The sequence below is a fragment of the Paenibacillus qinlingensis genome, assembly GCF_013204845.1.
In the GTDB taxonomy this organism is placed as follows: Bacteria; Bacillota; Bacilli; order Paenibacillales; family NBRC-103111; genus Paenibacillus_E; species Paenibacillus_E qinlingensis.
On the sequence record NZ_JABMKY010000003.1, the window covers coordinates 288,358 to 337,807 of the forward strand.

At 45.5% G+C, this 49,450-nt stretch carries 40 protein-coding genes; 33 read left to right on the forward strand and 7 right to left on the reverse strand.

Going from position 1 to position 49,450, the window contains the following annotated elements:
* Positions 1-174 precede the first annotated feature (174 nt).
* The 14 genes from HQN88_RS07945 to HQN88_RS08010 all read left to right on the forward strand — a co-directional run bounded on the left by HQN88_RS07945 (position 175) and on the right by HQN88_RS08010 (position 21,458).
* Entirely contained in the window at positions 175-1,284 is a 1,110-nt protein-coding gene (locus HQN88_RS07945; RefSeq protein ID WP_173109863.1) for a glycoside hydrolase family 172 protein, read from the forward strand.
* Between the two features lie 96 nt (positions 1,285-1,380).
* A complete protein-coding gene (locus HQN88_RS07950; RefSeq protein WP_173109866.1) occupies positions 1,381-4,242 on the forward strand; it encodes an Ig-like domain-containing protein in 2,862 nt (953 codons plus the stop codon).
* A 198-nt stretch (positions 4,243-4,440) separates the two neighbouring features.
* On the forward strand, positions 4,441-5,139 hold the full coding sequence (locus HQN88_RS07955; protein WP_173109868.1) for a DUF1961 family protein: 699 nt from the start codon (positions 4,441-4,443) through the stop codon (positions 5,137-5,139).
* A gap of 14 nt (positions 5,140-5,153) precedes the next feature.
* On the forward strand, positions 5,154-7,166 hold the full coding sequence (locus HQN88_RS07960) for a beta-galactosidase (RefSeq protein ID WP_173109870.1): 2,013 nt from the start codon (positions 5,154-5,156) through the stop codon (positions 7,164-7,166).
* Between the two features lie 135 nt (positions 7,167-7,301).
* A complete protein-coding gene (locus HQN88_RS07965) occupies positions 7,302-8,270 on the forward strand; it encodes an ABC transporter permease (protein WP_246320117.1) in 969 nt (322 codons plus the stop codon).
* Between the two features lie 17 nt (positions 8,271-8,287).
* On the forward strand, positions 8,288-9,166 hold the full coding sequence (locus tag HQN88_RS07970; protein ID WP_173109872.1) for a carbohydrate ABC transporter permease: 879 nt from the start codon (positions 8,288-8,290) through the stop codon (positions 9,164-9,166).
* 41 nt (positions 9,167-9,207) lie between these two features.
* On the forward strand, positions 9,208-10,743 hold the full coding sequence (locus HQN88_RS07975; protein ID WP_173109874.1) for an extracellular solute-binding protein: 1,536 nt from the start codon (positions 9,208-9,210) through the stop codon (positions 10,741-10,743).
* An 86-nt stretch (positions 10,744-10,829) separates the two neighbouring features.
* Positions 10,830-12,626 (forward strand): cache domain-containing sensor histidine kinase, encoded by a 1,797-nt coding sequence (locus tag HQN88_RS38320; RefSeq protein ID WP_173109876.1) that lies wholly within the window; start codon positions 10,830-10,832, stop codon positions 12,624-12,626.
* 5 nt (positions 12,627-12,631) lie between these two features.
* On the forward strand, positions 12,632-13,720 hold the full coding sequence (locus HQN88_RS07985) for a helix-turn-helix domain-containing protein (protein WP_173109878.1): 1,089 nt from the start codon (positions 12,632-12,634) through the stop codon (positions 13,718-13,720).
* 121 nt (positions 13,721-13,841) lie between these two features.
* Entirely contained in the window at positions 13,842-15,122 is a 1,281-nt protein-coding gene (locus HQN88_RS07990) for a hypothetical protein (protein WP_173109880.1), read from the forward strand.
* Between the two features lie 252 nt (positions 15,123-15,374).
* The gene (locus HQN88_RS07995) at positions 15,375-17,030 is read left to right on the forward strand and encodes a PucR family transcriptional regulator (protein ID WP_173109882.1); all 1,656 of its coding nucleotides are present in this window, start codon (positions 15,375-15,377) and stop codon (positions 17,028-17,030) included.
* Between the two features lie 122 nt (positions 17,031-17,152).
* Complete coding sequence (gene ald / locus HQN88_RS08000) at positions 17,153-18,268, forward strand: alanine dehydrogenase (RefSeq protein ID WP_173109884.1); 1,116 nt, start codon at positions 17,153-17,155, stop codon at positions 18,266-18,268.
* A 559-nt stretch (positions 18,269-18,827) separates the two neighbouring features.
* Complete coding sequence (locus HQN88_RS08005) at positions 18,828-20,474, forward strand: hypothetical protein (protein ID WP_173109886.1); 1,647 nt, start codon at positions 18,828-18,830, stop codon at positions 20,472-20,474.
* Positions 20,475-20,498: 24 nt separating this feature from the next.
* Positions 20,499-21,458 (forward strand): acetylxylan esterase, encoded by a 960-nt coding sequence (locus HQN88_RS08010; protein WP_173109888.1) that lies wholly within the window; start codon positions 20,499-20,501, stop codon positions 21,456-21,458.
* A gap of 17 nt (positions 21,459-21,475) precedes the next feature.
* On the opposite strand, the gene HQN88_RS08015 is transcribed toward HQN88_RS08010, so the two are convergent.
* A complete protein-coding gene (locus HQN88_RS08015) occupies positions 21,476-22,393 on the reverse strand; it encodes an AraC family transcriptional regulator (RefSeq protein WP_173109890.1) in 918 nt (305 codons plus the stop codon).
* A gap of 1 nt (position 22,394) precedes the next feature.
* Positions 22,395-22,601: a YrzA family protein gene (locus HQN88_RS08020; protein WP_056614891.1), complete on the reverse strand. Its 207-nt coding sequence runs from the start codon at positions 22,599-22,601 to the stop codon at positions 22,395-22,397.
* 182 nt (positions 22,602-22,783) lie between these two features.
* On the opposite strand from HQN88_RS08020, the gene HQN88_RS08025 reads away from it, so the two are divergent.
* From HQN88_RS08025 to HQN88_RS08045, 5 genes are all read left to right on the forward strand, one after another.
* Positions 22,784-24,538, forward strand: coding sequence for an ABC transporter ATP-binding protein (locus HQN88_RS08025; protein ID WP_420794139.1), 1,755 nt, complete (start codon positions 22,784-22,786; stop codon positions 24,536-24,538).
* Positions 24,522-26,342, forward strand: coding sequence for an ABC transporter ATP-binding protein (locus tag HQN88_RS08030; protein WP_173109892.1), 1,821 nt, complete (start codon positions 24,522-24,524; stop codon positions 26,340-26,342). Before HQN88_RS08025 ends, HQN88_RS08030 begins: the two co-directional genes overlap by 17 nt.
* Positions 26,343-26,380: 38 nt before the next feature.
* A complete protein-coding gene (locus tag HQN88_RS38325; RefSeq protein ID WP_274318774.1) occupies positions 26,381-28,645 on the forward strand; it encodes a GDYXXLXY domain-containing protein in 2,265 nt (754 codons plus the stop codon).
* 41 nt (positions 28,646-28,686) lie between these two features.
* Positions 28,687-29,553 (forward strand): DMT family transporter, encoded by an 867-nt coding sequence (locus HQN88_RS08040; protein WP_173109896.1) that lies wholly within the window; start codon positions 28,687-28,689, stop codon positions 29,551-29,553.
* Positions 29,554-29,662: 109 nt separating this feature from the next.
* The gene (locus HQN88_RS08045; RefSeq protein ID WP_056614876.1) at positions 29,663-30,292 is read left to right on the forward strand and encodes a hypothetical protein; all 630 of its coding nucleotides are present in this window, start codon (positions 29,663-29,665) and stop codon (positions 30,290-30,292) included.
* Positions 30,293-30,741: 449 nt separating this feature from the next.
* Here HQN88_RS08045 and HQN88_RS08050 read toward each other — a convergent pair whose 3' ends face one another.
* From HQN88_RS08050 to HQN88_RS08065, 4 genes are all read right to left on the reverse strand, one after another.
* Positions 30,742-31,986, reverse strand: a complete 1,245-nt coding sequence (locus HQN88_RS08050) for a threonine synthase (RefSeq protein WP_173109898.1) — start codon at positions 31,984-31,986, stop codon at positions 30,742-30,744.
* A gap of 34 nt (positions 31,987-32,020) precedes the next feature.
* Complete coding sequence (locus tag HQN88_RS08055) at positions 32,021-32,767, reverse strand: YheC/YheD family protein (RefSeq protein WP_173109900.1); 747 nt, start codon at positions 32,765-32,767, stop codon at positions 32,021-32,023.
* Complete coding sequence (gene panD, locus HQN88_RS08060) at positions 32,760-33,161, reverse strand: aspartate 1-decarboxylase (protein WP_173109902.1); 402 nt, start codon at positions 33,159-33,161, stop codon at positions 32,760-32,762. Before panD ends, HQN88_RS08055 begins: the two co-directional genes overlap by 8 nt.
* A 211-nt stretch (positions 33,162-33,372) precedes the next feature.
* Complete coding sequence (locus HQN88_RS08065; protein WP_173109904.1) at positions 33,373-34,137, reverse strand: sulfite exporter TauE/SafE family protein; 765 nt, start codon at positions 34,135-34,137, stop codon at positions 33,373-33,375.
* Between the two features lie 184 nt (positions 34,138-34,321).
* On the opposite strand from HQN88_RS08065, the gene HQN88_RS08070 reads away from it, so the two are divergent.
* Both HQN88_RS08070 and HQN88_RS08075 read left to right on the forward strand, forming a co-directional pair.
* On the forward strand, positions 34,322-35,647 hold the full coding sequence (locus tag HQN88_RS08070; protein ID WP_173109906.1) for an MFS transporter: 1,326 nt from the start codon (positions 34,322-34,324) through the stop codon (positions 35,645-35,647).
* An 80-nt stretch (positions 35,648-35,727) separates the two neighbouring features.
* Positions 35,728-36,171 carry a GNAT family N-acetyltransferase gene (locus tag HQN88_RS08075; RefSeq protein ID WP_216855661.1) on the forward strand — a complete coding sequence of 148 codons (444 nt, stop codon included), beginning with the start codon at positions 35,728-35,730 and terminating at the stop codon, positions 36,169-36,171.
* Positions 36,172-36,256: 85 nt separating this feature from the next.
* On the opposite strand, the gene HQN88_RS08080 is transcribed toward HQN88_RS08075, so the two are convergent.
* On the reverse strand, positions 36,257-37,153 hold the full coding sequence (locus HQN88_RS08080) for an AraC family transcriptional regulator (protein ID WP_173109908.1): 897 nt from the start codon (positions 37,151-37,153) through the stop codon (positions 36,257-36,259).
* A gap of 146 nt (positions 37,154-37,299) precedes the next feature.
* Between HQN88_RS08080 and HQN88_RS08085 the strand changes: the two genes are divergently transcribed.
* The 12 genes from HQN88_RS08085 (at position 37,300) to HQN88_RS08140 (ending at position 49,109) form a co-directional block, all read left to right on the forward strand.
* Positions 37,300-38,433, forward strand: coding sequence for a Gfo/Idh/MocA family protein (locus tag HQN88_RS08085; RefSeq protein WP_173109910.1), 1,134 nt, complete (start codon positions 37,300-37,302; stop codon positions 38,431-38,433).
* 41 nt (positions 38,434-38,474) lie between these two features.
* Positions 38,475-40,145, forward strand: a complete 1,671-nt coding sequence (locus HQN88_RS08090) for a DUF4091 domain-containing protein (protein ID WP_173109912.1) — start codon at positions 38,475-38,477, stop codon at positions 40,143-40,145.
* Between the two features lie 168 nt (positions 40,146-40,313).
* Positions 40,314-41,210 (forward strand): LysR family transcriptional regulator, encoded by an 897-nt coding sequence (locus HQN88_RS08095; protein WP_173109914.1) that lies wholly within the window; start codon positions 40,314-40,316, stop codon positions 41,208-41,210.
* Between the two features lie 136 nt (positions 41,211-41,346).
* Positions 41,347-42,228 carry a transporter substrate-binding domain-containing protein gene (locus HQN88_RS08100; protein ID WP_173109917.1) on the forward strand — a complete coding sequence of 294 codons (882 nt, stop codon included), beginning with the start codon at positions 41,347-41,349 and terminating at the stop codon, positions 42,226-42,228.
* 40 nt (positions 42,229-42,268) lie between these two features.
* The gene (locus HQN88_RS08105; RefSeq protein WP_173109919.1) at positions 42,269-43,045 is read left to right on the forward strand and encodes an amino acid ABC transporter permease; all 777 of its coding nucleotides are present in this window, start codon (positions 42,269-42,271) and stop codon (positions 43,043-43,045) included.
* Positions 43,042-43,752 (forward strand): amino acid ABC transporter permease, encoded by a 711-nt coding sequence (locus tag HQN88_RS08110; RefSeq protein WP_173109921.1) that lies wholly within the window; start codon positions 43,042-43,044, stop codon positions 43,750-43,752. Before HQN88_RS08105 ends, HQN88_RS08110 begins: the two co-directional genes overlap by 4 nt.
* On the forward strand, positions 43,749-44,501 hold the full coding sequence (locus tag HQN88_RS08115) for an amino acid ABC transporter ATP-binding protein (RefSeq protein WP_173109923.1): 753 nt from the start codon (positions 43,749-43,751) through the stop codon (positions 44,499-44,501). The genes HQN88_RS08110 and HQN88_RS08115 overlap by 4 nt, the downstream gene beginning before the upstream one ends.
* A 34-nt stretch (positions 44,502-44,535) precedes the next feature.
* The gene (locus tag HQN88_RS08120; RefSeq protein ID WP_173109925.1) at positions 44,536-45,546 is read left to right on the forward strand and encodes an LLM class flavin-dependent oxidoreductase; all 1,011 of its coding nucleotides are present in this window, start codon (positions 44,536-44,538) and stop codon (positions 45,544-45,546) included.
* 20 nt (positions 45,547-45,566) lie between these two features.
* Positions 45,567-46,754 carry a M20 peptidase aminoacylase family protein gene (locus HQN88_RS08125; RefSeq protein ID WP_173109927.1) on the forward strand — a complete coding sequence of 396 codons (1,188 nt, stop codon included), beginning with the start codon at positions 45,567-45,569 and terminating at the stop codon, positions 46,752-46,754.
* On the forward strand, positions 46,751-47,227 hold the full coding sequence (locus tag HQN88_RS08130; protein WP_173109929.1) for a DinB family protein: 477 nt from the start codon (positions 46,751-46,753) through the stop codon (positions 47,225-47,227). Before HQN88_RS08125 ends, HQN88_RS08130 begins: the two co-directional genes overlap by 4 nt.
* Before the next feature lie 12 nt (positions 47,228-47,239).
* Positions 47,240-47,770: a GNAT family N-acetyltransferase gene (locus HQN88_RS08135; protein ID WP_173109931.1), complete on the forward strand. Its 531-nt coding sequence runs from the start codon at positions 47,240-47,242 to the stop codon at positions 47,768-47,770.
* Positions 47,771-47,786: 16 nt separating this feature from the next.
* Positions 47,787-49,109, forward strand: coding sequence for an LLM class flavin-dependent oxidoreductase (locus tag HQN88_RS08140; protein ID WP_173109933.1), 1,323 nt, complete (start codon positions 47,787-47,789; stop codon positions 49,107-49,109).
* Positions 49,110-49,450 lie beyond the last annotated feature (341 nt).

The window sequence follows — 49,450 nt, forward strand, 5'->3', positions numbered from 1 at the left end:
GCGAAAGGGAACCAGGTTCCTCTTTTAGCGAGACGCTTGAATGATGTAAGTACCGTTCGATGTCTATGTAAATCGGGAGATTGCCTCATTGTTTGATTCTCAGACCACCCATACAATTAGAATTATTAAGCAGGGGCAACTTCCCTGATACCACTAAACCAAGGAGAGATCTTAATGGGCTTATTGGATGGATTGTATCGATTTCAGGAATGCCGAACACTTCGGGTTTCGAGCTACGACCGATCGGGAGGAAATGATGACTATATTTCTATTAAGGCTGGGGAAACAGCGGTGCTTGCCCATCTTCAAAATGCGGGGATCATCAAACATATCTGGATTACAATCAATGCGAAGGATCCTATGTACAATCGCAATCTGATTTTGCGTATGTACTGGGATGGCGAAACGGAACCAAGCGTACAAAGCCCGATCGGAGATTTCTTCGGGCAGGGTTGGGGTGAGAATTATCCATTTATCTCCTTGCCAATGGCTGCGGCTCCTAGGGGAGGAAAAGGATTGAATTGCTACTTCCCCATGCCATTCGCCCGAGGCGCAAAAATTACACTAGAAAACGATTCGGAGTTTGATGTTCCTTCTTTTTATTATTATATCGATTATGAGCACCATGCTTCGATACCGGATGATGCAGGACGGTTTCACGCTTGGTGGAATCGGGAAATAACCGAACCGTCAGGTGAGCAAGAGAATGAGTGGGGACTTATGGGTGAACCACCGAAAAATCAATCGGATGAAGGGAATTATTTGTTTGCAGAAATTGAAGGACGTGGGCATTTCGTCGGCGTTAATTATTACGTCGATAGTCCAGGGCCGATGTGGTATGGAGAAGGTGACGACATGTTTATGGTGGATGGTGAACCTTGGCCTGGATCCCTACATGGCACTGGGACGGAGGATTTCTTCAATTCCTCGTGGTGCCCGAACGAGCTGTATGCCCATCCTTACTTCGGGTACGCCCGAATACCAGATAAGCTCGGCTTTATGGGAAGGACCCACTGTTACCGCTTCTTGTTAGAGGATTCCATTCATTTCCGCAAATCTCTCCGGTCCAGTATTGAGCATGGGCATGCCAATGTACTGACATTAGATATCGCGAGTGTGGCCTACTGGTACCAAAGTGAGCCGCACAAACCGTTTCCAGCGATTCCGCAGAGTACACTGCGTCAAAATATGCCAGTTATTACGGCGAGCGACGTTCACCGTTGGCGAGATGCGTGGAGAAAGTCCAAAGGTTCTGGCAATCTTTGGGGAAATGAGTTGGAGTGAGATAGGCATTCGTCGGAGGATCCCCCCAATCTGCGCGGCATGACACGCTTAGGCGGTTATGTATACATGGAATCATGATGAGGAGGTAAGTAGTGGATGAAAAGAATGGTCACGAATACGTTGATCGGCTTCATGATGTTGCTTGCGTTATTGTTTGTTGGAAGCGCTGCAATGGCAAGCGGGGAAGGGCAGATTATTAAGCCTGCTGGAGCTGGAGCGGCGACGGGCAGTTTATTTTTCCCGTTGGATTATGCCTTTGACAGTCCAGATATCGCACTTGATCCTACAGGAGTACCCGTAGGCGGTGCGGGTACGAACAATGCGCCTGCTTACTCCACAAGCCGGGTTGGTTATGTGGATCTAGGATCGAATTGGGCGAATGTACGAATCACGTCAACTTGGACGAAGTACAGAGCATCAAGCACCGGCGATATGACTCCTTACACCGAAATATGGTGGGACAATGATATCGACATGACGAATGATAATGGCTTAACAGAAACTCGCATTAACTTCAACAGCGTACAAGGCCTTTCCAACACAGGAACTTCAACACCTTGGATACGTGACAATGATGTCAGCAGCAGCCCCGTTGAACCATTGGGTAGGTATATGATGCTCCGCTCTCCGGTCAACATGACAAACAGAGCGAGTGAGTATGCCATTGTCGGATATCTTTATGAAGAGTCCATCAAAGTCATTACCCCTCCCTTAGCTGGGCAGGCGAGCGGAAGTCAGTTTTTCCCAATGGACCGATCTTTTGATGGACAGCCGACTCTCAGTCCGTTAACTGGTGATCCTACGGGAGGTGTAACCGGCATAGATGCACCAGCATACGCAGACAGGGTCGGTTATATTGATTTTGGAGCGGACTGGAGCAAGGTACGAATAACTTCAACATGGACCAAATACAGAGCATCAAGCACAGGGAATCAAACCCCTTATGCATCACTTTGGTGGGATGATGATAGTGATACTACGAATGATAATGGTTTTGCGGAAACTCGGATCAACTTTAACAGTGCGCAAAACCTTTCTACAGGATCAACTACACCATGGATAAAGGATAATGATGTCAGCAGCAACCCTGTGGCACCAAAAGCCAGATACTTGTTAGCCCGCAGTCCTCTTACGATGACCAACAGGGCTAATGAATACGCAATTGTCGGGTGGATCGACGAAAATGGAAACGGAATACAAGACGCGCTAAATCACCCTGTTAGTGGAATAACGGTAACGGGAGCCGGTGGAGCAACTAGTATATTAACTGGAAGCACGCTACAGATGTCAGCTACTGTACAGCCATACAATGCGACGAATAAGAATGTTACCTGGTCGGTTGTTAACGGAACTGGAAGCGCTACCATTAATGCGAGCGGCTTACTCACAGCGGTAACGGACGGGAATGTAACGGTAAAGGCAACCGCACAGGATGGATCGGGCGTATTCGGTTCACTTGAGATTGCCATTTCACAATACAGTCAATTGATATTGCCCGTTCAAGGAGCAGCGTCCATCTATTATATTGATCTGCAAGCTTCTTTCCCGAATGTGAATTGGCAGACACTTGATCGTCTTTACATTCCTGCAGGTAATTATCAATACATGAAACTTGGTAATCTTCCGCAACGAACTGCCAGCAATCCTTTGATTATCAGCAACTATGGCGGGCAGGTCAAAGTCAGCGGCACCTACTCGTATACCTTATCGATCGAAGGTGGTAAGCACTGGATATTAACGGGCAAATATGACAATGCGCTCAAAACTGGAAATGTCAATTTCCAAGGGCATCTGAATGGAAATTATTCGACTTCAGATGGCCAATATGGCATTGAAGTGGGGCGCAATACATCCAACGGCATCAGCGTAAGCAAGAATGCAACGAACTTTGAGCTATCGCATATTGAAGTTGCTAACGCCGGTTTCGCTGGTCTATTGATTAAAACGGACGGTGTTCCTACAGCAACCATGGATGGCGTTAAAATCCATGACATGTACATCCACGATTCGGAATCGGAAGGCATGTACATCGGTAATACCAGCAGTGATATCAGCAAGCAGCATATCTTTACCAATTTGGAAATTTATAATAACAGGGTCTTGAGGGCTGGTACAGAAGGTATACAACTAACCAATATGGGTGATGGCGTCAAGGTCCATAATAACGTTGTCATCATGAACGCGTTGGATTGGAAAAATCCGTTCCAGCAATGGCAGGACGGTACGTTCCAATATGGCCAAAGAACCGGCAGTGCAGAGATTTATAACAATGTATTCATCGGAACTGCGAGCACGCTCTTTACGTTACGCTTTTCTGCGGCTCCCGGCGAGACGCCGGATCCTACGGATGAAGTGGTGATGCATGATAATTACTTCTCCCATAGCAGAGATATTCTTGCCTATATTCATGATACGCCTTCCAATTATGCATCGAAATTCAGGTTTGAAAATAATGTGATTCGGCAAATCAATTTCCACTACGATGAAATACCTGGCGGACATGTGAATTCGAACAAAATGTTCTATGTATCGGACAATACGCACAATCCGATGGTCTTCACGAACAATACACGAGATGGTGGGCAGGTTTTCATTGACACCATCGCTGGAAATAACGGGACAGTCGGTAATATTTCTGCATCAGGCAATACCACAGTAACAAACTTGGCTCCGATTAAATTCAAAGATGTGACGCCTTTCACTTCCGGTTTTGACTGGAGCTTGGTGGAGAGATGGGACGACTATTCGGATTTATACGCAGTCCCGATCTATTTTAATTATGGTGATTATGTGTATGATTTCCCGACAGGCAATCTGTATCAAAACATAGAAGCGGGGACCCATACGGGGAAAAATCCTGCCACGAATCCTGCCACATGGAGTCTTCTGACACCGATGAAGAATGATTTCAGGCTGGATCCGACATCGCCTTACCAGGGAATGGGCCTTCTGCCGTAATGAGCTGGGATAAAGCTGCCTCCATGTAAGATCAAGCCGTTCTGCTTATGCAGAACGGCTTGTTTTGTAATAAAATCATGCTATCCCTATGCAATTCGGAAGATCTCCTCATTGTTGGGTGCAGGCAACGGCCATAGAATAAAGATAAGTGAACGTCTATTATTAGTAGGAGACATTCATGTAGGGGGAAAAAAGGCAATGACTAAAGAAAAGCGAACGCTAATCTACGAAAACAATCTGGCATCGATGGAGGATATTCGGGGCTTCCAGTTGGAGGGGCAGGCCAAAATCTCATTTCCAAATGGCAGGATGCGGATGGAGAACTCGCTCGACGAGAGCTTGGGACAGATGGCCAATTATGTGTTCTGGTGCCCCGAAGAATTTCCTGGAGACATTCAGGTGGAGTGGGATTTCTGGCCAGTCAAGGAGCCGGGGCTGAGTATGATGTTTTTTGCTGCAGCAGGAATGAACGGTGAAGATTTGTTCGACCCCATCCTGAACGAAAGGTACGGACAATATGAGCAGTATACACATGGAGACATCCGCACGCTGCATATCGCGTATTTCCGACGAAGGTACCCTGAAGAAAGAAGCTTTCATCTCTGTAACCTGAGGAAAAGCTCCGGCTTTCATCTCGTGGCACAAGGAGCTGATCCGATCCCGAATGTGGAGGATTGTATGCCGCCTTATCATCTGATGCTCAGGAAGCAGGGGGCGAAGGTCCATTTTGCAATTAACGAACTGCCTATATTGGAGTGGGAGGACGATGGCAGGACATTCGGTCCCATTCTGGGCAGTGGCAAAATTGGTTTTCGTCAAATGGCGCCTTTAATCGCCGAATATGCGAATTTACAAGTTTACCGTCTGGATGAAGACGGAACAACCCGCAAGATTTAGGAGGAGAAAAGCCTATGTATTTCGGTGCATGTTATTATCCGGAGCATTGGCCGGAAGAACGTTGGGAAACAGATGCCCGATTGATGAAAGAAGCCCATTTTAATGTGGTTCGGATGGCCGAATTTGCTTGGTCGAGGTTGGAGCCCACAGATGGGGAGTTCGATTTCTCCTGGTTGGACAGAAGTATGGGCATCATGGAGCACTACGGAATAAAAACCATACTCGGGACTCCGACTGCGGGGCCGCCAAAGTGGCTGATGGATAAGCATCCCGGCATTTACCAACAGGATATGTACGAACGAATGCGAGGCTTTGGTGCTAGAAGACACTACTGTTTTAATAACTTGGATTTTCGAATGTATACAGAGCGTATCGTCACTCAGATGGCCCATCACTATGGAACGAATACAAACGTAATCGGATGGCAGATCGATAATGAATTTGGGATGATCGATACAGCCCGGTGCTATTGCAGCAGTTGTCGCCAATCCTTCATAGGATGGCTGCAGCGGAAATATGGATCTATTGAAGCAGTGAATGAAGCATGGGGGACCGTTTTCTCGAGTCAAACTTATCGCACATGGGATGAGCTGCATCTTCCTGCATATGCCGTGCACCAGCATCACAACCCTGGCCTTGCCTTGGATTACCGCAGGTTCTCATCTGATTCGGTTAACGAGTACCAACGCCTACAAGTGAATATTCTCAGGCATTACACGACAGGGCAGCCTATCACACACAATGCGATGGGCAAGTATAACCAAGTGGATTTCTATGACTTATCCAAGGAACTGGATCTGATTTCCCTGGATGTGTATCCGAATATGAAATCGGAACCGAAGGAACGACCTGCGTACGCGGCAGAGCAGCATGATATGACCCGAGGCTTTAAGGACGGTCGAAACTATTGGGTACTGGAACACCAAAGCGGAGCTCCTGGCGCTGTAGAGATGGCTCCGACACCGATACCGGGAGAGCTGCGCAGATGGACATTCCAATCTGTCGCCCGGGGTGCGGATGCCATCGTCTATTTTCGCTGGAGGACGCTGCCCTATTCCATCGAGGAGCTTTGGCATGGCATCTTGCAGCATCATGGTGAGCCTGGACGTAAATATGAGGAAGTGAAGCAGGTGGGACTGGAGCTGAAGAAGCTGGCTCCGCTCCTCGCCGAAACTTCACCTTGTGCGAAAGTCGCACTCATTCGCTGCTACAACAATGAGTGGGCATTCGAGCTTCAGCCGCATATGAAAGGGTACGAATATATCAAGCATTTTGAGAAGTATTATGCCTACTTTTACGACCGGGGCATCCCCGTTGACATTGTATCTCCAGAAGAGGACTTCACTGGCTATGACCTTCTTGTTGCTCCTAACCTGATGATGGCTAAAGCGGAGACCGTTCAAGCTTTGTACCGTTTCGTGGAGGAAGGCGGCTATTTCATAACGGATATTCGCACTGGGGCCAAGGAGTGGAACAATCAGATCACACAGATGCGGCTTCCGGGACTGTTTCGCGATCTTCTAGGGATTGGCATTGAGGACTACGGTATTATCGAAGGCGAACAGGAGATCGGAATGCGCAATCTGAACGATGGTAAAATAAGTGCCGCCACGATGTGGTATGAAGTGATCGATTTACTTGCGGTAGAGTCGGCAGCCGAACCGATGGCGATGTATACTGGCGGTTATTATCGGGAGACTCCGGCTGTTACTCGCAGAGCTTACGGTAAAGGCTGTGGGGTGTATATCGGCACAGTTCCTGATAAGGAGGGATTATATGGCATCCTGGATCAGATCGTCAGCGAAACGGGCATTACGCCGATTTTGTACGGATTACCTGAAGGAGTCGAAGCTATGGTCAGAGTTGGTGACGATGATAGCGGACGGAAATTGCTATTTATCATCAACCATACCGAAGGGGTAGTAACCGTAAACCTTGATACCACATATACCGATGCGTTCACGGACAGATCTGTCAGTGGCGCGATCGTATTGGCATCTCAAGATGCTCGGATACTATATGTTTAGTGATAAGGTCTTAACAAGCTAAGACGATTCCTATGCTTTTCGGTTGATCCCCTTATTGTTTCATGTAAACGCTTCACTTACAATTTAAGTAAGAAGACATCAAGAGACATCTTAGAAAAGAGGGAGGCGAACTTCATGAGTACTGCACCGACAAGTGCGAAGGATGCGGCGCTTCAAGATAAGCACACGCGACTTGCCGGAATCCCAACATTTCGTTATATGAGGCGTTTTTGGCCGTTTTATGCGATGTTGGCGCCAGGTATTTTATACTTTTTAGTATTCAAGTATGTTCCGTTATTAGGAAGCATCATAGCGTTTCAAGAGTACAATTTGTATGGCGGCTTTTTGCAAAGCGATTGGGTAGGCTTCAAATGGTTTCAGCAGTTTTTCGAGTTTGTACACTTCCGACGGCTGTTATGGAATACGTTGGCCATTAGTTTTTATCAACTGATCTTTGCTTTTCCTGCCCCGATCCTACTTGCTATTCTATTGAATGAGATCAGAAGCATGGCGATGCGCCGGACCATCCAGACCATCGTTTATCTGCCTCATTTTCTATCGTGGATCATCATTGCGGGCTTCGGTTACATGCTCCTATCCCCCCAGATCGGACTTATTAACCACATGGTAAAGGCTTTCGGTTACGAACCCATCTTTTTCCTGCAAGAACCGAGTTGGTTTCGTACGATTGTCGTCAGCTCCGGTATGTGGAAGGAAGCGGGATGGAGCGCAATTGTTTTCTTAGCGGCTATTGCTGGGATTAATCCTTCATTGTACGAAGCTGCTCGAATAGATGGAGCTAGCCGATGGAGGCAGCTCTTGCATGTAACACTTCCCGGTATGATGCCGGCGATCATGCTGCTTTTGCTGCTGAAAATCGGGCATACTCTCGATCTAGGCGTCGAGCAAATCTATGTCTTCTTGAGTCCCATTACATATGAAGTTGGGGACATTATCGATACGTACGCTTATCGGGAAGGCATTCTCAAAGGTGAATACAGCATGACTACGGCGATTGGATTGTTTAAGTCGATTGTCGGGTTCGTACTATTGATTGTTGCTAACCGGGTCAGCAGGAGCACGACCGGCGAGCGCCTATTCTAAGAGAGGAGGAACAAGCGATGCGCTATCGTCTCACATTCGGAGAAAAAGTCTTCGATGCGCTTAACTACATCGTACTGCTCATTGCGTGCGCTGCTGTTATGCTGCCCTTCCTCTATATCATCGCAAGCTCGCTTAGTTCGCCGGAAGCGCTGATCCGGGGGGAAGTCACTTTTTGGCCTAAAGGTTTAAATCTTACGAATTATCAAGTGGTGATGGAAAATAAAGTATTTTGGAGATCCTTTGGCATCACTTTATTCATCGTCGTTGTCGGAACGGCGGTCAATATGTTCATGACAGTCGTAACGGCATATCCACTCGCTAAGCAGGGTCTTAAAGGAAAAAATATCATTTTGCTGCTGATTGTCTTTACGATGATTTTCCAAGCGCCAATGATTCCGACATACTTAATTGTAAAAAACCTTCACTTGCTGAACACGGTATGGGCTTTAATCATTCCTGGTGCGATTTCGGCCTTCAATATGTTCATATGCCTGACTTTCTTCCGGTCGCTGCCAGAAGAGCTGTTCGAGGCAGCCCGTGTGGATGGCATGAAGGAGTTCTCCATTTTGTGGCGAATTGCAGTTCCTTTATCAACACCTATTATGGTGACGCTGATTCTCTTTTATGCCGTCAGTCATTGGAACAATTACTTTTCTGCGCTACTGTACATTAATGATTTCAAACAAAGGCCACTACAGCTGTATCTTTACAATTTGATTGCACAGTTTAACATGAATGAGGAAATGGCATCGCTAGTTGAATCCAACGTCGTTCTTTCCCCCCAAGGTCTGCAGATGGCTACAATTCTAGTCGCGACAGTTCCAATCCTATTGGTTTACCCTTTCATCCAGAAGCACTTTATTAAGGGTGCACTCATCGGTTCGATCAAAGAATAACGCGCTTTGATTACTAAACAAGATCTGAGAGGAAGGTTTATATGAGAAAAGGGTTTAAGCAAACAGCATGTATATTGTCCGCTTTCACGTTACTAGCTGCAGGGTGTGGAAACGGGGAAGAGAATACGGTCAGCACGCCAGCAGCGACCAAAACGGCAGAGGCAACGCAAGCACCTACCGCAACACCAGCGGCACCAGTTAAAATTCGGATGTTTGCTTCCGATCAATCACTTCCTCCATTAGATGCGAATGATCCCAACATTGTCTTTATGGAGAAGAAAACGAACACGGACGTAGACTTGGTATCACTACCCCATTCGCAGTATGAAGACCAGCTTAAGCTGAAATTTGCATCCGGCGATTTCCCGGATGTCTATCAATCCTGGTCTGGCCCTGAAGCCGACCTGATTGCCGCAGGCAAGGTTCTCGAACTGAATGATCTGATCGATAAATTTGGTTCAAACTTGAAAAAGAATATTCCCCAAGCTGCATGGGATGCTGTATCTGTAAATGGTAAAATTCTTGCCATTCCGCAGCCTTCCAGTAATTCGAATTCAACGCTGTACGTGCGTCAAGACTGGTTGGATAAGTTAGGACTGCAAGCTCCCAAAACTTCCGATGAACTGATGACTGTGCTGAAGGCATTCCGGGATAAAGACCCGAACGGAAACGGCAAGAAGGATGAAATCCCATTCTCCATGCGGGAGAAATTCACTTGGGGCGACAATATCTTCGGTATGTGGGGAGTCAATAACTCCTATACGGAAGTTTATTACAACAACGAAGTGATCATCCAGAATATTCATCCCAATATGAAGCAATCGCTTGGATTTATTAAATCGATGGTGGATGAAAAAGTCATGGATTCTGAGTTCCTGACGAATTCCAGGACGGTGTGGGAACAGAAAATCAAATCCGGGTTGGTCGGCATGTGGTCGCACACCCAACAACTGGCATGGCAATGGCAAGCGGATCTAGACAAAACGATTCCGAACGATAAACCGAATGTCGTCGCCATTCCTACTCCGCGAGGTACAGGTTATGATGGTCCTCTCGGCACCCGTTGGAGCCCGGTTGCCAAAACGTACATCATCATGAAGAGTACCAAAAATCCGGAAGCCGTCATCAAATATTTTGATTGGCTGATGAGCGAAGAAGGCCAGATGTTCACCGATTTGGGTCAAGAAGGAGATTCTTATAAGAAGGACAACGGCAAGATCGTAGTGGATACTGCGAAGATGGAGAAAAATAAAGCATTTAATGTGATCTTCAAGATTCATGGAACGAATCCAGCAGTGGAAGAAGCCAAACTGAGCAATCCTGCTGCATTTGCCAAGTTGAAGGCTGCATGGGCTGTAGGTGATAAGGAAGGTTTCAAGAATGAGGCAGTAGGTATGCCGGCTGCTAAAAACACGTACAACATTGATACCATGTTCCTTGAAGAAGGCAGCAAAATTGTATTGGGCAAAGCACCTGTTGAACACTTTGACGAATTCGTTAAAACCTGGCGCAAGCAGGGCGGCGATCAGATGGTCAAGGAGCGTACAGACTGGTACAATAAAAATAGGAAAAAATAGGTCATTGGGTTCGGAAAGCAACCCTCGACCGGGTTTCCCGGGAGAGGGTTGTTCTTCTTCACCTGTATGGGGGTGCAGACGCAGAAGTGTGGAAGAAAATACATGCATCCTTAAAGTGGAAGCTGGTTAGCCTGCTCATCGTTATCATTGTGTCAATGGTGTCGATGATCGGGTTTTTCAGCTATTATGATACGTCCCGGACCATAAGGCAGGACGTATCACATTTCAGTGAGCAAATCTTGCGCCAAGCCAATCTCAATCTGAACCGACAGTACATGGAATACGAGCGTGGACTCCTGGTTCTTGGAACAAGCAATGAGTTCACGGAGTGGCTCAAAGTTGATCCAACGGACAGGTTCGAGCTTATTTCTGGCTTCCATTCTTTGGAACGTAATTACTTGCGGTCTTTTCTTGTGCGCCAGCCTGAGATCATGTCCATATCCATGTTATCGGATAGGGGCGGCGAATTTAATTATGCACTCACTTCTGGGTTATCTAAGGATTATTCGATGGCCAACGAGCCATGGTTGAGTGAAGTCGGTCGGCTTGAGAAGGTTCATCATCGTGTCGTTCAAAGTACCGCATACGTGAACTATAAAAGTAATCCGGAGCAAGTGCTTATCTTGTCGATGGCTGGACAATTCGGTGAGCCTGATGCCAAAGGATTCCTGAAGATGGATATCTCATTAGAACCAGTGCAAACCATTCTCAACCAGATGCAGCTTGGGGATAAAGGTTTAGGACTTATTGCCAAACCAGATGGAACCATCTTGGTTCACCAGAATCAATCGAAAGTGGGCAGCGTTCTGGAACCTGATATTACCGAACAATTGACTGCGCAAAGCGGTACTTACCTTCGGAAAGAAACACAACAGCTGATTGTATTCGATACGATCTCTTACACTGGTTGGAAAACAGTCGCCATATTATCCAATCAAGATATTACGTCCAGTATCATTAGGGTTCGAAACGTCACAATCGGGATCGCATCGACGGGGATTATACTTGCCATCATTCTTGTCGCGTTGGTTGCCACTTCGATCACAAGCCGGTTGTCCAAGCTCAGATCCCATATGAAGCGGGCTCAGTATGGTAATTTCAGGGATCGCATTCATATTGAAGGTACGGACGAAGTGTCAGATTTAAGCCATTCCTTTAACCGGATGTTAAATGAACTCGAAGACTCGATCCTACAGTTGACGGAGACACAGTTGATGCAGCAACGAGCCGTATTCTCTGCGATGCAGTCTCAGATTCGCTCTCATTTTTTATATAATTCACTAGAATCAATTAATTCTATGGCTCATTTAGCTGGACATACGGACATCGAGAAGACCTCCATCTCGTTATCTCGCATGCTTAGATACACATCCAACTACCAGGATATGCTTGTGAAGCTGGAGGATGAGATTGCTCATGTCAGTCACTATATGAATATAAGCCGAATCCGTTTCGGAGAGGAAGTCAGCTATGGGATTCATATCCCAGATGACTGCCGAGAGGTACTCTGTTTAAAAGTTATTCTTCAGCCAATTGCTGAGAATGCGATCAAGCACGGCATTGAAACCACCGGTGAGCCGACCCGTTTGGAGGTATCTGCGCAGCGGGACGGTGACTTCGTCTCTATCATTTTTGAGGATAATGGGAAAAACTACGACGAAGAGCGGCTGGAAGCTTTCCGTACTCGACTGCTTAAGGTGACGCCATCGGAAGAAGAATACGCCTCGCTCACGAATGTCGGTCTCTTAAACGTTCATTTCCGTTTGCAAGCCTTTTACCAGATGAATGGTGTAGGAGTGGAAATAGATAAAGGAAGCCGTCATGGGGGCGTTAAGGTTACCGTAAGGATTCCCTACAGATTGAACAAGCAAAAGGAGCGATAGCCGAAATGTTCCGTGTACTTATCGCAGATGACGAGCACCTTATTCGGTCGAGTTTGACCAGCAAAATCGAGCAGTTCAGCGAGGAAACAGTTGTTTCAGGCTTGGCAGCCAACGGTGTGAAGGCACTGGAATGGTTGGAAGAACATTACGCGGATATATGCGTGACGGATGTCAAAATGCCGCTAATGGGCGGATTGGATCTGATTGCGAAGGTCAACGAGAGATATCCCTGGATGATTTCTGTGGTCGTTTCCAGCTATGATGAATTTGAATTTGCCAAAACAAGCATGCAGCTCGGAGCTATCGATTATATTATCAAGCCTGTGGACCAGGGGCAGTTGAATGGAGCACTTGCCCGTGCAATCGGTGAGGTTGCCTCGCAGCGGCGAGCGGAAGCCGCCATGCTGTTCATGCGATCGATTCCTCATCATCAGGATATGCTGCAGCGTTGGGTGCTGCAAATCCAGACGGTTCAACTCGAGACGCTTCCGCTTCTCGTCGTGGATACTTTGGAAATGTTGGAGACTCTAGCAGGGGACCGATTCTATCTGTTAAATCCACTCTCCATGGCATGGTTGGAAATGATTGTGGAAGAGCTCAAGAAAGAAAAGGTAAAGATCGAGCTTCAAGAGGGTAAGGATTTGGGCCTCTGGGAGAAGACGATTCTGCAGAATAAAGTGCGCAGCTATTTTCGGTTGTGTGCAGTACGCCGTCTGGAGGAAGGGGCACAGCGTATTTTTGCAGTCACGCAAGCTGTTAAGGACCAACCTTCCCGCAGGGCGATAGAAGAAGTAAAAGCATTCATAAACGACCATTACGCGGATAAGCTAAATCTGCAGGAAATTGCAGACCGGGTTGCGATAAGCAGGAATCATTTCGCCCATTTATTCAAACAGGAAACGGGTACGACGGTTTGGAACTATTTGATTCAAATACGGATGGGAAAAGCGAGAGAGTTGCTGCTTGGCACCGATAAGCGAATTTATGAGATTGCACACGATGTAGGATACGATAACAGTGTTCACTTTTCTCAGGTATTTAAAGATCAGTTTGGCTTAACTCCCGCTGAATTCAAAAAACGAATGGAACGTTAAGTCAGATTCATTTTCCGACGATTCCGATATATATCGTGCCATGACCTCATTGTGACGCAGGTCCAATTCTCCTACAATGAAATTAAAGCGTTCTCATTGATTAGCTCATAGGAGGAATAACATGAGTCAATTCTATAAAGTAGAGCAATCCAACGGAAATTGGTCGTTTATATCGCCGCAAAACAAACCTTTCTATTCTGTAGGTGTAAATGGTGTACATAATCAGATTGTGGATCAGGCACATTGGCTGAAAACGGATCTGGTACACAAATATGGCGGGAATCGCGAATGGTTTCCCAAATGGGCTAAGGAAAAGCTAAGTCAGGTTGGGCAGTTCGGCTTCAACACATTAGGCGCTTGGCATGAACCCTACTTTTGGGGAAACGGCATTCCGAAAACCGTTGAAATCCGCATGTCTAGATTTGCGCCGAAGGTGAATACGGATTGGGGGACAGGCTTCCCTGATGTTTTCGACCCCAAATTTCATGCTTCTGTGGAACGCGCATGTCTGGATTGCTTTATGAGCGGACGTGGCGAAGCGCTACTGAACGATCCGGGCGTTATTGGGTATTATACCGATAATGAAATACATTGGTGGGGACACGGGGGCAAATGGGGCAACAATGACCCTGGCAACGGCGCTAACGATACGAGCTTAGTTGACGACTATTTGGAACAGCCGGCAAGCGGGTACGGCAAGTTGGCTTGGATCGAGATGTTGAAGAAACATCACAACTCGATTGAGGTTTTGAATGAGACTTGGGGAGCGGAATATACGGATTTTGAAGATTTGGCGCATATTGCGGTTTACCGAGCGGATCATCCGGAAGCGCTGGGAGCGGATAAAATGGCTTTCCTTCGTCGGATTGCAGAAGTGTATTACCAAACGACATCGGCAGCGCTTAAACGATACGATCCAAACCGGCTAAACCTGGGGGATAGGATGGTTGGAACGAGTACGCCTGAGATTGTTTTTGATGTAATGAAAGATTATACTGATGTGATTACGCTGAACTTTTACAGCTTCGACTTGCCTGAACGGTGGATGAGTCACATTCATACTCGAACCGGATTACCGATGATGATCACGGAATTCAGCTTTTGCGCTGGCGCGGAAGCAGGATTTCTGATCAATACGAACGGTGCCCGTAATGTTCTTGTCCGGTCTCAAGCTCGCAGGGGCGAAACGTATCGCAACTTTGTGGAAGAAGCGGCGCGTATACCCTGTGTTGTGGGAACACATTGGTTCGCCATGTATGACTATGGGAATCCGCAAGGCTTGATTGGGAATTATGGGTTGCTTGATCTTGCAGATGAGCCCTATGGAGAGTTCGCGGAATTGGTTCGTCAAGCGAATGAGGAAGTGCTTGGGATCAGACATTCGCATTCGAAGGAATTGTAATTAGGAGAAGTTGATTGTACGCATGGATCATACGCCGCTAGCTCATTGTTATTGGAGCTGGCGGCGTTTTCATGTTCGAAAGCAGATGTTAGCGTGAGTATATGAAACCATTTGGGTTTTCGTGTACACTTAGCATGAAGCTTAACGAACACTAAACTGATATATCCACAAATACTCCTTCACAAAGATTGTGGATAACTTTTGGCGAAGCGTAGAACGAGAACGAGAACGAGTAGAGAGAAGTGAGTTCACATGCATCAGAACTATCAATTAACTGTTGAAGAGGTCTTAGCACGTCCATCTTTTCAACATGCCTATATCGCGGCTGGCAAAATGGGTTTAGGCCGATTGGTCCGCTGGGTTCATATCATCGAGGTAATTCAGTTTGAACAACTGCTGCAAGGTGGCGAGATGATTCTAACGACGGGGGCTGCCTTCAAGAACGACACGAAATCGTTCATGACCTATTTTGAGCAGCTCATCCACAGAAACGTAACCTGTCTCTGTATGGAGATGGGACACTATATAAGTTCAGTTCCTCAAGAATGGATAGATGCGGCAGAGGCTCACGATTTCCCGCTCATTATTTTCCCAGAAGCGGTTCGATTTATTGATATCACACAGGACATCCATGCTCATGTTATCAATCAGCATCACAAAGCACTTCAGGATTTGGAGAAAATATCGCGCGAATTCCATCGCATGACATTGACCTCCCAAGGTGTCACACACGTGCTTGCTTTATTGCAAAGCAGCACCAAAGGTCAAGTTATTTATGTGCCAGTCGATGCTGGGCCGAAATTCACTCCGCCGCTTGGTAAACGGGAGTCAGGGCAATGGCTGGCTTTCCTAGCAAGCAGAAGTACAGAAACTGGATATGATGAAACAGGGGCAGGGTTGTATTTTGAAGACATAGAAGGCCAATCCGTTATCGTTCAGCCTGTTGGAGCTATGGGCAAAACTTGGGCACACATTCTGCTAGTACTTGATCGTAAGCCGCTGGAATATGAGTATTTAATTCTAGATTCAGCCTCCCTGTCTATTGCACAGGATTTGTTGCGGAAACGGTACATGGAAGAAAGAAAATTGTATTCGCAAACCCTGTGGGTGGATGATCTGCTTCATATGCGCATTCTAGAGGAGGAGCAGATCAAGGATCTGATCGGTGCTGAATTTAAACGTCTCAATGTATTAACCTATCAAGTCGTTTTGATCGAATTTGAGCAGGAGCAAGAAGAAGGCCAGACCTTGGAAGATGATGGGATTGAATCTACAGGGCTGCATTTGTCGCTTGCGGCTAGATCGATTTTTGAGGGGCAGCACTTCTATCCCTTAATTACGTTAAAACATAACAGACTTGTCGTTCTAGCCTTCGATAAAGCTCCTAATAAGCCAGCGAAGGAGCGCTTGCAGCATGTGCTTGAGTCGCTTCAAGGGATAAAGGATCACGCAGGGACCCGATTGAAGACTGGTATTGGCCAGCCAATACAAAGACTCTTGAATGCGCATCGCAGCTACCAAGAGGCACTCCAGGCGTTGTCATTAACCGTTACGCTGCAGCAGAAGAATGTGATGTTTTATGATGAGCTCGGCGTATTTGAGCTGTTATTTCATATCGGTGACAAAGGAGTTCTAGCGTCATTCGTGCGATCCTATCTTGGTCCGATTATTGATCACGATAGCCAGAAAGGCAGCGAGCTGCTGCGAACGCTTAAAGTGTATCTTGACCATGATGGGTCGAAGCAAATCGCTGCTGGGCAACTTTTTATCGTGAGACAATCTCTCTATTATCGATTGGACAAAATAGAAGAGCTGCTTGGCGCTGATTATATGCTTCCTGAGAAAAGATTGGCGCTGCAAGTAGGAATCAGAGCCTATCAGCTGCTTCATCCAGAGAAGAAATTGTGAAAAGAAAAGCAGAAGTATTTTGACAAATTGTCTAATGGCATGATCCAGATTCTCTCTTATACTTGGAGACAAGTAGAGAGCGATCCTTGCGTTAGGGGGTCCTCAAGAGAGGTTGATGGGGCATGATTATCGGCGTTCCTAAAGAAATTAAAAATAATGAGTTTCGCGTTGGCATGACACCGAGCTCGGTGCTTTCATACAAACAGGCAGGACATGAAGTACGGGTTGAAACGTTGGCAGGATACAGCATTGGTTTCACAGATGAAGATTATGAGGTGGCAGGTGCGACGATCGTTGCAACCGCAGCGGAGGTATGGTCATCGGAGATGGTCGTCAAAGTGAAAGAACCTCTGCCTGAGGAATATGGCTACTTTCATGATGGATTGATATTGTACACGTATCTGCATCTTGCTCCTGAAGCGGAATTAACGTATGCCCTTGTTAGTCAAAATGTAACAGCTATCGCCTATGAAACGATCCAGCTCGATAACGGCAGTTTACCGCTCCTAACGCCGATGAGTGAAGTGGCTGGACGCATGTCTGTGCAGATCGGTGCTCATTTTCTAGAGAAGGCTCACGGTGGCAAAGGCATTCTGCTCGGTGGTGTCCCTGGCGTTGAGCCGGGCAAAGTAGCTGTGATTGGTGGCGGTATTGTCGGAGCTAATGCGGCCAAAATGGCCATCGGCCTCGGTGCTGACGTGACAATCATTGACTTGAATGCCGACCGACTTCGTCAATTGGACGATCAATTTCAGGGCCGAGTGAAAACGGTCATGTCCAATCCCTATAACATCGCTGAGGTCGTACGACGTGCGGATCTCGTTGTTGGGGCGGTACTGATTCCTGGTGCTCGCGCACCTCGGCTCGTGACCGAGGAGATGGTAAGAACGATGAGTGCAGGCAGTGTAATCATCGACGTTGCCATTGATCAGGGGGGATCGATCGAGACAATCGACCGCATTACGACCCACGATCAGCCTACCTATGTGAAGCATGGAGTCATCCATTATGCGGTAGCCAATATGCCGGGAGCCGTGGCGCGCACCTCTACATTGGCGTTGACGAATGTCACGACCAGCTATGGTCTGCAAATCGCGGGGAAAGGCTTCGCGCGTGCTGCTCTCGACAACAAAGCCATCGCCAAGGGGATTAATGTGGCACGAGGTCATGTCACGTATCAAGCGGTCGCTGAGGCTCATGGGTATGCGTACACGGATATTTATTCGCTAATTCGATAAAACAAGTTGGAGGGCCTCCGCAGGATTGCGGAGGTTCTTTTTCATGGGCAGGAGATGGTTGACATCAAAATGAAATGGATGATGGAAGTGACGATATGCTTTCGTAGACTAAGAGATGAGAGGGAAGTGTTTAAATTAGTTTTGTACGTTCGGGGATAGATATAGATGGATTTTATACAGTTAGTTCTTGGGGAATTCTGTTGAAATGGAAATTAGATGGATTTTCTGAAGTTAATTTCAGCTGATTTATCCTAATTGAGGAATAGTGAAGAAATTAACTGCATTTTTTACATCTAATCCGATTTTTCGGGGGGATTTAAGCGAAATAGCTGTACATTATCCAGTTAATCTGTTTGCGCAAGCTCAGGAGACGAAAGGGAGCCTCTTGAAGAAGTGTAAGCAACCCAACCCAACCAGCAATCCCCTTAAATTCGCATTGACGCTACATTTATTAACATATAAAATTGGTGAAGTGAAACGTTTCAATTGGAGGATTTTTTCTTTGAATTAGATACTGAAACAAATAAGCTTCATATGTACCTCAATAGGAGATGACAAATTGACTACGATACAGCAACGCCAAGACGAGATTATTGCCAATATTGCACATGCAGCCTATAAACAGCCCGTTCTGAGCAACGGTTTTCTTTTTGAAGGGGACGTGCGTGACAATTTCTATTACGCATCATATCTTTTCGCTGCTTCTGTGGATTCCACGATTGCTTTCGATGGCGATCGCAAAGAGGCGAAGGAGAAAGCAGAACGTGTTCTCCTCCATCTACTTGAGATTCAAGATCAAGATCCAGCTAGTAGCACTTATGGTCATTGGCCACTCAACTTAAGACCAACGCCTCAAGAGGCATCTAAGAATACATTGCCAGTAGAGCTCATGGGGAGCTTGATGGTTTATTTTGCTCAGCGCTATCAAGAGCAGTTGAGTGAAGCCCTCCGCGTGGCTTTTGATACAACACTTCGTCATATTTACGAGAGCAACTTTTATCGGAAACCGCTAACAAGTTATGGTCATCACGAAGCGAAATATACGGCTGCGAAGCTAATTTTCGGACAACGGTATGAAGATGCCGCTTTAGTCCAAGATGGGTACGAAAGTCTGCAATTGACACTCAAACGAGTAATTGCCAATGGAATGACGGAATACGGCGGACTTCCATGGTTCTGGCATTGGGTGCAGGCGTTCACTTGTGCGTGGCAGTTGATTCAAGATACTGCCATCCGCAGCGAGCTTGCTCGCATGCTGGACTATTTATGGAGCGAACGCGCAACGTTCTACTTAGGTGGTGCCTGGGTAGGTCCACACGCGCGGATTTGGCCGCATGATATGCCTAAGGATACGAATGTGCTGCACGATTATGTGCAATTTGGGGACTTCGAGCTGCCGGCTCACATGCCAAGAACCGAATATGCGGGATTCCTTGCTTATGAAGCTCCAGCAGAATCCATTCAAGTTGCCTTGCATCGGTCACCAGTACCCGTCGAGATTAAACGACAAACTCCTAAACAAATCGGTCAAGCCCAGCATGAGAGTGATCATCTCCATAGTTATGTATACTTCACAGAAAGCTTTGCAATGGGCGGTATATGGGAACGAATTCGTGAGTTCGACAACGAACAGCATCGCTGGGATGTTGCGTTCCCGTTAGATCATGTGCAAGGTGTGAATCATGTTTATTTTTTCCATCCGGATTTGGAGCAGCCAGAAGGAGATTTGCGCCATCAGAGCGAATACACAGAAGTGCTTTTTCATAAAAATGTGATTATGGCTTCTTATTCTGTACCAGAGAACCAGCCTGACTATATCAAAGGGTGCTTGCCGCTAGGTGAGTGGATCGAGTCACCAAGTGGTATTTTTGGACGGGTAGGCAACGCCTTGATGGCTGTATACATCCAGCAACCGTATCGTCGTGAGGTTCTGGAGGATCGTTGTTTTGTAACGAGTCGGGGGAGAACGAATGCAGTCGTCGTTGAGTGCCTTGACAGAGCCAATGCAGAGTCACTCGGCATTCGCGATGTTTACCATTTTGCTCAAATGATGGAAGACAAGCAACCTACATACGGTGCAAATAACACGATTACATATACTTCCTTATCTAATCACACGTTGTTGTTAAGCGGCGATCGAGCGGAGGAAATCGGTCCACTAATTGATGGTGAAAAGATAGATTTCACTTCCTATACGGTCGCATAAAATCATGGAAATGAGGATGGACACATGCCTGCAATTGATTATCCTTTAGAAAAGCTACACACGTACGAAGGACGAAATCCAAGACCCGAAGATTTTGATGCGTACTGGGAACGCGCAATCGCTGAAATGAAGGCGGTAGATCCCCAAATCGAGCTTCGCCCAAGTGAATTTCAAGTACCATATGCGGACTGCTTCGACCTGTATTTCACAGGTGTAAAGGGTGCTCGCATTTACGCGAAATACATTCGTCCGAAGAACGTGACCGAACCCCATCCAGCGATTGTTCAATTCCACGGGTACTCCGGTAATTCTGGTGATTGGAACGATAAACTTTCTTACGCAGCACTTGGCTATTCCTTCTTCTCCATGGATTGTCGTGGTCAAGGTGGATTCTCGGAAGATGTTGGCGGAACCAAAGGAACGACCCTAAAAGGACACATTGTACGTGGATTGGACGATCACCCGGATCAGCTCTTATTCCGTGATATTTTCTTAGATACTGCACAGCTTGCTGGTATTGCGATGAATATGCCTGAAGTTGACCCTGCACGTGTAGGTGCAATGGGAGGTTCGCAAGGCGGAGCTTTAACGATTGCATGTGCAGCGCTTGAGCCACGAATCAAGAAACTAGCACCCGTCTATCCGTTCCTAAGTGACTATAAGCGCGTATGGGAGATGGATTTGGCGAAAGATGCCTACCAAGAGTTGAAAGACTTCTTCCGTCGTCATGACCCACAGCACAAACGTGAGGAAGAATATTTCACGAAATTGGGCTACATTGATATTCAATACCTAGCTAATCGTATTCAGGGCGATGTGATGATGGCCGTAGGTCTCATGGACACTGTATGCCCGCCGTCTACCCAATTTGCTGCTTACAATAAAATCACTGCAAACAAAAAACTAGAAATCTTCCCTGATTTCGGACATGAAGGATTGCCAGGTTTCGGTGATTTGACTTTCCAATTTATGTCGGATCTTTAACAAATTAAAAACCACTCTCATTCAATTGATGTGAGTGGTTTTTTGCGCTCAGCTTGCTGCTGACGATATTGTCTTGGCGTGACACCGATCATTTTTTTGAAAAGCTGATTGAAGAATTTCATGTCTTGATAGCCGACAAGAGCAGCAATATCGCTAATTTTATCGGAAGACTCGCGTAAATACTGGCAACACGCTTCCAACCGGGCATGCTGCACATACGTGGTGAAGCTCATACCTGTGAGCTTTTTCAATTGCCGTTGGAGCTGGCGTTCACTCAATGAAAGCTTTGCAGCTGCCTCGACAAGCGTGATCGGATTGCTGCAATTCATTCGAATATAAGTCAGCAAATTTTCGATGCTGTTCATACTAGTTTGAGGAACTTGAGGGAGCCGATCAAACTTCGCGCGATGCATATAGACGAACAATTGCTCAACACACGACTGCATAACAGTAATAAAACCAGTACGCCTAGCTTTATACTCGAAATGTAATCGTTCAAACAACGGTTGAAATTCACCATTTTGTTCATGAAATGATAGGAAGTCTACACCGTCATGAGGATCGGTTGCTTTTTGGAAAAATAGTGGAATTTCTTGCTCTCCCATTGTCACTGCATGCTGAAGTAATTGGTTCATCCATGCCTGCGTGAAAATACAGTTATACACGATGAGCGGTTTGTTCTGATTCGTAGATGCGGGACGAAACACATGGGATATGCCAACAGGCAGGAAGAAGAGGTCGCCTTTCGTAACATTCATACTGACATTTTCTATATAATGGGAACCTCTGCCTTCTGCCACATAGCTGATTTCAATGAAATCATGGGTATGCTGTTGCAAGTCGAAGGATTCATGAACACGATTTACATAAATGGGCAGTTCGGGAACGAAATATAAGTGGCCACCCGATTCCGTAATGATGCGCTTCATCGTCATGCTATTTCACTTTGAAATGAACAACAGCGCTATATAGCATCTTCCCCGCATTCGGGTCGAATACGATGTTGTGCTGGATGGCATAAACATCGAGCATTAGCGCCTTGTTGTTGTCGACTTGATCATTGATTTTCTTTTCAAGCGTTTTTAAATCATAAGCCTGAAAAAACTCAATTTTATTTTCGATTCGATCTAAAATAAAGTCCATGATCCTGCACCTCCTATAGGTCTATGTAAATTTATGACGACTTCTCTTATTATAACGTCAATATCTGATATAGGAAGTAGTACTCAATAGGCGTATACTGGGAAATGCATGGATCGGACGTTTTTAATACATGGAGAAAGACTTACAAGCGAGTCAAAATTGTAATGGGAAGTGATGTCGTTTTGAAGCCTACACGGTTATTGGTTGATTTCTTGCTTAAGAATTGGCCGGTGTATGTGATCGCCGCACTCTTGATTTCGGTAGGGAATATTGTTCACTCGTACTATCCCAAATTGTTAGGCATGTTTACGGACCAGCTCCAGAAGGGTGGACTAAGTAAAAGTTTAATTGCACAGTACAGCGTGCAGCTGCTAGTAATTGGCGTGACCTTTGGCGTATTGTGCGCGATTGGACAATACATGATTATGCGGAGCGGTCGGCGTTTCGAGTTCGAAACGAGAAATCGGTTATTCGATCATTTTACCCGGCTCGGAGCAACTTTTTATTCTCAAAATGGCGTCGGTAAACTGCTGAGTTATGTGATGAATGATGTGACCGTTATTCGAGAGTCCATCTCCTTGGGGATCAACCAGATTGTGAACTCGGTCATCTTAATTGCGGCTGCGATTGTTTCAATGTTATTTAGCTCCATTCCGTTGTACGTCATTCTGATCTGTATCGTGCCCTTATTACTCATTCCTGTGTTATCGGCTAAGTTCCAGCCAGTCATTAAACAGCGTTCCTTACAAGTTCAGGAAGCATTAGGAACGATGACGGAGTCAGCCGAAGAGCAGTTTGGAGGCATCCGTGTTGCGAAGAAATTCGCAGTAGAACCCATCATGATTAGCAGATTTAGCGAAACGGTCGATCGGATTCGTGACAATCAGCTTCGGTTAGTCCGACTTTCCTCGTTATTTGAAGCGCTAATTCCGTTTCTGGGTGCGGTATCGCTAATTATTGCGATTGCCTTCGGGGGCTATTTGACGATTCATGGCCGTATTACGATTGGTCATTTCGTTGAGTTAACGTTGTATATTCGGATGATGGTGAATCCCTTACAGCAAATTGGGCGTGTCATTAATGCGCTGCAGCGTTCACGAGCTTCTTTAGAGCGAGTCAATGAACTATTAGCGAAGGAATCCGACATTAAACAGAATGAGCTTGCTCAGCCAACACACCTAGATCAGGAAGAGATTCGTATCGAGCATCTGTCATTTGCTTATCCGGATGATGAGGATGAAGTGCTTCATGATATCTCACTGACCATTGAACCAGGGAAATCGATCGGTATTATTGGCAAAACGGGCAGTGGGAAATCCACGTTGATGAAAATCATGCTGCGAATCTACGATCCGCCCGAAGGAACAGTTTGGATCGGAGAGAGTGATATCCGTGATGTGACGCTTGAAAGTCTGCGGAATCAAATCGCTTACGTGCCACAAGAGGGCTTTTTGTTCAGTACATCCATTCGGGATAATATTGCCTTCTTCAAAAGGGAATCCTCTATAGAACAAGTGGAACGTGCTGCCAATAAAGCACAAATATTGTCCAGCATTGTGTCATTTCCAGAAAAGTTTGAGACGAAGCTAGGTGAACGCGGGGTAACCTTGTCAGGTGGTCAACGTCAGCGAACGAGCTTAGCAAGAGGAATTATTAAAGATTCTCCTTTGATGATTCTAGATGATAGCGTCAGTGCGGTAGATTCGGTAACAGAAAAGCACATTATTGATGCGATTAGGAAAGAAAGAACGAATAAGACGACGATCTGGATTGCACATCGGATCTCTGCTCTTAAGCACACCGATGAAATCATCGTGCTGCATGAAGGAAGAATTGTTCAGCGGGGCACCCATCATCAACTGTTAGCCCAAGACGGTTTATACGCGGAGCTGTATGCTATTCAAGAAGGAGGTAACGACGATGTTCAAGCGGAATAAACGTCCACAAGACCAGAGTCAATCGAAAGCTTCCTTTCGTTCGTTAGCTGTGTACGCCAAACCGCACAAGCTCACATTTGCTGCTGTTGTCGTATGCGCCTTGTTAGGTATCGCGGCAGATCTATTTCAACCTTATTTGGTCAAAATTGCGATCGACGATAATCTCATGATCGGGAAAAATGATTTCAGCGCACTGATCATGATTTGCTTGCTGTACGGGGGATTATCCATCTCAAGCATGTTTTTCAGTTACATTCAAAATAATTTGCTGCAATTCGCAGGTCAGAGCATTGTAGCCAAAATCCGGAAGGATTTATTTCAACATATTTTCAGGCAATCGATGTCGTATTATGACAAAACGCCGAGCGGAAGTCTGATCACACATGTGTCCAGCGATACGGAAACGTTGAATCAGTTTTTCACACAAGTGCTCCTAAGCTTAGTTCGTGACAGCATGACGTTGATTTTTATTATCGTGCTCATGTATCATTTGGATCCAATGCTAACGTTATATAGCATGATCGTCATTCCTATCATTGTTCTCATCGCGGTAGGTTTCCGTACATATATGCGCAAAACGTATCAGCTCTCACGATCCAAGTTATCGCAAATGGTAGCGTTCACAGCTGAAAACTTATCAGGTATGCACCTTATTCAAGCGTTCCATCAAGAGAAGGAGCAAATGAGTCGCTTTACGGATAAGAACACTGGGTATTTCAGAGCCAATCTAAGAGAGATCCGAACTAGTGTGTTATTTAACCGCTCTTTTGACATATTGGGGAACTTATCGATCGCTTTTATTACTTGGGTGGGCGGTATTGCTGTCTTCGATAAAGCGATCGAGTTTGGTGTGCTTTACGCGTTTATTACGTATATTAGACAGTTTTTTCAGCCTATTAATAACATCACTCAGCAATGGAATACACTTCAATCTACCCAAGTATCCATGAGTCGGATTTGGAATATTTTCGCGTCGCAACCGGAAGTAAAGGACAAAGAGGTTTCAGAATTGATTCCGCTGGTTAATGTCCAAGGAGACATTCAGTTTGATCATGTTCATTTCGGGTATCAGAAGGATACGGCGGTCATTGAAGATTTGGACTTACATATCGCTCCTGGGGAAATGATTGGTGTTGTAGGCACCACAGGTGCGGGCAAAAGCTCTCTGATCAGTCTACTCTGCCGTTTCTATGACGTGCAGGGAGGCGCTATACGGTTAGATGGTATTGATATTAGGGACATTTCACAGACAGATCTCCATCGAACGATTGGTTTGGTCCAGCAAGAGCCTTATCTATATGCAGGCAGCATTTTTGAAAATGTAAGGATGTTTGACCAATCGATTTCACGTGAGACTGTCATTGAAGCTTGCAAATTGGTCGGTGCGGATGCGCTCATAACACGGATGAAGGACGGGTATGACTCTCGAATTTCCGAGAGGGGCAGCGGGTTGTCGGCAGGTGAACGGCAATTGATTTCTTTTGCACGTATTATCGTATTCCAACCCAAGGTTCTTATCTTAGATGAGGCTACGGCGAATTTGGATTCACAAACCGAGCAGCTGATTCAAACGGCCTTGAACATTGTTGCTGAAGGAAGAACGTCCATTGTGATCGCACATCGAATCTCAACCATTATGCATGCCGATCGTATTATTGTGATGAGTCATGGGGAAATTGTTGAAGAAGGCACACACGCGGAGTTGCTTGCACGTCAAGGCATTTATGAGCAACTGGTACATCATTCACAAGGAAGTCATGCTGCAGAGAACGAAGCGGACGGTCGTATTTCTTCCATAGGCTAAAGATCAGGTACTAGGAATAGATAGTACTTCTCAAATCGGTGATCTCCTGTAGAATTAGAAGCAGAGTAAGAGAGGAGATGAACAGCATGAATTCCAACAAAATCATGGTCCAACTTGGTTATGTTCTAGGGGCTAGTGCTCTTTTAACTGCTATTGGTTACTTCTTTGCATCTAACTGGGAGAAGTTGAACCGATTAGAGAAATTTATTCCTATATTTGTACTTATATTAGGGTTTTACGGGTTATCCGTTTGGCTTTCCCGCCAGGTTGGAAGAGAGTTTCTAAGTAAGTTAAGCTTGTTTGCCAGCTGTATTTCTTTCGGAGTTGGGGTCGGGTTGATCGGCCAAACCTACAACTCACACGCGGATAGTTATAGTTTGTTTCTAGTGTGGTCTATACCAGCTGTTCTGTATGCGATCCTTACAAGGTGGCAGCCCTATTATGTCTTGAGTTATATACTTGGACATCTCGCTTATGGACTGTTCTTCTTTCCCAAATGGGGGAGTTTTTCCGAAGCCGAGGGAGCTACACTCGTCATCTGGTTAGGGCTTGCCATCGTGAACGGCGCCTTGTTCGTCTTGTTTGAGAAGGGCCTCTTGCATTCCCCATTCCTCAAATGGGTGACCTTTCAAGCGACACTTTGTATATTCGTTATTATGTCGGTGTCCCATATGTTCGAGAACTATGGGATTTGGATGAACTTGCCGCTCATTGCAGCGCTGGCAGCAGCCGTCCTATATGCACATCGAACACAGAGTAAAGTCTATCTACTGTTCGCAGGGCTTTGGATTTCAGCCGCGATTACTACGAAGTATGTTGAATTGATTATTGAGTACCATAATGAACTGTTCTTTATTGTGAGCTTGTTGTTCGTTATCGTGTTTATCGGTGCGAATGTGATGTTTATGAACTATGTGCGCGCTTGGAAGCCATCGGCTGAGAATAGTGAAACGGGAACAGATGTAGAATCAACAACGGCAACCAAAGGCGACGGAGACTTCACCAAGTGGATCGTACGTGTGCTTACGATTTCTGTCATTATCATCGGTTCCCTTTTAGGAAGTTTCACACTGATTGGGCTCGTGACGGTTGTGTTGGGGTTTGATGAGCCTGCAAATATTTTAATCGGATATGGTTTTCTAGCTGTGATTGGGATGCTAGCCGCACGAGGGTTCAATGTATTAGCTCGATTTACGATTTTGATAAGCGGACTCATGTTGGGTACTGGTGCTGCTGTTGTTACAGACAAAACATTAATGCTGCTCATCTATTTAGCCTTAACACTTGTGGCTTTTGTATTTTTACAGGGATTGATTACACGAATACTTTTCTTCCTAGCTTCAATAATTATCTTAGCCTTTGTCCTATTTGATTGGAACAACAGCGGCGTTGCTGTTCTTAGTATTCTTGCTGGTTTGCTCTTCCTGCTGTTCGCTGGTGGTCAGGTTATTCGTCTATCAACATTCCGTGAGCCCGTATTATACAGCAGCTATCCTTCTTTCTTGTTAGCACTGTTTTCTTTAACCTTTATCACAGAATCAGGCTGGTACTATACTACGAATGTCCTATTCTTTGTACTTGTTCTAGCGGCAGTTCTGATAAGTCGAAAGCTTCATATCAAATGGATATTTGATTGGTCGATGGGCTTCTGGATCGCTTTCCTTGTATACAAATATTACGATTTGGCGTGGAAGCTTCTGCATAAATCCATTAGCTTCGCGATAATCGGTATTCTGATCATAGGAATCACAGTATGGATTGAGAAGAAGAAGGGACTTGAACCAGACGATGGTTCGCTTCTGCAAACTGGTTATGGTACGAATCGTTGGATTATAGCCTTACTAGTGTTACTTCAAATAGCGGCTATGTCTTTGCAGATTGGTAAGAGTGAGTATCTACTCAGTCACGGGAAGCTGATCAAGTTGCAGTTGCAGCCGTTGGACCCACGTTCCTTGATTCAAGGGGATTATGTTCGTCTGCGCTATACGATTTCAGAGCCTCCAATCTATCAAGATAACCTAGAAGAACGGACTTCCAAAGGGAAAATAGCCGTTGTTCTAGCACCAAATGGAGATTCAACTGTGTATGAGTTTCGTAGGGAGTATAAGGCTGGAGAACAACTTGCCCCTGATGAAGTCCGCTTGAATGGTGAACGAGAAGGGTATGAAGGAATTAAGTATGGTATCGAGAATTTCTTTATCCCAGAAGGCACCGGAAGAACGTATGAACAGAATGCCAAGTTTGCTGAGGTCAAAGTATCCGCTAACGGGGATGCGATATTAGTCCGATTAACAGAGAAATAAATCAATATTTTTAATAAAGAAAGAATGAGGTAACGAACATCATGTGGTTACTATTTTCCGTCCTTGCGGCCCTATGTTTTGGGCTGCGAGGAATTTTATATCATTGGTCAAGTCAGCAATCGCTGAATCGAAATGTACTGCTCTGCGGCACCTTTGCTATGGGTGCGGTCGTAAGTTTAGCATGTGCCTTAATGTGGCAGTCGGAATGGGAAATATCGGCGCTTATTGGGATTCAAATGGGATTGTTCTCTTTTGGAGCCAATGCCAGCATGTTTAAAGGCTTCGCCGTCGGTAAGGCTTCCTTAGTTGCCATTTTGACAGGATTACCATCGGTTGTAGTTGTACTATTTGCATATATTCTTTGGGGTGAACGGCTGAACTTGCTTCAGCTGTTTGCTTTTGTTGTAATTGTCATTGGCATTTTATTCGTCAGGTATTCCAATGACATTACTTTGAAAAACCTACAAGGTGCGGGTTGGGGTGTGATCGCGCTCCTCTTATTTGCAGCCAACGACTTGTCCAGTAAATGGACAACGCTAGTTCATGCGTCATTATTTCCTACCTTGTTTTTTATGTTCGCAACAGGCACGATTTGCTTCGCCATCTGGTGGTGGAAAGATAAGAAGATGGGCGCTGCGCAGCAATCAGGGGTAAGTGCTTGGACAGAACGCAAAACGTTCCTATTTGGGATGGGCGTTGGTATTACGAATGTCATGGGCATGATTCTTATCATTCATGGATTTGCGAACGGAATTACCGGATTGGTTTCGGCGGTTGTCGCTCTGAATGTACTGATCGTATTGTTGTATACGCGATTTATTTTGAAGGATAAATTCTCGAAACTAGAACAATCCGGCTTAGCGATTGCGATGGTCGGTATCCTCATGATGAAGCTAGTTGCTTCTTGAGATTGCATGCTGGCATGTAAATTACAACATATACTTTCTGAACTGGCGTAAATGCGTTACAATAGAAATATTCGTGCCATTAAGAATGATTCAGGAGGCTATAACGACAATGACAGACAAAGATATCGAAACACAAGCAACCGAAGAGATTGAACATGATCCAGAACGTGATCAGGCCCAAGTCATTATTACATGGTTCCAACATATCCAAGAAATTGTAAAAGAACAATTCCCAGAGTATGAAGTCGATGGGCAAATTGGCAATAACCCAACCTACGGTCCGATGTTTGCTTTTACACTCAAAAAAGACGAGAAGTCCACAGCTTGCGGATTTTTCTTGAATGAAATTATGCGAAATTTCCAAACCAATCCAAATGCAGGTCTGTGGATGTCCTCATTCTTCGTTGATTTGTTGAGAAGCGAAGAGAGTCATCTTCTTCCGAATCCGCCTCAATCCGAAGATGAAGCCAAAGAACTGTTGGACAAGCATATTGTTCCTTATTGTGCGGCAGCCGTTCGCGAGGAGTTCCCTGAACAGAAGATCTACGTAGATCTAGAGCTTCATGAGGAACATGGTCCGGTACTTGAAGCTGGTTTTGTTGCTGTCGAAGATGGAAACAATACTTGTGCACTTCCGCTTCAATATTTAATGACATTATACTTATTGAATCGTGATCCAGCAGAACCGTTGATTCAAGCGATGTACCGTTTGTATGAGGAAAATAATTTAGGTCAATAAGATAGCAATGATTCATGCTTGAGGCACACGCCGCTAGCTCCTGTTTATAGGAGTTGGCGGCGTTTTTATTTGTTTAGGAGGCGATTGATTTGTTTGAGAAGGAGTATGAGTTCTTTTGGAATGAGCAAGCAATTCCTGATCACTGAAAAAGCCATAGTACTTTTGCATCGCAGCAAGTGAGGGAAAGGCGCCGAGATAGTCGAAAAAATCGACTAACTCAGGCCCAAGGGAAGCAAAAGGCAGTGAGATAGTCGAAAAAATCGACTATCTCCAGCCCAAGAGAAGCAAAAGGCAGTGAAATAGTCGAAAAAATCGACTATCTCCTGCCCAAGAGAAGCAAAAGGCAGTGAAATAGTCGAAAAAATCGACTATCTCTAGCCCAAGGGAAGCAAAAGGCAGTGGGATAGTCGAAAAAATCGACTATCTCTGGCACCCACCATCAAACAAAGCTAGATGTTCCGATACAGCATAAAGTCATCATAAGTCCGTATGATGGGAATAGCCGCACTTGTCCCAAGCTTTGCATACTTCATCGCATGCGAAGTGTTAAATAGTACCACAGAGTCCGTGGGGCGAAGCCAGCCTTTGCTACTAAGGGCAAGCATCGCTGCCCATGTTGCTGCGCCTTCGGGAGAAGAGGAAATACCTTCCGAGCCTAAGCTATGCGTGGCTTGGGCAATTTGCTCTTTAGACACCGCGAGGGCGGTTCCACCGCTTTGCTCGACAATCGACAGCAGCAGTTCCAAATCCGGCGGATTGGGAACGCGCATTCCTGTTGGATTGGGAATAATTTTGTCCCCAACAGGCGGCGAAGCCGTGTTGCATACACTCGAGGGTGATCCCCCCAATGATGTATTCAAACCATCCACAATAGGCTGACAGCCCTCTTCTTGTACACAAACGAATCGAGGCATGTCGCAATGAATGAAGCCTAACGCCTTCAATTCCTTGAATGCTTTCCACATGCCAATAATGCCCGAACCACCGCCCGTAGGATAGATGATCACATCGGGGAACGTCCAGTCCAACTGCTCCGCGAGCTCAAATCCCATCGTTTTTTTGCCTTCAACACGGCCAGGCTCTTTCAATGTGCCGACATTCACCCAGCCTTGTTCCGTGCGGCCTGACTCGATGATCGCGGCAGCATCATGAATAAAGCCATCAACGAGTATAGTCGTTGCTCCGTACATCGGGCATTCATCGACTATGAGAGAGGGACAGTCCATCGGGATGAAAACAAACGCTTGAATGCCGGCTCTTCCTGCATATGCGGCTAAAGCGCTTGCTGCATTTCCGTTGGAAGGAACAGCAGCTTTCGTTGCTCCAGCTTGTTTCAATAAGGAAACCGCCACCGAAAATCCCCTTGATTTAAAGCTGCCTGTTGGATTTTGTTCTTCTCGTTTGATCCACAATCGTTTTAGTGATAGCTTGTTCTCCCAATCTGGCAATCGCAGCAAAGGGGTCCAACCTTCACCTAATGAAACGATATGGGACGGATCGTGGATGGGAAGTAGTTCGTGATACCGCCACATAGAAGGATAACGTAGCGCAAGGGATGATTTCGTAAAAGTTTGTGCAACGAGCTCAATATCATAATTAACTAATAAAGTGCCGCCGCATGTGCATTTCATGTCTTGATAGCGGAAGGGCAGTTTTGCAGAACATCGTGAGCAATGCAGCTCCCATTGTTTCATATCTGGACCTCCTCAGCGTCTCTAGTAGGAGCGATCATGTTTGCTTCCTACGTGCATGAAATGATTTGATTGTATGGTAGGCAGATTTATTAGGCAGCTTCAAGAATAACTCGAGCATAGGGGCAAAATTCACTTCGATAATCCAAACACGTCCTTGCTTATCGAAGGCCATGTCGATCCCCATTGTTTTGACCCAACGATAGGAAGGAGCGAGCTGATCGGCTGCTAGTAGTGCAACCGAACGCAGCTCCGCAAGGAGTGCGGAAGTCTGCATGTTCTGAAGCTCAGATCCCTGTATAGCCTTCTCTACGGTGACAACGCGACCGCCGCTCCTGCGAATATTAGTGATAATGTAGCCTTTGCCAGCTACTTTGGCCAGCATGCCTGTTACTTGCCAGTCCGCTTTCGGATGTCTTTGTACCATAACTCTAAGATCAAAGGGACGTCCATGTTTGGTTGCAAGAGGAATCCGTTGTTGAACGATAGTACTGTTGTTTGCTTTTTTCTTGATAAACGTAGAAATGGCATCTTGATCTGCATAGGTTCGAGTTCTAGATCCATCTTGAACCTCATAGGATGAGTTTCCTGAACTTCTTACTTGTATAACACCATTGCCGCCATAGCTGCCTGTCGGTTTAATGATGACTTGACCGTATTTGGATATGAGTCGCATGAAACTGTTCTCGCTCAACCATTCCGTTTCAGGCAGATGAGCATTCAGTCTCTTTGATCTTCGCAGTATTTTATGTTTGGTCCATTTGCTCGTGGATAGATTACTCATTCGCTTTCTCTTCTTGCCTTTGAATGACGAGATCGTGTTCTTCCACTTGAAGGAGTTGATTATGACTATCAACGAAAACGACCTGTGGTTTGAGCGTGCGAATCTCCTCTTCATCCATAAGTCCCATACTGAGAATGATCACGAGGTCTCCTGGAGAGAAGAGGTGGGCAGGCGGGCCGTTTAATCCGATTTTGCCACAGCCATCTGGCGCAGGGATCGCATACGTTTTCCAACGAGTTGCATTGCGCAGACTAGTGACTTGAACCATTTCATACGGATGTATATTGGCCTTGCGCATCAGCAGCCCATCAATCGTAATACTGCCTACATAATCCAAATCGGCTTCCGTTACAGTCGCACGATGTATCTTCCCTTTACACATTAGTCGCTGCATGTGCAGTAGCGCTCCTTTATGATCACATGTTGTTCTTCACAGGGTATGAGAGAGACTAGTCTCAAGGTGTAGGTTTACGCCTATTTGTATGGAAAAATAGGCACGGGACGGCCGGAAATAAACCGGTTATTTCCCAGGCAACCGCAGAATCCGACAGGGGATTCGAGTCTTCGAATACAAAAAAAGCAGAGCCTATGGCTCTGCTTCAACTTTAAATTAATTTAAGGCCGCTAATTAATACTAAGGTGGCAATAATCGTACGAAGTACAGTTGTAGGTGCTTTCGTTGCGAGCATGCTGCCTAGGAGTACGCCAGGGATGGAACCGATGAGAAGATTAAAGACGAGTGTGTAGTTTACATTCCCCATGCTGGCATGTAGAATACCTGCTGTCGAGGAGAGTAGGAAGGCATGCGCGATATCTGTCCCCACAAGCTGTACAGGAATCATTCTGAAAAAGTAGAGCATAGCAATCGCATATAAGGAGCCTGAGCCAATGGACGTTAATCCAACAATGAAGCCAAGAACGGCGCCAATGCTAATTGTTAACCAACGCTTCTCTTCTAAAGATTGGAGCTGCCAACGATTTTCTTTCAGTCGATGCCCGAAGAATACCTTAAACAACGTTGCAAAAGCTACTAGAATCAACACATAACCGAGTGCGTGCTTGATGATAACTTCTTGATTATCGAAGAAAGAATCGAATAATTTCAGGAACACAACGGCAAGTACGACACCTGGAATACTGCCTAGGGCAAGCATTTTCACAAGTTTAAAGTCGATCGTTTTCTGCCGCCAATGCTGGATCGTACCGAAAAGCTTCGTAATCGAATTATAAAGAAGGTCAGTTCCTACAGCAATGGAAGGATGAATACCAATTAAAATTAATATGGGAGTCAGCAAGGAAGCACCGCCAACACCTGTCATTCCTACCAGAAATCCAACAATTACACCCATTAGAATAATACTCAAAGTCATGTTGTCATGTCCTCTTTTCATTACCCACTAAACATATTGGATTAATTTTAGACCTGCAAAGGGTATTTGTAAAGATATATTTTCCAGACTCGTCTGTATCCCGAGTAAATCGCTTGCTATTCATCAATTCTGGAATGGGGTACAATGGACAGATGTGTCAAAGTCAGCTTAGGGAGGACAATTCATGCGTAATCGAACTACTGTGATGGTCAGTATTGTACTGGCCATGTTAGTTGCGTCAATGGACACGACAATTGCTAATACAACGATGCCGATCATTGTGAATGACATTGGTGGAAACAGCCTTTATGCGTGGGCGTTTACCTCTTATATGGTGCTATCTACGGTACTTGCCCCTTTAGCAGGGCGTTTATCAGATTTATTTGGGCGCAAACGGATATATGCCGCGGGTATTCTCCTATTTCTTGGCGGTTCCGTCCTCTGCGGATTAGCAGATAGTATGGTGCAGCTCATTATTTTCAGGGCGATTCAAGGAATTGGCGCAGGGGTAATGATGCCATTCCCATCTATTATTGCCGGAGATATCTACCCCGTGGAACAGCGTGGGAAGGTTCAAGCCTTTTTCACAGGTATGTGGGGATTATCGGCGATTTTAGCTCCTTCGTTAGGTACGTTTTTTGTAACCTATTTGAACTGGCGCTGGATTTTCTTCGTGAATGTTCCGATATGTCTCATTGCGTTACTAGCTTTGCTTCCTTACAAAGAAGTGTATCAACCGAAGAAAGCGGTAATCGACTACTGGGGTGCATTGTTGTTTGCCGCGGGGATATCGTCCATACTTCTAATTACTGTTGTACATTCCTATACCTACATCTATGGTGCCGTTGGTGTGGTTCTGCTTATTGCATTTTTCTTCTATGAAAAAGGGCATGCTGCCCCGATTGTTCCCATGACATTAATGCGGAATAAGCCTGTGGCTTTGATGATAGGCGGCTCATTTCTCAGCTGTGCGGCTCTTTTCGGAACGTCCAGTTTTATTCCCTTATTTTTGCAAAATCAAGGTCATTCGCTATTTGTAAGCGGCATTGCCCTGCTCGGCACATCGATCGGGTGGATGGTTGTCGCAATCCCGAGCGGGAAATGGGTAATACGTTTCGGCTATAAGCCGTTGCTGCTAACGGGGAATGCTTTACTTGTCGTCACAGCCATTCTGCTATTTTTTATCCGTGAAGGTACCTCGTTCGGTTACGTATTCAGCACACTTACGATTCTCGGACTCTCGTTTGGACTTCTGTTTACGGTGTCAACAATCGGTGCACAACAGTTAGTCGAGGCCCATCAAAAGGGGATTTCAACCTCGCTGCAACTATTCGCACGTAACATCGGAACGGCGGTCAGTGTCACGGTGATGGGCTCGATTGTAACGAAAGCAGACATCTTCTACACAGGCATTCATGGGATGTTTGTTTATGGATTAGTAGCAAGTATTGTAGCATTCGCTGTGCCACTAGCCATTCGGTCGGTACGTAAAGAGCCATTGTCAGGATAAATAGCATGTTAATCGACGTGAGTTGACAGCCTGCACGCATTAGTAGAATATTAGAGATATACGAATATAGAAAGAAGTGAATGTACGTGTTATTAAATGTGAAATCCCGCCTACATGAAGGTGAAATCCAACAATTACTGGGCTATAGCGTGTTTCCAGATCCCGATTCACTGCAAGAAGCCCTCAGCCAATATGAAAATAATGAGAATACATGGTTATTTGCCTATGAGTCGGAAGGTTTACCCGTTGGCATCATCGGTTTTGAGCTGAACGAGAAGCAAGAAATGACGCTTCGCCACCTCGCTGTTGAACCTGAGAGTAGAGGGGAAGGCTTCGGACGCGGCATGCTGCTTGAAATTATTGATGATATGCAGCCGGTTCGCATTACAGTGGAAACGGATGAAGAAGCTGTGCAATTTTATCGTAACGTCGGATTCGTGATTCGCAGTCTTGGTGAGAAATATCCGGGCGTAGAGCGGTTTCTGTGCACGTATGAGATTGAGGAAGAAGACGAAGACGAGTAAAAAAGGTGAGCTAACTGACAAATCCCGAGGAACTGCTAGTTGCAGTTTCTCGGGATTTTTTTGTGCGATGAAGTAGAATAAGTGCTTACATGCGGGATTTGACCGTTCTAGCATACTCGGATGGACTCATTAGGGTTGCTTTCTTAAAAGCTTTGGAGAAATAGTGAACTGAGCTGAAGCCGAGTTTCCTGGATATCTCAGTGAAATTATACGTTTCTTCACGAATTAGAATTTTGGCTCGATCGATTTTTATTTTGGCAAAGTATTCCATAAGTGCATAGTTCGTATGTTTTTTGAAAAGATCCTTAAGTTGTGTTTTACCCACACAGAACACTTGACTGATTTCGTTTAAGGTCAGCTGTGCATCGATATGCGCCTCCATGTAACTCATGACTCTGCTAGTCAAATCATGGACCGACTTTTCCTTAGCGACCGTAGAGAGAGAGGTATCGGCTTCCGTTTGCACAGATTTCCGTAACAGACGCACGAAGAGAATTTCTAGGTAGCTTTGAATCATTTGTTCACTACCCACAGGTGCATCTTGCCTGCGCACAAGGGGATGACCGAATGGAAATTCGAAGGCTTGTTGTCCTTCGCGTACGATTTGGGCCAGTAAATTACGTTCCTCATCTTCTAAATGCAGCACTTTTTGCTCAAAAAATTGCATGGCTTTCGAATGGCAGTCGAACGTCATGACGATTAAATTAGGGGCTTTTCCTTTGGTCGCATAGAAGCTATGAAATTCGTTGGGTTTATGAAAGATAATGGATCCCTGCTTAAGTAAATAACGCTGATCATCCGCATGAACTTCCACTTCTCCGCGATCAACATAGAGAAATTCCCAGAAATCGTGCTTCTCCCCATTGAAGGAATAATCTTTACCAAACTCAAAGTAATGCATCGTAATGACTTTTTGGATTACCAGACTCATCCTCAAATGTGTCCGGTGATACTCGGGCGTTTTCGTTTCGCTTATCGTCATGGGTGTCACTCCTGATCTTTCGATGCAATACGTATAGGTCTATCATAACACAGCTGAAATTACAAAAAAATCGGCTTTCAGGACAAAGAAAAGCTTCCATCCTTCTTTTATAATCAAGGTATCGCAAAGTTCGAGGGGGAGCTAGCATGAAGATAGGCGTAATTGGATATGGACTTAGAATTAGTCATGTGATTAGAGAAGTGTTGAAGGCAGATGCGGACTGCCGAATTGAAGCGATTGTTGATGTACGTAAAGATCAGATTAAAGCCAAGTTACTAGAGCAAGGCTGGGATCACATTAAGTACTATGATACACCGGAACAAATGCTGGAGACGGAGCAGCTAGACGGGGCTATGATTGGCACTCGCTGTAATCTCCATACAACAATGGGGTTGAAAGTGTTACAACATGATCTGCCTCTTTATATCGAAAAGCCAGTAGCTACAAACTACGAAGATCTTCTTCGTTTGAAACAAGGATATGAGGCATCCAAATCGCCTGTCGTGGTATCCTTCCCATTGCGCGTAACCTCTATTGTGGAGTTGGTTAAGGAGATTATTCAATCAGGTAAAATTGGCACGGTAGAACATGTCCAAGCGATTAATAATGTGCCGTATGGCCGTGTGTATTTTCAAAGCTGGTACCGAAACGAGGAAGAAACCGGGGGGCTATTTCTCCAAAAAGCAACGCACGATCTTGACTATATTCAAGCTATACTTGGGCAAAGGCCGATTACAGTCTGTGCGATGACATCGAAACAAATTTTCAAAGGGAATAAATCCGCTGGGCTTAAATGTGTCGATTGTGAAGATAATCGCACCTGCTTGGAGAGTACCGCTCATAAGGCAGAAGGGCTAGATCCAACATGGCAGTATTGCTGCTACGCCGAAGACACGGGGAATGAAGATTCCGGAAGTGCACTGTTTCAATATGAAAGCGGTATGCATATGTCCTATTCGCAAAACTTCTTTATCCGAAATGGTGCTGCAGCACGTGGGGCTCGCTTTATGGGGTACAAGGGTACGGTAGATTTTGATTTCTACACAGGCATAGTAAAAGTGCATATGCACCATACGGCGCGGGTGGAAACATATGAGATCGGTGCTGGCCATAATCATTTTGGCGGTGATGAGAAACTGGCACATAATTTTACAGAAATCATGAAGGGGACGGCTAGTTCCATCTCAACACTTGATGACGGTTTGATGAGTGCTCTGATGTGTATCAAAGCGCAAGAATCTGCACGAACGGGGACATTTCAAGCTTTAAATTGGGATTAAGTGACACATTCAAGGTTTCTATCGAAGGAGGGCGTATTCACATGGATAAAACGGTCACTTTTCAAACCATTTGCTTGAGCTCGTTATCCAAAGTTTTTGCAGACGAGGTCCCACAAGATGCAGTCTATTCAAAAGCTTCAGCACTAAAAGGCGAGCACTTTGCGTTCCAAATTGCCTATCGCTCAAACCAACTATTGAAAGACATTAAGGTAGAAGTCAATTCGACACTGGGCCTTCCTTTTACCATTCGTGCTGTAGGTCTCGTTGCATCAGAAATGCCTTGCTATGCGGACCATGATGAGCACGTTCTGCGGACGACGGCGGGGTTGTATCCAGACCCCTTGTATCCAGTTGAGGATTCAACTGTAACTGCACTTCCTGGCCAATGGAGATCTGTCTGGATCCATGTTGAATTAGATTCATCTGTTCTTGCGGGCACGTATAACGTGCAGGTAGGCTTCCTTTCGCCACAAGGGGAGAAGTTAAGTGAAGAAGTGCTGGAACTCACTGTACTCGCAGCAACACTACCGAAACAGAAACTTATCCATACGGAATGGTTTCATACAGACTGCCTGGCATCACATTACAACATTCCTGTATTCAGTGAGGAGCACTGGTCGCGCATCGGGCAGTTCCTAGAAACTGCGGTTAAACATGGTATCAATATGATTCTGACACCGATCTTTACCCCGCCGCTAGATACCTTGGTTGGTGTTGAGCGCCCAACCGTACAGTTAATTGATGTAAGTGTTGAAGAAGGTAAGATCAATGGCAGCACGGCGTATGCTTTTGGGTTTACAAAGCTAGAGCGTTGGGTAACACTTTGTCAGGAAAAAGGTGTTGAGTACTTTGAATTCTCGCATCTGTTCACCCAATGGGGGGCTAAGCATACGCCGAAAATTATGGCTGCATTGAATGGCGTCGAACAGCGAATCTTCGGATGGGATACAGATGCTTCGGGAGAGGAATATGCTCGTTTTCTAGAGCAGTTCTTACCCGAACTTGATAAAGTCATCCGTCGTCTTGGCATCACATCCTGTAGTTATTTTCATGTGTCGGATGAGCCTACCCAAGCCAACTTGGATACGTATAAAAAGGCCAGTGATCTCGTACAGAAACTCCTTCCTTCTAATTACCCGATTATCGATGCACTGACGGACATCTCCTTCTACGAGCAGGGAATTGTTCAGAAGCCGATTCCTTCGAACGATCATATTGGGCCTTTCCTTGAGGCTGGAGTCCCAGATTTATGGACCTATTACTGCTGTGTACAGTACAAGGAAGTATCGAACCGTTTCTTTAACATGCCTTCAGCACGCAATAGAATCATTGGCTTGCAGTTGTACAAGTTCGGTATAGAAGGGTTTCTGCATTGGGGATACAACTTCTATTACTCTCAGTATTCGATTAAACAATTGGATCCGTTTAAAGTGACAGATGCTTTGCACGCGTTCCCTTCAGGAGACAGTTTCGTCGTTTATCCGGGTGAAGCGGGGCCAATTGAGTCGATTCGGTTGGAAGTATTCCATGAAGCACTTCAGGATTTACGAGCTTTACAATTGCTCGAGACGTTGATCGGCAAAGAGCGAACAGTTGCTTTAGTTGAAGATGGCCTGACAGAGCCTCTTACGTTCACTGTTTATCCGCGCAGCACAGAATGGATGCTCGAAGTGCGAGAGCGAATCAACGAGGCGATTGCGACAAACAGTTGAATAGGTTTGGAAGATGTGAAAAAGCTGCTCCCATAAGGAAAGAGGGAGCAGCTTTTTTTGGTCTTGACACATTTTGGAGGTTGATCTATAGTTATTCTAATATAAAACCAAGTTAACTAATCGGAATAATAAGTTTTATTTCATTTTTTGGCGAAAGGGGTGCTCGCTTTGAACATTGAGAATATCGAAGCCTTCGTCTATGTTATTCATTATGGCAGCTTTAATAAAGCGGCGGAAGTGCTTTTTTTATCACAACCCTCCGTTACAGCACGCATACAATCTCTGGAGCGTGAGCTGGATTGCCGACTTTTCGAGCGAATCGGGAAGCAGATTTCGTTGACGGATGATGGGAAGAAATTCCTTCCTTATGCCCAACAGCTCTTGCAAACTTTTCAGAAAAGTAAAATTCAATTGAAGCAGAAACGTACACTGCCAAACGAGTTGCGCGTGGGTTGTACGGTATCCGTATCGAACTATATCATCCCAACCATTATCCCAAAGCTCAAGATGAAATATCCCGATGTGAACTATAAACTGACTACGGCTTCGTCCGAGGAGATCATTAATAAGGTGCTGAATCGAGAGCTCGATTTCGGCTTTGTACGGAATATTAGTCACCCGAATCTCCTTTCAGCCAAAGCTTATGAAGATCCCATTCGTCTATATGTCTATGAAGGCCATCCCTTAATAGGGAACGAAGCTATTCCGATTGATGTGATAGGTGAATATCCCCTTGTTTTCTTTGAATGCGGATCTCTTGATTGGATGCGAATACACCGCCTATTTGCGAGTATGAAGCAACCGCCGAACATTGAATTTCAGACGGATACGTTGGAGACGGCGAAGAAATTGGTGCTTGGACGTGTTGGTATTGCGTTTCTTCCTAGTCTATGTGTCGAACAGGAAGTCAAGGAGGGGAAGCTGTTCCCTATTCAGTTTCCGGAAATAGCAGGCATTTCCCTGCAAACGAACATGATTGTGTTGAATGGTGAGAACGCCTTGTTTTTCAATTCTGCGTTAGATTTATGCAAAGGAATCGCTCAGTCGATCCGGGATACGATATAACTTCTCGATATGCATATAGAAAAACTCTATTATCCAGTTTGAGTACTTGATGATAAATTAAAGGCATAGCAATAATTCATACAAAACAAGTAGGAATTATAAGAATTATACTAAAGAAAATTCGGAGGGGTTCACGATGAAACAATTCACAACACTTACGGTAACAACATTAGCATTAGCTTTGGTAGCGGTAGGCTGCGGATCGAAAAGCGAAACAACGAATGCTTCTCCAAAAGCTGCTGCAGAGGCTACAAAAGCACCAGCAGCCACTGCGGCTGCAACGGCTGCACCTGTGAAAGTAAAGAAAATTATCGTAGGCACAGGGACACAATTCCCGAATGTAGCCTTTCTAGATAAGGATGGCAAGCTAACTGGTTACGACATTGAATTAGTGAAAGAGCTCGACAAGCGGTTACCAGAATATGAATTTGAATTTAAAACGATGGACTTCGCTAACCTGCTGCTTAGCTTGGAAACGAACAAAATTGATTTTGTTGCACATGAAATTGAGAAGAACAAAGAGCGTGAGCAGAAATATTTGTTCAATAACGAACCTTATGCGTATTGGAAAACCAAAGTCATCGTAGCCAAAGAGAACACGACTGTGAAATCGATCGATGATTTGAAAGGCAAGAAAGCATTAACGACGGCTACAAGTGCAGAAGCAACATTGCTGGAGAACTATAACAAAGCCAATGACAATGCGATCAAAATTGTCTATCAAAGCGGCGCAGCCAACGACTTGGTTACGCAGCTTACAACAGGGCGTGCTGATGGAGCACTTGGAGCGGATTTCTTGCTTCCACTTGTAGATCCACAAAGTAAATTGAAAACAGTCGGACCTATCATCGAAGAAGCCGAAGTGCGTTTCTTATTCCGCAAAAATGATAAAGACGGGCAAGAGCTTGCGGATAAAATTGACGTCGCTTTAAAAGCTGTCAAAGCAGACGGTACTCTCTCGAAGTTGAGTACACAATGGTTGGGCGGAGACTTTACGAAGAAAGACGATGTGAAATAGCTAAGCATTCCATGACTCTAAGAAAGGTGAGATCGCCATTATGGCAAACAAATTCGATATCACCTATGTATTTGATTTTCTGCCGAAATTACTGAACTACATCCATATCAGCTTATTCATAGTTGTTTGTTCAATGGTGCTCGGGGTTGTCTTTGGATTTCTCATTGCCTTGCCCCGGCTTTATCAAATACCGATTGTGCAAAGGTTATCTCAGATTTATGTTTCCTTTTTCCGAGGAACACCGATTCTGATTCAGTTATTTCTGATCTATTATGGTTTACCTGAATTGCTGAAGGCTATTCATGTGGATGTATCCAAAGCGCCAGTCTTATCATTTGTTATTCTCACATTTGCTTTACATTCTGGTGCCTATATTTCTGAAGTCATCCGAGCAGCGGTCAAAGCCGTAGACAAAGGGCAAGTGGAAGCTGCGTATTCTGTAGGCATGACGGGCTACCAGGCCTTTACCCGCATTATTATGCCGCAAGCACTGGCGATTTCGCTGCCCAACTTTACGAACCTGCTTATTGCCAACTTGAAGGATACCTCATTGGCATTCTCACTAGGTGCGATGGAATTGATGGGGAAAGCTCAGACGCTTGGAGCGGCCACTCAACATTTTATGGAAACGTACATTTCCTTATCCATTATCTATTTCGTCATCTGCTTTGGACTGGAAAAGCTGTTTATGTACTTGGAGAAACGCTTGCTCCAGCACGAGCAGCCGCTTGTGACGGAAGAACGGGAGCCATTATCTCGCCGATGGTTCAAAGGTGTCTGGTCCTCGCAACCGGATAAAGGGGGCTTCCAAGCATGAGTATCGACCCTGGGTTCATATGGACGGCTTTTGTTCAATTGCTTTCTGCACTGCCTACTACATTAATTATTACTGTAGTTTCCGTCTTTTTTGGATTCCTAATTGGTGGATCCGTAGCATTAATCCGATTATACCGCGTGCCTTTTATTCATTATATCGCAACAGCTTATGTGACGTTTGTTCGCGGTACACCGATGCTTATGCATCTGCTGCTTATCTATTTCGGATTGCCGATGATCATCGATTCGATTGCGGTTACTTTCGGTTGGAGCTTCCGTTCTGTGTCAATACCCATGATTGGATTTGCTTTTCTTTCTTTCTCTATCACCGCGGGTGCTTATCTTTCGGAGGTAGTCAGATCGGGAATCGTAGCCATTAATCGCGGGCAGATGGAAGCCGCCTATTCGATCGGGATGACAACAACACAGGCGCTGCGACGTATTATTTTGCCACAAGCATTAGCCGTAAGTTTACCGAACTTATCCAATACGTTGATTGGCATGCTTCATGGTTCTACACTTGCTTTTACCGTATCTGTCGTGGAAATCAACGCCAAAGCGCAAATCGTCGCTACGACAAATTGGAAATTTTTCGAAGCTTATATTGCAGCAGCCTTGCTGTTCTGGGGGATCACCTTCTTGATCGAACGAGCCACGGGCTTACTAGAGAAACGAATCAATCTGTATAACCGAGGTGGCGTATCATGATCCAACTGACGAATATCACCAAATCGTTTGGTAAAAACGAAGTGTTGAAAGGGATCAACCTTACCGTGCAAAAAGGAGAAGTTGTCTGCATCCTTGGCCCCAGCGGTTCAGGTAAAACAACGCTGCTCCGTTGCTTGAACTATTTGGAAAAGCCGAATCTCGGCGAAGTGACGATCGGAAATTTCACCGTGAATTGCAAGCGTCCGAGCAAAGGTGAGATTCATGCGCTCAGGCAAAAAACCGCGATGGTGTTCCAGCATTACAATTTATTCAAACATAAAACAGTAATTGAAAACGTCATGGAAGGCCTTGTGATTGTTCAAAAGCAATCGAAGGAACTGGCAAGAACGACCAGCGTAAAAGTGCTGGAAAAAGTGGGTTTGGGAAGTAAGTTGGACGCATATCCAAGTCAACTGTCTGGCGGACAGCAACAACGTGTAGGAATTGCTCGTGCGCTAGCACTGAATCCTGAAGTCATCTTATTCGATGAGCCCACATCCGCACTCGATCCTGAACTTGTTGGTGAAGTGCTGGACGTGATTCAGAAGATTGCGAAGGAAGGAATCACGATGATTATCGTCACGCATGAAATGGGCTTTGCCCGAGAAGTTGCTAATCATGTGGTCTTTATGGATGAAGGTGCCATTGTAGAGGAAGGCAAGCCGAGTGAAATTTTCGGCAATGCCAAAGAAGAACGAACGAAACAATTCTTGAAGCGAATAACGCCTGAATGGAGCTACAACATATAGCATCAACTCAGTTATGGAAACGGAGTGTATGAACATGGGGATTAAACTTAGCATTTTAGATCAAAGTGTCGTATTTCCAGGCGAAACGGCCTATGACGCTTTTCAGCATACGATTGAGCTTGTACAGAAGGCGGAGTCGCTCTCTTATAACCGATTCTGGGTATCTGAGCATCACGATTCCGAGCAAGTTGCGGGTTCTTCACCCGAAGTCTTAATTTCTCATTTACTGGCCAAAACAGAGCGCATACGCATCGGTTCCGGCGGCATCATGTTGCAGCATTATAGCCCCTATAAAGTGGCTGAAAACTTTAATGTGTTAGCTTCTCTCGCTCCAGGCAGAGTGGATCTCGGCATTGGCCGCGCACCAGGTGGATTACCTCGTTCAACGAAAGCTTTGCAGCAGGGCATTACAGAAGCAGCTTCCTTGTCAGATAAGTTGGAGGACCTTCAACAATTTGTGGCAAATCAACTACGTGATGAACATCCCTTGAAGGGCTTGAAAGTCTCGCCAATACCTATGGTACCTGTGGATATTTATATCCTCGGAGCCAGTGCGGCGAGCGCACAATCGGCTGCGGAGGCTGGTTTACCTTATGTTTTTGCCCAATTCATTAATGGGGATCAAGCGATTGCTGAGGCTGCTTTTGAAGCGTATCATCAACATTTTAATACACAAAAAGGAACACAACCCAAGCTTCTCTTGGCACTCTCGCTTATCGTAGCGGATACAGAAGAAGAAGCTGTCGAGCTTGCAGGCGAATACAAGAATGTCAAAATTCATTTGGAAAATGGCAAGACGTTAACCGTCGGCACGTTAGAGCAAGCGGAGGAATATGGTCGCCAAACACAGGCCAAATTTACTGTTGAAGAAAAGCAGGCAGAAATTACGAAAGGTACCAAAGAGACTGTACGTCATAAATTGCTTGAGATTCAACAGAAATACAATATTGATGAATTTATCGTAACGACATCCGTGAAAGATTTTAGCAAAAGGCTGCGTTCCTTTGAATTGCTGAGTGAAGCATTCGCGGAACTGTTGGTGTAGGTCCGAAGGAGGCATGTGAAATGAGTGCAACAACTTTTCAACAGACGTCATCGGATTTGGCACAGAAGCTGGTGGATATCCGACGTCATTTACATCAACATCCTGAATTGTCGCATGAGGAAACACAAACAACAGCTGCGATTGCTGGCTGGCTCACTGAAGCGGGAATTCGTATTGCCGATTTCCATTTGAAAACGGGGCTAATTGCAGAGGTCGGCGGCTTGCAAGATGGGCCAATTATTGCCATACGGGCTGATATCGATGCCCTCCCGATCCAAGAGGATACAGGGCTTCCATACGCGTCGCAGGTAGCAGGTAAAATGCATGCTTGCGGTCATGATTTTCATACGGCTGCAGTACTTGGCGCAGCGATCTTGCTCAAACAACACGAGAGTGATTTAAAGGGGACAGTTCGATTCATTTTTCAACCAGCAGAAGAGAAGGCGCAAGGTGCGGAGTTGGTTATAAGCAGCGGCGCGCTTGAAGGAGTTCGGGCGATCTATGGCATGCATAACAAACCGGATCTTGCTGTCGGGACGATAGGGATTAAAGATGGGCCTTTGATGGCGGCAGCGGACGGATTCGTGATCGAAGTTGAAGGACTTGGCACACATGCGGCTGTTCCAGAAGCTGGTATCGATCCCATTGTAACGGGTGCACATATCATTACCGCACTTCAATCTATCGTTAGCCGCAATGTTAGTTCCTTGCAAAGTGCAGTCATTAGTGTAACGCGCATCCATAGCGGAACTGCTTGGAATGTGATTCCCGATAAAGCCATTCTAGATGGCACATTGCGCACATTTGATGAGAATGTTCGCAAACTTGTTATCGAGCGATTGGAGCAGGTTGTGCATGGTGTAGCAGCTGCTTATGGAACGAAGGCTGCTGTTCGATGGATCAAAGGACCACCGTCTGTGTTCAATGATAAGAAATTAGCGCTGTTGGCGAAAGAAGCTGCAGAACAAGCTGGTCTGAATGTCATTACACCTGTACCGTCACCAGCAGGCGAGGATTTTGCTTTCTACCAGAAGAAAATTCCGGGAGTTTTCGTATTCATGGGTACATCCGGCCCGCAAGAGTGGCATCATCCTGCTTTTGATATCGATGAACGAGCGTTACCGATTAGTGCGCAATATTTTGCTGTTTTAGCTCAGAAAGCCTTAGAAGACCTATCATCCGACAACCCATTGGAGGTATCCATATGAGTACAACAATTCCTGATTTATCCCTCTATTTGCATACCCATCAACAACTCCTGGAAGCTATCCAGGGACTGAGCGAAGGGCAACTAGTTTGGAAGCCGGCTCTGGATAAATGGAGCGTAACGGAGGTTCTGTCTCATTTGGCTGACCATAACATTGTCGTTTCCTTCCGAATCCGTGCTATTATTTCGGGGGCATCGGCCATATTACCAGCGTTTGATCAAGATCCATGGGTCAGCAGCGCCAAAGCCAATGAAGGTTTAGCATCCGATATATTAGTTTTATTTCAGTCGTTACTCGTGTATAACCATGAGCTATTCGGACGATTATCTCCAGATGATTGGGAGAAAACAGGCGTTAATTTTAAAGGTCAAACACTTACACTTATAGATGTTGTTAACTCCTTTATCGCACATGTGCAGGTTCATTTAGCACAAATCGCACGAATCAAGAATGCGTTGGAAGCGCACGTATAGGAGGGGTTCGGTATGGCAGATGCACAAGAAATTCACATTCGGGAAGCCAATGAAGGTGACCGCGAAGCGATCCGAAAAGTTCTAGAAGATGCCTATGGTCAATATCAAGAAGTACTGCCACCAGAAGGTTGGGATCAATATAAAGAAAATATTATCGCATCTGTGGATAGTAGCAAGCCAATCGCGCGGATTATTGCACTAATTGACGATGAAGTTGTTGGTAGCTCTCAGTTGTTTCAATCCTCCGAAGCGGCTTATGGAGCGCCAGAGCTTGAGATTGAGTCGCCTATCCTTCGTTTGCTAGCGGTTTCGCCAAGTGCCAGGGGCAAGGGAATCGCTACCGCATTGATAAAAGAAAATGTACGACGCGCTGCCGAGTTAGGTGCAGCTACACTTCATTTGCACACCTCGGATATGATGGAGTCCGCTGTGAAGCTTTATGAACGTTTGGGTTTCGAACGCGCCTATGACAAGGATATCCAAAAAGGTGAAATACTCGTGAAAAGCTATCGGTTGCAGATTCAGACTGCAGCGATATTGTGAAAGGACGGAGATAACCATGGCTAAACAAAAACAAATCAAATTAGGTGCTATCATTCATGGCGTAGGTGGCCATGTGTCAGGTTGGAGACATCCTGAGGCGATTACGGATGCCAGTGTGAATTTTGGTTTTTATAAAGGGCAAGCTCAGAAAGCCGAATCCGGTAAATTCGATCTTGTGTTTATCGCGGATGGCTTATACATTACAGAAAAATCAATCCCCCATTTCCTGAATCGGTTCGAGCCGATTACCATTCTATCTGCATTAGCATCGGTCACCTCGCACATTGGACTGGTGGGAACATTGTCGACGTCATACAGTGAACCATTCACAGTTGCCCGTCAATTTGCTTCCATTGATTTGATCAGTGACGGACGTTCTGGTTGGAATGTTGTAACCTCTCCACTAGAAGGTTCAGCGAAAAACTATAGCAAAGCAGAGCACCCATCTCACCCCGAGCGTTATCGGATCGCCAATGAATATTTGGAAGTGACACGCGGACTATGGGATTCGTGGGAAGATGATGCTTTTGTACGTGATAAAGAGAGTGGTGTGTTTTTTGACCCAAGCAAGCTCCATACATTGAACCACAAAGGTGAATATTTCTCTGTCCAAGGGCCGTTGAATATCGCTCGTTCAAGACAAGGACAGCCGGTTATATTCCAAGCAGGCGCTTCAGAGGATGGCCGTGCGTTTGCAGCGAAAGTAGCGGATGCGATTTTTGCAGGACATGAGTCGATTGATGACGCGAAATCTTACTATGCGGATATTAAAAAGCGAGCTGCCTCCGAAGGTCGTAATCCGGATGAAGTAGTGATTCTACCGGGCATAGCCCCGATAATCGGACTTACAGAAGAAGAAGCTGAGCGCAAATATCAAGAAGTCGCGAATCTCGTCACCATTGACAAAGCGCTGGATTACCTAGGCCGATTCTTCGAACATCACGATTTTTCACAATATCCGTTAGATGAAGCTTTCCCTGAACTTGGTGATTTCGGGAGCAATAGCTTCCGCAGCGGAACCGACAAAATTAAGCAAACAGCCAAAGAGAAGAACCTAACACTGCGCCAGGTCGCTTTGAACGTGGCTACGCCTCGTAACGAATTCACAGGCACACCTGAATATGTCGCTGATCGCGTGCAAGCGTGGTTCGAAGAAAATGCCGCAGATGGTTTTATCATCGCCGCTGCCTTACCTAAAGGTTTGGACGACTTCGTCGATCACGTTGTGCCGATCCTGCAGGAGCGCGGATTGTATCGGACAGAGTATGAAGCAGATACGCTTCGAGGAAACCTCGGTATACCAGTTCCGGCGAATCGCTACACCAAGGTGAATGTATAGTTGTAATTTGACCACTAGGTATCTGAAAGACTGTCCACATGGCTGAAAAGCCAGTGGGCAGTTTTTTTCTACGAATCAATAACGTAATCAAAACATAGCAGCTAACTTAATTACTCACCCGATTAATTCACTCCACGGCCCCCACGGCCCGCACTCCAAGTACTCAAAGCACTTCACGCACTTCACGCACTTCACGCACTTCACGCACTCCACGCACTTCACGCACTTCACGCACTTCACGCACTTCACGCACTTCACGCACTTCACGCACTTCACGCACTTCACGCACTTCACGCACTTCACGCACTTCACGCACTTCACGCACTTCACGCACTTCACGC

Excerpts from the sequence above, each read along its gene's own strand:
- HQN88_RS08135 (WP_173109931.1), top strand. The coding sequence starts at position 47,240 with ATGGCAGATGCACAAGAAATTCACATTCGGGAAGCCAATGAAGGTGAC.
- HQN88_RS08110 (WP_173109921.1), top strand. The coding sequence starts at position 43,042 with ATGAGTATCGACCCTGGGTTCATATGGACGGCTTTTGTTCAATTGCTT.
- HQN88_RS07945 (WP_173109863.1), top strand. The coding sequence starts at position 175 with ATGGGCTTATTGGATGGATTGTATCGATTTCAGGAATGCCGAACACTT.
- HQN88_RS08140 (WP_173109933.1), top strand. The coding sequence starts at position 47,787 with ATGGCTAAACAAAAACAAATCAAATTAGGTGCTATCATTCATGGCGTA.
- HQN88_RS07975 (WP_173109874.1), top strand. The coding sequence starts at position 9,208 with ATGAGAAAAGGGTTTAAGCAAACAGCATGTATATTGTCCGCTTTCACG.
- HQN88_RS08075 (WP_216855661.1), top strand. The coding sequence starts at position 35,728 with ATGTACGTGTTATTAAATGTGAAATCCCGCCTACATGAAGGTGAAATC.
- ald (WP_173109884.1), top strand. The coding sequence starts at position 17,153 with ATGATTATCGGCGTTCCTAAAGAAATTAAAAATAATGAGTTTCGCGTT.
- HQN88_RS08040 (WP_173109896.1), top strand. The coding sequence starts at position 28,687 with ATGTGGTTACTATTTTCCGTCCTTGCGGCCCTATGTTTTGGGCTGCGA.
- HQN88_RS08085 (WP_173109910.1), top strand. The coding sequence starts at position 37,300 with ATGAAGATAGGCGTAATTGGATATGGACTTAGAATTAGTCATGTGATT.
- HQN88_RS08105 (WP_173109919.1), top strand. The coding sequence starts at position 42,269 with ATGGCAAACAAATTCGATATCACCTATGTATTTGATTTTCTGCCGAAA.
- HQN88_RS08030 (WP_173109892.1), top strand. The coding sequence starts at position 24,522 with ATGTTCAAGCGGAATAAACGTCCACAAGACCAGAGTCAATCGAAAGCT.
- HQN88_RS08080 (WP_173109908.1), bottom strand. The coding sequence starts at position 37,153 with ATGACGATAAGCGAAACGAAAACGCCCGAGTATCACCGGACACATTTG.
- HQN88_RS07955 (WP_173109868.1), top strand. The coding sequence starts at position 4,441 with ATGACTAAAGAAAAGCGAACGCTAATCTACGAAAACAATCTGGCATCG.
- HQN88_RS08065 (WP_173109904.1), bottom strand. The coding sequence starts at position 34,137 with ATGACTTTGAGTATTATTCTAATGGGTGTAATTGTTGGATTTCTGGTA.
- HQN88_RS08050 (WP_173109898.1), bottom strand. The coding sequence starts at position 31,986 with ATGAAACAATGGGAGCTGCATTGCTCACGATGTTCTGCAAAACTGCCC.
- HQN88_RS08130 (WP_173109929.1), top strand. The coding sequence starts at position 46,751 with ATGAGTACAACAATTCCTGATTTATCCCTCTATTTGCATACCCATCAA.
- HQN88_RS08120 (WP_173109925.1), top strand. The coding sequence starts at position 44,536 with ATGGGGATTAAACTTAGCATTTTAGATCAAAGTGTCGTATTTCCAGGC.
- HQN88_RS07970 (WP_173109872.1), top strand. The coding sequence starts at position 8,288 with ATGCGCTATCGTCTCACATTCGGAGAAAAAGTCTTCGATGCGCTTAAC.
- panD (WP_173109902.1), bottom strand. The coding sequence starts at position 33,161 with ATGCAGCGACTAATGTGTAAAGGGAAGATACATCGTGCGACTGTAACG.
- HQN88_RS07960 (WP_173109870.1), top strand. The coding sequence starts at position 5,154 with ATGTATTTCGGTGCATGTTATTATCCGGAGCATTGGCCGGAAGAACGT.
- HQN88_RS07985 (WP_173109878.1), top strand. The coding sequence starts at position 12,632 with ATGTTCCGTGTACTTATCGCAGATGACGAGCACCTTATTCGGTCGAGT.
- HQN88_RS08020 (WP_056614891.1), bottom strand. The coding sequence starts at position 22,601 with ATGGACTTTATTTTAGATCGAATCGAAAATAAAATTGAGTTTTTTCAG.
- HQN88_RS07995 (WP_173109882.1), top strand. The coding sequence starts at position 15,375 with ATGCATCAGAACTATCAATTAACTGTTGAAGAGGTCTTAGCACGTCCA.
- HQN88_RS08125 (WP_173109927.1), top strand. The coding sequence starts at position 45,567 with ATGAGTGCAACAACTTTTCAACAGACGTCATCGGATTTGGCACAGAAG.
- HQN88_RS08115 (WP_173109923.1), top strand. The coding sequence starts at position 43,749 with ATGATCCAACTGACGAATATCACCAAATCGTTTGGTAAAAACGAAGTG.
- HQN88_RS08070 (WP_173109906.1), top strand. The coding sequence starts at position 34,322 with ATGCGTAATCGAACTACTGTGATGGTCAGTATTGTACTGGCCATGTTA.
- HQN88_RS08010 (WP_173109888.1), top strand. The coding sequence starts at position 20,499 with ATGCCTGCAATTGATTATCCTTTAGAAAAGCTACACACGTACGAAGGA.
- HQN88_RS08045 (WP_056614876.1), top strand. The coding sequence starts at position 29,663 with ATGACAGACAAAGATATCGAAACACAAGCAACCGAAGAGATTGAACAT.
- HQN88_RS08090 (WP_173109912.1), top strand. The coding sequence starts at position 38,475 with ATGGATAAAACGGTCACTTTTCAAACCATTTGCTTGAGCTCGTTATCC.
- HQN88_RS07950 (WP_173109866.1), top strand. The coding sequence starts at position 1,381 with ATGAAAAGAATGGTCACGAATACGTTGATCGGCTTCATGATGTTGCTT.
- HQN88_RS08015 (WP_173109890.1), bottom strand. The coding sequence starts at position 22,393 with ATGACGATGAAGCGCATCATTACGGAATCGGGTGGCCACTTATATTTC.
- HQN88_RS08100 (WP_173109917.1), top strand. The coding sequence starts at position 41,347 with ATGAAACAATTCACAACACTTACGGTAACAACATTAGCATTAGCTTTG.
- HQN88_RS08055 (WP_173109900.1), bottom strand. The coding sequence starts at position 32,767 with ATGAGTAATCTATCCACGAGCAAATGGACCAAACATAAAATACTGCGA.
- HQN88_RS07965 (WP_246320117.1), top strand. The coding sequence starts at position 7,302 with ATGAGTACTGCACCGACAAGTGCGAAGGATGCGGCGCTTCAAGATAAG.
- HQN88_RS07990 (WP_173109880.1), top strand. The coding sequence starts at position 13,842 with ATGAGTCAATTCTATAAAGTAGAGCAATCCAACGGAAATTGGTCGTTT.